The 57671-nt window shown below is 57.2% G+C and carries 45 protein-coding genes and 2 tRNA genes (1 of these 47 running past the window's edge); 28 read left to right on the top strand and 19 right to left on the bottom strand.

What is annotated here, in order from left to right:
- The 3 genes in view from HMPREF1121_RS07615 to HMPREF1121_RS07605 are tightly spaced (at most 14 nt apart) and all read left to right on the top strand, a layout consistent with a single transcriptional unit that may run on beyond the window.
- Window positions 1-1376, top strand: the 3' portion of a protein-coding gene (locus HMPREF1121_RS07615; protein WP_044115673.1) for a DNA gyrase/topoisomerase IV subunit A. 1297 nt of this gene lie to the left of the window's left edge; the window shows 1376 of its 2673 coding nt (coding positions 1298-2673); its start codon lies beyond the left edge, outside the window; it ends in the stop codon at window positions 1374-1376.
- A 14-nt stretch (window positions 1377-1390) separates the two neighbouring features.
- The gene (locus HMPREF1121_RS07610) at window positions 1391-2365 is read left to right on the top strand and encodes a DUF3316 domain-containing protein (protein ID WP_044115672.1); all 975 of its coding nucleotides are present in this window, start codon (window positions 1391-1393) and stop codon (window positions 2363-2365) included.
- A 1-nt stretch (window position 2366) separates the two neighbouring features.
- A complete protein-coding gene (locus HMPREF1121_RS07605) occupies window positions 2367-3437 on the top strand; it encodes a S41 family peptidase (protein ID WP_044115671.1) in 1071 nt (356 codons plus the stop codon).
- Between the two features lie 93 nt (window positions 3438-3530).
- On the opposite strand, the gene HMPREF1121_RS07600 is transcribed toward HMPREF1121_RS07605, so the two are convergent.
- The gene (locus HMPREF1121_RS07600; RefSeq protein WP_044115758.1) at window positions 3531-4337 is read right to left on the bottom strand and encodes a DUF3575 domain-containing protein; all 807 of its coding nucleotides are present in this window, start codon (window positions 4335-4337) and stop codon (window positions 3531-3533) included.
- 568 nt (window positions 4338-4905) lie between these two features.
- Between HMPREF1121_RS07600 and HMPREF1121_RS07595 the strand changes: the two genes are divergently transcribed.
- From HMPREF1121_RS07595 to gmk, 3 genes are read left to right on the top strand one after another with little or no spacing between them, the layout of a single operon-like run.
- Window positions 4906-5367, top strand: coding sequence for a peroxiredoxin (locus HMPREF1121_RS07595; protein WP_044115670.1), 462 nt, complete (start codon window positions 4906-4908; stop codon window positions 5365-5367).
- Between the two features lie 42 nt (window positions 5368-5409).
- Window positions 5410-6516, top strand: a complete 1107-nt coding sequence (gene recA / locus HMPREF1121_RS07590; protein ID WP_009432708.1) for a recombinase RecA — start codon at window positions 5410-5412, stop codon at window positions 6514-6516.
- Between the two features lie 38 nt (window positions 6517-6554).
- Window positions 6555-7127: a guanylate kinase gene (gene gmk, locus HMPREF1121_RS07585; RefSeq protein WP_044115669.1), complete on the top strand. Its 573-nt coding sequence runs from the start codon at window positions 6555-6557 to the stop codon at window positions 7125-7127.
- Between the two features lie 3 nt (window positions 7128-7130).
- On the opposite strand, the gene cobC is transcribed toward gmk, so the two are convergent.
- From cobC to ruvA, 18 genes are all read right to left on the bottom strand, one after another.
- Window positions 7131-7691: an alpha-ribazole phosphatase family protein gene (gene cobC, locus HMPREF1121_RS07580; RefSeq protein WP_044115668.1), complete on the bottom strand. Its 561-nt coding sequence runs from the start codon at window positions 7689-7691 to the stop codon at window positions 7131-7133.
- A 21-nt stretch (window positions 7692-7712) separates the two neighbouring features.
- Window positions 7713-8543, bottom strand: coding sequence for an adenosylcobinamide-GDP ribazoletransferase (locus tag HMPREF1121_RS07575; protein WP_044115667.1), 831 nt, complete (start codon window positions 8541-8543; stop codon window positions 7713-7715).
- On the bottom strand, window positions 8536-10821 hold the full coding sequence (locus tag HMPREF1121_RS07570) for a GH92 family glycosyl hydrolase (protein ID WP_232223769.1): 2286 nt from the start codon (window positions 10819-10821) through the stop codon (window positions 8536-8538). The genes HMPREF1121_RS07575 and HMPREF1121_RS07570 overlap by 8 nt, the downstream gene beginning before the upstream one ends.
- 162 nt (window positions 10822-10983) lie before the next feature.
- Window positions 10984-11715, bottom strand: a complete 732-nt coding sequence (locus tag HMPREF1121_RS07565; RefSeq protein ID WP_044115666.1) for a nitroreductase family protein — start codon at window positions 11713-11715, stop codon at window positions 10984-10986.
- Between the two features lie 245 nt (window positions 11716-11960).
- Window positions 11961-12155, bottom strand: a complete 195-nt coding sequence (gene rpsU / locus HMPREF1121_RS07560; protein WP_009432718.1) for a 30S ribosomal protein S21 — start codon at window positions 12153-12155, stop codon at window positions 11961-11963.
- A 525-nt stretch (window positions 12156-12680) separates the two neighbouring features.
- On the bottom strand, window positions 12681-13991 hold the full coding sequence (gene der, locus HMPREF1121_RS07555; RefSeq protein WP_009432761.1) for a ribosome biogenesis GTPase Der: 1311 nt from the start codon (window positions 13989-13991) through the stop codon (window positions 12681-12683).
- Window positions 13992-14028: 37 nt separating this feature from the next.
- On the bottom strand, window positions 14029-14931 hold the full coding sequence (gene era / locus HMPREF1121_RS07550) for a GTPase Era (protein WP_044115665.1): 903 nt from the start codon (window positions 14929-14931) through the stop codon (window positions 14029-14031).
- 93 nt (window positions 14932-15024) lie between these two features.
- On the bottom strand, window positions 15025-16026 hold the full coding sequence (locus HMPREF1121_RS07545; protein ID WP_044115664.1) for a beta-ketoacyl-ACP synthase III: 1002 nt from the start codon (window positions 16024-16026) through the stop codon (window positions 15025-15027).
- A gap of 123 nt (window positions 16027-16149) precedes the next feature.
- The gene (gene rpmF, locus HMPREF1121_RS07540; protein ID WP_009432677.1) at window positions 16150-16326 is read right to left on the bottom strand and encodes a 50S ribosomal protein L32; all 177 of its coding nucleotides are present in this window, start codon (window positions 16324-16326) and stop codon (window positions 16150-16152) included.
- Window positions 16327-16348: 22 nt separating this feature from the next.
- Window positions 16349-16894 (bottom strand): YceD family protein, encoded by a 546-nt coding sequence (locus HMPREF1121_RS07535; protein ID WP_044115663.1) that lies wholly within the window; start codon window positions 16892-16894, stop codon window positions 16349-16351.
- A 123-nt stretch (window positions 16895-17017) separates the two neighbouring features.
- Window positions 17018-18031, bottom strand: a complete 1014-nt coding sequence (locus tag HMPREF1121_RS07530; protein ID WP_044115662.1) for an NAD-dependent epimerase/dehydratase family protein — start codon at window positions 18029-18031, stop codon at window positions 17018-17020.
- Window positions 18032-18055: 24 nt separating this feature from the next.
- Window positions 18056-18934, bottom strand: coding sequence for an MlaD family protein (locus HMPREF1121_RS07525; RefSeq protein ID WP_044115661.1), 879 nt, complete (start codon window positions 18932-18934; stop codon window positions 18056-18058).
- A gap of 44 nt (window positions 18935-18978) precedes the next feature.
- Window positions 18979-20214: an N-acetylmuramoyl-L-alanine amidase gene (locus HMPREF1121_RS07520; RefSeq protein ID WP_044115660.1), complete on the bottom strand. Its 1236-nt coding sequence runs from the start codon at window positions 20212-20214 to the stop codon at window positions 18979-18981.
- 183 nt (window positions 20215-20397) lie between these two features.
- Window positions 20398-21702, bottom strand: coding sequence for an NCS2 family permease (locus tag HMPREF1121_RS07515; RefSeq protein ID WP_044115659.1), 1305 nt, complete (start codon window positions 21700-21702; stop codon window positions 20398-20400).
- A gap of 16 nt (window positions 21703-21718) precedes the next feature.
- Complete coding sequence (locus tag HMPREF1121_RS07510) at window positions 21719-22426, bottom strand: nucleoside-specific channel-forming Tsx family protein (RefSeq protein WP_044115658.1); 708 nt, start codon at window positions 22424-22426, stop codon at window positions 21719-21721.
- A gap of 24 nt (window positions 22427-22450) precedes the next feature.
- On the bottom strand, window positions 22451-23674 hold the full coding sequence (locus tag HMPREF1121_RS07505) for a uracil-xanthine permease family protein (RefSeq protein WP_044115657.1): 1224 nt from the start codon (window positions 23672-23674) through the stop codon (window positions 22451-22453).
- Between the two features lie 711 nt (window positions 23675-24385).
- Window positions 24386-31369 (bottom strand): T9SS outer membrane translocon Sov/SprA, encoded by a 6984-nt coding sequence (gene sprA, locus HMPREF1121_RS07500; RefSeq protein WP_232223768.1) that lies wholly within the window; start codon window positions 31367-31369, stop codon window positions 24386-24388.
- A 143-nt stretch (window positions 31370-31512) separates the two neighbouring features.
- The gene (gene ruvA, locus HMPREF1121_RS07495; protein ID WP_044115654.1) at window positions 31513-32133 is read right to left on the bottom strand and encodes a Holliday junction branch migration protein RuvA; all 621 of its coding nucleotides are present in this window, start codon (window positions 32131-32133) and stop codon (window positions 31513-31515) included.
- A gap of 970 nt (window positions 32134-33103) precedes the next feature.
- On the opposite strand from ruvA, the gene HMPREF1121_RS07490 reads away from it, so the two are divergent.
- The 22 genes from HMPREF1121_RS07490 to HMPREF1121_RS07385 all read left to right on the top strand — a co-directional run bounded on the left by HMPREF1121_RS07490 (window position 33104) and on the right by HMPREF1121_RS07385 (window position 56736).
- Window positions 33104-33175: transfer RNA gene (locus HMPREF1121_RS07490), tRNA-Thr, on the top strand.
- Between the two features lie 73 nt (window positions 33176-33248).
- Entirely contained in the window at window positions 33249-34436 is a 1188-nt protein-coding gene (tuf, locus tag HMPREF1121_RS07485) for an elongation factor Tu (RefSeq protein ID WP_044115653.1), read from the top strand.
- A 63-nt stretch (window positions 34437-34499) separates the two neighbouring features.
- Window positions 34500-34572, top strand: a tRNA-Trp gene (locus tag HMPREF1121_RS07480).
- Between the two features lie 17 nt (window positions 34573-34589).
- Window positions 34590-34796, top strand: a complete 207-nt coding sequence (secE, locus tag HMPREF1121_RS07475; RefSeq protein WP_082713131.1) for a preprotein translocase subunit SecE — start codon at window positions 34590-34592, stop codon at window positions 34794-34796.
- 24 nt (window positions 34797-34820) lie between these two features.
- Entirely contained in the window at window positions 34821-35372 is a 552-nt protein-coding gene (gene nusG, locus HMPREF1121_RS07470; protein ID WP_044115652.1) for a transcription termination/antitermination protein NusG, read from the top strand.
- 59 nt (window positions 35373-35431) lie between these two features.
- Entirely contained in the window at window positions 35432-35872 is a 441-nt protein-coding gene (gene rplK, locus HMPREF1121_RS07465; RefSeq protein WP_009432763.1) for a 50S ribosomal protein L11, read from the top strand.
- An 11-nt stretch (window positions 35873-35883) separates the two neighbouring features.
- A complete protein-coding gene (gene rplA, locus HMPREF1121_RS07460; protein WP_044115651.1) occupies window positions 35884-36579 on the top strand; it encodes a 50S ribosomal protein L1 in 696 nt (231 codons plus the stop codon).
- 17 nt (window positions 36580-36596) lie between these two features.
- Window positions 36597-37109, top strand: coding sequence for a 50S ribosomal protein L10 (gene rplJ, locus HMPREF1121_RS07455; RefSeq protein WP_009432754.1), 513 nt, complete (start codon window positions 36597-36599; stop codon window positions 37107-37109).
- Window positions 37110-37165: 56 nt separating this feature from the next.
- Window positions 37166-37534 carry a 50S ribosomal protein L7/L12 gene (rplL, locus tag HMPREF1121_RS07450; RefSeq protein WP_009432679.1) on the top strand — a complete coding sequence of 123 codons (369 nt, stop codon included), beginning with the start codon at window positions 37166-37168 and terminating at the stop codon, window positions 37532-37534.
- A gap of 116 nt (window positions 37535-37650) precedes the next feature.
- A complete protein-coding gene (gene rpoB / locus HMPREF1121_RS07445; protein ID WP_009432700.1) occupies window positions 37651-41463 on the top strand; it encodes a DNA-directed RNA polymerase subunit beta in 3813 nt (1270 codons plus the stop codon).
- Between the two features lie 25 nt (window positions 41464-41488).
- Entirely contained in the window at window positions 41489-45844 is a 4356-nt protein-coding gene (gene rpoC / locus HMPREF1121_RS07440; RefSeq protein ID WP_044115650.1) for a DNA-directed RNA polymerase subunit beta', read from the top strand.
- A 120-nt stretch (window positions 45845-45964) separates the two neighbouring features.
- On the top strand, window positions 45965-46951 hold the full coding sequence (locus HMPREF1121_RS07435) for a virulence RhuM family protein (protein WP_044115649.1): 987 nt from the start codon (window positions 45965-45967) through the stop codon (window positions 46949-46951).
- A gap of 981 nt (window positions 46952-47932) precedes the next feature.
- A complete protein-coding gene (gene rplM, locus HMPREF1121_RS07430; RefSeq protein WP_009432733.1) occupies window positions 47933-48388 on the top strand; it encodes a 50S ribosomal protein L13 in 456 nt (151 codons plus the stop codon).
- Window positions 48389-48403: 15 nt separating this feature from the next.
- The gene (gene rpsI / locus HMPREF1121_RS07425; protein ID WP_009432809.1) at window positions 48404-48790 is read left to right on the top strand and encodes a 30S ribosomal protein S9; all 387 of its coding nucleotides are present in this window, start codon (window positions 48404-48406) and stop codon (window positions 48788-48790) included.
- A gap of 157 nt (window positions 48791-48947) precedes the next feature.
- Window positions 48948-49742, top strand: a complete 795-nt coding sequence (gene rpsB / locus HMPREF1121_RS07420; RefSeq protein WP_009432742.1) for a 30S ribosomal protein S2 — start codon at window positions 48948-48950, stop codon at window positions 49740-49742.
- 143 nt (window positions 49743-49885) lie between these two features.
- Window positions 49886-50710: a translation elongation factor Ts gene (tsf, locus tag HMPREF1121_RS07415; RefSeq protein WP_044115648.1), complete on the top strand. Its 825-nt coding sequence runs from the start codon at window positions 49886-49888 to the stop codon at window positions 50708-50710.
- Between the two features lie 104 nt (window positions 50711-50814).
- Window positions 50815-51216: a DoxX family protein gene (locus HMPREF1121_RS07410; RefSeq protein WP_044115647.1), complete on the top strand. Its 402-nt coding sequence runs from the start codon at window positions 50815-50817 to the stop codon at window positions 51214-51216.
- Window positions 51217-51258: 42 nt separating this feature from the next.
- On the top strand, window positions 51259-52341 hold the full coding sequence (gene dinB / locus HMPREF1121_RS07405) for a DNA polymerase IV (protein WP_044115646.1): 1083 nt from the start codon (window positions 51259-51261) through the stop codon (window positions 52339-52341).
- Window positions 52342-52764: 423 nt separating this feature from the next.
- Complete coding sequence (greA, locus tag HMPREF1121_RS07400; RefSeq protein ID WP_044115645.1) at window positions 52765-53235, top strand: transcription elongation factor GreA; 471 nt, start codon at window positions 52765-52767, stop codon at window positions 53233-53235.
- A 14-nt stretch (window positions 53236-53249) separates the two neighbouring features.
- Window positions 53250-53648, top strand: coding sequence for an HIT family protein (locus HMPREF1121_RS07395; protein WP_009432724.1), 399 nt, complete (start codon window positions 53250-53252; stop codon window positions 53646-53648).
- A gap of 32 nt (window positions 53649-53680) precedes the next feature.
- Window positions 53681-54991, top strand: a complete 1311-nt coding sequence (locus HMPREF1121_RS07390) for a UDP-glucose dehydrogenase family protein (RefSeq protein ID WP_044115644.1) — start codon at window positions 53681-53683, stop codon at window positions 54989-54991.
- A 104-nt stretch (window positions 54992-55095) separates the two neighbouring features.
- Window positions 55096-56736, top strand: a complete 1641-nt coding sequence (locus HMPREF1121_RS07385) for an ABC-F family ATP-binding cassette domain-containing protein (RefSeq protein WP_044115643.1) — start codon at window positions 55096-55098, stop codon at window positions 56734-56736.
- Window positions 56737-57671: the final 935 nt, after the last annotated feature.

Raw genomic sequence — 57671 nt, 5'->3', positions numbered from 1 at the left:
ACCTGCGCCGCCTGCTGGAGCTACGTATGGCACGTATCCTGCGCTTCAATCTCCCCAAGCACGAGGCTGCACTCCTGCAGATCGAGCAGGATATGGCTCAGCTCCGTCACGACATCGCGCACCTCACCGACTATACCATCCGCTGGTACCAGCATCTCATCCAGCGCTACGGGGCTGCCTTCCCACGCCGCACGAAGATCACGAACTTCGGCACTATCGAGGTCACGAAGGTGGCCGAGCTGGATGCCAAGCTCTACATCAACCGCGAGGAGGGCTTCTTCGGTACGGCACTGAAGGATGCTGAGTTCGTGTGCAACTGCTCGAGCCTCGACGAGGTCATCATCATCTTCCGCTCCGGTAAGTACTTCGTCGGCAAGGTCGAGGATAAGAAGTTCTACGGCAACGAGGAGGTCATCTATATCAACCGCTATCAGCGCAATGACGAGCGCACGATCTACAACGTCATCTACCGCGATGGTAAGGTCGGCTCAGTCTACGCTAAGCGCTTCAACGTGCTCTCGGTCATCCGTGACCGCGTCTACGACCTGACGCGTGGCAAGGAAGGCTCACGCGTGCTCTACTTCTCTGCCAACGGCAATGGTGAGGCGGAGAAGGTCGCCGTCAAGCTCAAGATCCGCAATGCCCGCCAGCGCCTCTTCCAGTTCGAGAAGGACTTCTCCGATATCCCCATCAAGTCGCGTAGCTCTGTCGGGCTCTTAGTGACGAAGGCAGAGGTACACTCGGTATCGCTCCTGAGTAAGGGCTTCTCGACGCTCGGTGGTCGTGACGTATGGTTCGACCGCGATGTCCTGCGCCTGAACTACAACGAGCAGGGCCAGTACCTCGGTTCCTTCCACGCCCGTGACCGCATCCTCGTCGTCCTCAAGTCGGGCGAATGCTATACCTCCGACTTCAGCGACTCTATCCATATCGAGGAGAACCTCCTGCGCATCGAGAAGAATGAGCCCCGCAAGATCTGGACGGCCGTCTACTACGATGCCGATCAGAAGTACCATTACATCAAGCGCTTCAGCATCGAGGAAGATCAGAAGCGTGAGAATATCCTCGGGGAGAACCCCAAGAACGAGCTGCTGCTCCTGACCGACACCTACTACCCACGCCTCCTCATCGGGCGTCAGGAGAAGGGTGGCGAGCTGCGCACGACCGAGATCGATGTCGAGGAATTTGCTCTCGTCAAGAGCATCCGCGCCCGTGGTAAGCGTATCGCTCCCTACCTCATTGACCAAGTCGAGGAGCTCCCTCCGCTGAAGGAATCCCCCGTCTTCGAGTCGGAGCACGACGAGTCCATGGCGGAGACTGAGGAAGAAGAAGCCGACCTCTTCGCTGGGCAGACCGAGGATAGCTCGAACGAATAAGCCCCCTTCCCATCATGAATAAGCCCCTTGCTCTGCCCCTCATGGCCCTCGCACTGGCGCTCCTCTCGGCTCCGCTGAGAGCTCAGAGTGCAGCGGATAGCCTCGGGGCAGGCTCAGAGGCGCGTAGCCTCTTCACGATACCAGAGCCACAGACCCGCCAGAGCAACATCACCTACCGCAGCCAGTACTTCGGCATCGGGGGGATGCGTCTCGGGCATACCTACCTCACACCGCTCAACTACGGCGGGAAGGTCTACAGCTACACCTCGGAGCATACCCGCTTGGGCTACCGCTCCCTGCCAGAGCAGCGCGTCGCACGAGGAAGCCTCTTCGGCTACACGCCCCGCACGACCGACCCCCGCTGGCTACGTCATACGCTCTTGAATGTTGACCTGGCCTCGACGAAGAATCCAGCTGGCAACGGCTCTATCTACAGCCTTACCGCGCGCTATGACTGGGGGCGTCTGCGCCACATTAGCACCGGCAGCTGGGGACGTCTCGCTATCGGTGGTAGCGTCGTCGGTCTCGCTGGTGGTATGTACAGCTCCCGCAATGGGAACAACCCAGGTACGCTGGATATGGCACTCTCGGTAGGCCCCTCGGCGCTCTACTCACTTCGCTTTGGTCCCACGCGCCTCCCACTCCTTCTCAAGGCTTACGCTCATACCGATCTCTTGGGCTTCGCTTTCTCGCAGGAATTCGGTGAGACGCTCTACGAGCTCTATTACTTCGGCCAGCCCTCGCGCCGTATCTACCTGACGCATCCGCTGAAGGCTCCCACGGGCTTCGTCCTCACCAGCGTAGATGTCCCCGTGCTCGACTACTTCACGCTCTCGGTAGGCTACCGCTGGGACTACCGCCGCACGGCGCTGAATCACCTCTCCGCCTACCGCCATCAGCACAGCCTCCTCATCGGGGTGACGACGAAGATCCTTCCGCTCGAGGGGCGTCGTGCTGCCGATGATCACTCGACCCTTGTGCCCTTCTGATATGAAGCACCTCACGAAGCTCCTTGCCGCGCTTGGCCTCCTCCTCTCGCTCGCATGCTGTACCACCGAGCGCGAGTATACGGCAGATCCGTATGCCAACTATGACCGCCTCTGGGAGATCCTCGACCGTGGCTATTGCTACTTCGACCTCAAGCTCCCTCAAGGCACGACTTGGCGTGACCTCTATCACAAGCACCGCCGTGACCTGCGTCCCACGATGACGACCGACTCGCTCTTCCTTGTGATGAGCCAGCTTCTCGCTGAGCTACGGGACGGGCATGTCAATCTGATCTCCACCTTCGACTACGGGCGCTACTGGCAGTGGCGAAGCGAAGGCCCCCGCTCTTACGACGAGACGCTCATCGAGAGCTACCTCGGCAATGACTACCATATCGCTGGTGGGCTGGCCTACAAGGCGCTGGATTATCCGAAGGGTGTGCGTCGTGCTGAGCCTATCGGCTACGTCCGTGTGGCATCGTTCTCCTCGGCGATCTCAAGTAGCAATGTAAATGCCGTGCTCAACCGCCTCAAGGCGTGCAACGGCCTCATCCTCGACCTGCGCAATAATGGGGGTGGTCAAGTCACGACCTCCGATATGCTGGCGCGGCACTTCATCCGTGAGCGCAAGCTCGTCGGCTATATCTCGCACAAGACGGGCCCTGCGCACGATGCTTTCTCCCGTCGCACTCCCTTCTACCTCGATACCCTGCAGGTGGGTACGATCTGGCTCAAGCCTGTCGTCGTCCTCGTCAACCAAGGGGTGTACAGCGCTGCCAATGACTTCACGCTCCGTATGAAGGGCCTCCCGCAGGTCAAGATCGTCGGGGTGAAGACGGGCGGTGGCGGTGGTCTGCCGATGTCCTCCGAGCTACCTAATGGCTGGGCGGTGCGCTTCTCTTCGTCCCGCACCTATGATGCCGACGGCGCTGATATCGAGCAGGGCATCACACCTGATGTCGTCCTCAAGGATGAGGTCGCCCGCGGGGCTGAGGTCGATCCCTATATCGAGGCCTCGGCAAGTCTCCTCACACGCTGGATCCTACAGATTAAGGCGAAGCAGAAGAAGCAGTAGCTCCTTCGTAGGCCATACAAAAGCGATCCCCCGCAGTGACATCCGTGTCGCTGCGGGGGATCGCTATTTAATAGGAGCTATCTCCTCGGGGGCTTAGAAGCGGAAGCCGAGAGAGACGGAGGCACGAAGCCAAGCCCAGGGGGTGGAGACGTTGTCGATAGAGACCTTCTTAGAGGCCTTATCTACGTTGACATCCTCACCGACGAGCTTGATGGTGGGCAGGTCGCTGACGTTCTCGCTGATCTGTTTCTGCAGGTCTTCGATTTCCTTGTCGGAGAGGCCCGTAGCAGAGGAATAGTCACCCGTGAGGGTCAGCTTACCCTTACCAGCGTGTACGCCGAGGATGTTCCAGTCGAGGACGATGTTCTTATTGCGACCGAAGAGCCACTGAGCACCGAGACCGAAGCCGAAGCTATTCGTCTTGAAGTCGCCCGTGAGGTCGAGAGCAACGGGCTTGTCAGTCGAAGAAGCACCTTCGCGCACGTCCATATTGAGCGTGTAGCCAGAGAGCTTATAGTTCTGATAGCGGTAGTAAGCCATCAGGTAGAAGCCGTGACCGTAGCCACCGCCCGTGTACCAGCGCAGCTCAGGCGTGACGTAGAAGGACTGGAGCTTTACGCTGCTGATAGAGACATCGTGGCCGATGTGATTCTCGAACGACGAGGAGAAGGGCAGGGCACCCTTAGGCATCGTAGCGATACCGAGCTGCAGGCTGAGACCCTTCGTGAGGATGCGCTCAGCAGCGAAGCTGTAGTTTTTGAAGATGGGGCTGGTAATGTTAGCCTTGACGATGGTCTTGCCGTCGAGCAGCGCGCCACGGTCGGGAGTGAACTTAGGAGTTTGAGCCGCGAGGGTGCTTCCCAGGGCGAGGCTCAGTAAGAGAGTAGAGAATTTCTTCATACGCATGTATATGTTTTAGGTGTTCAACGTTACAAAGATAATTTAATATTCTTACGCTCTGATTACTGCTTTGCCTATGGATAAAAGTTCTGGACGAGTGGTAGATAAGTTTGGGCTACGTACGTGGCTCTAATATCTCCGTGCGTGGATATTTAGATTTACGTGCCTGGTCTTTAAGACTACGTGCGTAGATAGAAGAATACCACTACGGGAAGGCGCTTTTTTCTTCAGGAGATAGCGCTTTTCCTTCTGCTGGATAAGAGGAATACTCGTGATAAGGCGAAGGGCTTGCGTATCACTTTGGAGAGGGATATCGTGGGGCTGGGGGTGCGATGCCTTAGCACAATAAATAGCGTGCAGGACTCGCTGTAACAGGCTCATTTAGGCTCGCATCACGACCCCATAGGGGGCTGCGGCGCCTCTCCCCTCAGAGTGACTCCCGGCGATGGACTGCTGATGCCGTCCCATTCAGGGCAAATGCGTATTTTTGTATTAGGGAGATTGCTCGCTTTGCGAAGCCTCCCATTTCCCGCAAACGATACATAGAACTTTATTAGATACACTGCTTATGGCACTGACATTGGGGGATCTTGTCCCCGACCTCTTGGGCTTGGACGAAGCAGGGCAGGAGGTGCGCCTCTCGGACTACCCTGGGCGTAAGATCGTCCTCTACTTCTACCCCAAGGACAATACCTCGGGCTGCACGGCTCAGGCATGTAGCCTGCGTGACGGCTACAGCGAGCTCCGAGCCGCTGGCTACGAGATCATCGGGGTGAGCCGTGACTCGGCGAAGAGCCACGTGGGCTTCCGCACGAAGCACGAGCTGCCCTTCCGCCTCATCGCCGACACCGATGTGCGCCTCAATGAGCTCTTCGGTACTTGGATCGAGAAGAGTATGTACGGCCGCAAGTACATGGGTACCGAGCGCACGACCTTTGTCATCGGCACCGATGGCCGTATCGAGCGCATCATCCGTGGCAAGGCCGTCAATACGAAGGACCACGCCCAGCAGATCCTCCACGAAGATTAATCACGGGCTCTCCTGAGCCACATATAAATAGACAACCTCCACATGAGTGAAGAAGTAAAGCTCTCCAAGAGCGCTAAGGATAAAGAGAAGCAGGCCCAGGATGAGGCCAAGCTGAAGACCCTCGAGACCGTCCTCGGTAAGATCGAGAAGACCTACGGCAAGGGTGCGGTCATGAACATGGCTGCCCGCCCCACGACCGACGTCAACGTCATCCCCACCGGCTCGATCAACCTCGACCACGCCCTCGGCGTAGGCGGCTATCCCCGCGGTCGTATCATCGAGATCTACGGCCCCGAGTCTTCGGGTAAGACGACGCTGGCTATCCACGCTATCGCAGAGGTGCAGAAGCAGGGTGGTAAGGCGATCATCATCGACGCCGAGCACGCCTTTGACCCCTCCTATGCCGAAGCGCTGGGCGTCGACATGGATAGCCTCTATATCTCTCAGCCCGACAACGGGGAGCAGGCGCTCGATATCGCTGAGCAGGTCATTCGCTCTGGTGCCGTCGACCTGGTCATCATCGACTCCGTCGCAGCACTCGTGCCTAAGCAGGAGATCGAGGGCGATATGGGTGAGACGAAGGTAGGTCTGCAGGCCCGCCTTATGTCGCAGGCCCTGCGTAAGATCACGGGGGCTATCAGCAAGTCCAATACCGCCTGTATCTTCATCAACCAGCTTCGTGAGAAGATCGGTGGGAACTCCTACGGCCCCTCCGAAACGACTACGGGTGGTAACGCCCTGAAGTTCTACGCCTCCGTGCGTCTGGACATCCGTCGTATCGGCCAGCTCAAGGACGGCGACGAGGTCATCGGGAACAATACCCGCGTGAAGGTCGTCAAGAACAAGGTGGCACCTCCCTTCCGCGTCGCTAACTTCGAGATCCTCTACGGGCAGGGTATCTCCCGCCTCGGTGAGATCATCGACATCGCCGAGAGCGAAGACTTCATCAAGAAGAGTGGCTCGTGGTACAGCTACGGAGCTACGAAGCTCGGTCAGGGTAAGGAGAACGCTAAGCAGACGCTCGCCGACAACCCCGAGCTTCTCGATGAGCTGACTGAGAAGGTCAAGGAAGCCCTGCGCAACGAAGGCAAGCCCAAGGATAAGCGCAAGAAGAAGGCCGCTAAGGACGAAGACGAGGACGAGGATTAATTCCCCGTCCCCGGCCTCTCGCTTCGATAGTGTAATCTATGGGAAAGCTAATCATCATCTCCGCCCCCTCGGGTACGGGGAAGAGTACGCTCATCAACCGTCTGCTCGCTGAGCACCCCGAGCTGCATCTCGGCTTCTCCGTCTCGGCTACGAGCCGCCCACCCCGTGGGCAGGAGCAGCATGGTGTGGAGTATTACTTCTTCTCTCCCGAGGAGTTTAAGGCCGGCATCGAGCGTGGTGACTTCCTCGAGCACGAAGAGGTCTACCCCGGACGCTACTACGGTACGCTTCGCTCCGAGGTCGACCGCCGTATCGCTGCGGGTGACCGTGTGATCTTCGACGTCGACTGCGTCGGCGGGCTGAATATCAAGAAGGGATATGGGCACGAAGCCCTGAGCATCTTCATTGAGCCGCCCTCGATCGAGGAGCTCCGTCGTCGTCTCGTCGGGCGCTCTACGGATAGCCCCGAGGTCATCGAGGAGCGTGTGGCGAAGGCCGCTCACGAGCTGACGTATGCGCCGCTCTTCGACCGTGTGCTGACCAACGATGATTTGGAGCGCTGCTACGGGGAGTTCTACTCGATCGTGAGTGCCTTCCTCAGCGAAGACTAAGGCTCAGAGCTCGAGCGTACAGATCGCACCATAGGGACTTTGGTGGCTGAAGGCTTCCTCGAGGGGATACCAGCCAGCCCAGAGCCCAGCAGACAGGAGGACTCCTCCGTGTGTGAAGACTAAGACTTCGCATGCGGAGGAGTCCTCTTTTTGTGCGAGTTCATTGCGTAGCTCTTCGATAAAGTTTGCTACGCGTGCTGTCTGCTCGGTGAAGGACTCCCCGCCCGTGGGTGCCACGTGGAGGTAGTCGTCGTACCAGAGCTGGAGGCGTGGGTCGGTGATCTCGTCGAAGCGCTGCAGCTCCCACTCCCCGAAGTTCAGCTCTAAGAGCCGTGCGTCGAGGATGGGTGCTTTGTAGCCCAGCGCCTCACAGAGGTGCCGACAGCGGGAGAGGGGACTGCTATAGATGCGGGTAGGTGTGCGCCCTTCGAGCCGCTCAGTGAGCCGTGCTCTGACGTCCTCGGCCTCCTCGGCGAAGGACGCTGCCAGCGGGATATCACTCTGCCCATAGCAGACACCGCGTGCGATGTCGGGGCGGGTGTGGCGGATGAAGTGCAGGCGCATGGTAGTAGGTCGGATCGTGGCTTAGATGCCTAAGCCGAGGCGGTAGAGGATGGCGAAGCCCGTGAGCGTCGCCAGCTCTGAGAGGAGGCATAGCGCTCCGCAGGTGTCACCCGTGTAGCCGTTGATACGCTTACGCAGGTAGGCGATGAGCCCACCGCCGACGAGGATGGGGAGGAAGATGGAGAGCGGTACGAAGTGCGTCAGTTCACTCCCTCCGATGGGTGTGGCCTCGATAGGGCGCAGTGCCCACCACTGTGCCGTGAGGAAGATCGCCAGCGCTGCGTAGATCGCCAAGGGGCGTGCCTTGCGATAGGTGACCCCGATCTTACTATCCTCTTCGCGACGAGCGTAGGGGAGGAACTGCACCTGCAGGAGCGAGGTGACCTTCCCCGTGATGTCTGAGGCGAAGAGCACGGCAGGGAGCCAGCCTGCGGGGAGTGACGTGCCCAGCGTCCAGTAGGTGAGGTAGTAGAGGAGGAGCCCGAGGACGGCATAGCTGCCCACGTGGCTATCCTTCATGATCGTGAGGATCTGACTGCGCTCCCGTCCCCCGCCGAAGCCGTCGAAGAAGTCTCCGAGGCCGTCTTCGTGGAAGGCGCCCGTCAGGAGTAGGCGCGTGCCGAGGGCTAAGGCCAGCGCTGCTCCCACCGAGGGTAGTACGAGTGCGTAGAGGTAGAAGCTCCCCGCCAGAGTCGTCGCCGTCACCAGTCCCGCCACGGGCCACCAGCTGAGGGCATCCTCATAGTCGGCCTTGGTAAGCTCTCGCAGGCGCCAGAAGGGGAGGCGTGTGAAGAGGCTGAGGGCAGCGATGAGCGCTCCGAGATGGCTTCGCTTCGTATCCGAATTATTCATACCAGACGCTACCGGGCTGATCGGTGAGGGTGAAGCGGATCTCGCCGCCCTGCATCACGTCGTCGTAGGTGATGTAGGACTTGCGGAGCTCACGCCCGTTGATAGTGACGCGCTTGATGTAGCGCTTCTTCTCGCTCAGCTCGGGAGCAGAGAGGCGGAGCGTACGGCCGTTGGGAAGGCTGATGGTACTCTCGCGGAAGAGGGGCGTGACGAGTTCGTAGCGCCCGCTCAAGGGATCGACGGGGTAGAAGCCGAGCGAGGCGAAGACGTACCAGGCGGACATCTGACCGCAGTCTTCATTGCCACAGAGGCCAGCGGGCTTATCGGTGTAGAGCTGCTTGAGCACGCGGTGCGTGAGGTCCGTGGTCTTCCAAGGCTGGCGGGCAGCATTGTAGAGGAAGATGACGTGGTGCCCAGGCTCGTTGCCGTGAGCATACTGGCCGATCATCCCCGTAGAGAAGATGGGTAGCTCGATGTGGCTGGGGGTCTCGGAAGAGAAGAATTCGTCGAGGCGCTCACCGAGCTTACCCTGCATGAGCTTCGTCAGCCCATCGATATCGTGCTGTACGCTGAAGAGGTAGTGGTAAGCATTGCTCTCGGTAAAGGGCTTGGTGTAGGCAAAGGGATCGAAGACGCTATCCAGCTCGCCATTGCTCTTGCGGGGGCGGAAGAAGCCCGTCTTCTCGTCCCAGAGGTGGCGGTAGGAGCGGGCACGCTCGCGGTAGATCTTCTCCACTTCGTGGTCACCCATCCAGGCGGCATAGCGTGCGATAGCATCATCATCGTAGGCGTACTCAAGGGTCTTCGAGACGCTCTCGTCCTCACGGTCGCTCCCGATGTAGCCCTTCTTGCGGTAGTCGTCCAGCCCACGGTAGCCCTTGCGCTCAGCCGTCGTGCGAAGGAGGCGGAGGAGCTTCGCCTTGTCCTTGGGGACGTAGATCCCGCGTAGGACGGCCTCGACGATGACGGGTACGGAGTGGTAGCCGATCATCATATCGGTCTCGGAGGCGAACATATTCCACACGGGGAGGTGGCCCTCGTTCTGCTCGCCGAAGTCGATGAGTGACTGCACGAAGTCACGCTGGAGGTCGGGCTGAAGGATGGAGTAAAGTGGGTGGGCTGCACGGTAGGTGTCCCACAGTGAGAAGGTGCTGTAGGTGCCACCTGCACGCTGATGGATCTCACGGTCGGCGCCGAGGTAGCGGCCGTCGACGTCGCTATAGAGTGTGGGGCAGATCTGCGCGCGGTAGAGTGCCGTGTAGAAGGTCGTCTGCAGACTATCGGGTGTATCCGCTGAGAGACGGATCTGTGCAAGACGCTTGTCCCAGCGGGTGGTAGCTGCCTGGTGGTAGCGGTTGAAGTCGGTATGGGGGGCTTCAGCCTGCAGGTTCTTCAGTGCGCCTGCTTCGCTTACTCCAGAGAGGGCAGTGCAGAGTGTGATGCTTTCGCCAGCGCGTACCTTATTGTAGTAGAGGCGGAGGATGACGCCATGGCCGACGGACTTACCTACTTGGCCCTTGCTGAGGATGTATGGGGTAGCTGTGCGCTCGATGCGGGCGGCAGGGCGAGAGAGCTTCGTGGTGAAGTAGACCTTCTGATTGCGAGCCCAGCCGTCGGAGTAGCGGAAGCCCGTGATCTGTGTGGGCGAGATGGCACGTGCGTCGCTATTGATGGTGCGGTCCCAGTTCATCGCCTTGTCCAGATTGAGGATGATGCAGACCGAGTCGGCATCCTTCTGGAAGGTGTAGCGCTGTACCCCCACGCGGTCGGTGGCGGTCAGCTCGACACGGATGTCATAGGGCTCGAGTGTCACGGCATAGTAGCCTGCCTTCGCCACCTCGGTAGCGTGCGAGAAGCGTGTGTGGATGCCGATAGGTGCTTGCTCCTCTTCCGTCTTACCTGCTGCAGGCTTGCGCGTGAGACGGTCATCCAGTGCAGGAAGGGTGACGGGGAGGAAGGAGATATCGTACAGGTCACCTGCTCCCGTGCCACTCAGGTGCGTGTGGCTGAAGCCTGCGATCGTGCTGTCGGGGTAGAAGTAGCCAGCGATATAGTCCCAGCCCGCCCGCCCATTGTCGGGGCTGAGCTGCACCATGCCGAAGGGGGCTGAGGCGCCAGGGTAGACATTGCCCACCCAGTCGGTACCGATGAGGGTATTCACGCGCTGCGAGAGGCGAGGATACTGAGGGCGCACGATCTGCTTGCGCTGTGCGGGTAGCCCAAGGGTCGTAAGAAGGCCGATGCCAAGGCCCAAGAGGGTACGTGATCGTCTTGTCATAGAGGAGGCTATAGCGATATAATATTGTGTAAAGATACGCATTTACCCACGGGTAATCGGTATGTGAAGGTGGGTTTCCCCCGCCTTATCCACTACTTATACACAGCGTGCGCCCCATCTCTCCACTACGGGGAGGGATGGGGCGCACGTATGGGGGTGGTCTTACTTCCCGATACGCTCGTAGACGCTCTCGAAGGGCACACGGATGCGGTCGCCCAAGGGGCGCTTCTCATCACGAATACCGCAGGAGACGATGAGCGAAGGCTCGACGGAGGAGGGTAGGCCCAGCGCCTTGCGCACACGGCAGGCATCGAAGCCCTCGACGGGGCAGGTGTCGTAGCCTGCCTCACTCATGGCGAGCATGAAGGTCTGTGCTACGAGGGCACAGCTCTTATGCAGGACGGTCTTCATATCGCCCTCGGTACCCCGACGCATCATGGGGCGGAAGAGAGCGATGGCGTTCATCACCAGATGGCGTGCCCAGCCCCAGACCTTGCACCCACGGCTGTAGAGGAAGGGGACTACCTTGGTCATGTATTCACGCTGCATAGCTTCGTACTTTGCCCACTTCTCCTCGGGCTGGTGCTTGTGGATATCCTCCACGATGCGGGGGAAGAGGTGATCCACACGCTCACGCCAGCGGGAGGGGGTGATGGCGAAGACGACGACTTCCTTTGCCGTGCTGATGGTGCTCTGCCCGAGACAAGCCGGGGTGAGCGCAGCGATGACGGCAGGGTCGGTGATATGGTAGCAGCAGTAGAGCTGCATATTCGAGCTCGTCGGGGCGAGGGTCGCTTGGCGTAGGCATTCCTCGACGCGGGCGCTGTCCAGAGGCTTCTCTGGGTCGTAGTAGCGTATGGCGCGACGATGCTGGAGGGTTTCGTGAAGGCTCATTGAGGTGGCTCTATTGGGATATAGGATATACGTGAGGTTGTGCGCCCCATAGCGCAGGGGGATAAAGCGACACCGCTGATATCCTCAGAGTGGGATATCAGCGGTGCGTAAATCATTGGGATACCTCTTGATGTCCGCTCAGAGCGGTGCGAGATGGGGTATGGAGTAGCCTCGTAATCGAGGGCGGGATGATCGCCTTCGCTCGTGCGAGCACTGTCAGCGAAGGGAGGGAGACGGAGTCTCTACTACTGCTCTTCGGCCTGCTGGAGCTGCTTGACGTAGATGGCCTTCTCCATCTTCTTGCGTCGAGCTACAGAGGGCTTGATGTAGGCCTGACGGGCACGAAGTGCGCGCACAGCACCGGTCTTCTCAAACTTTCTCTTGAATCTTCTCAGAGCCTTCTCGATGTTTTCGCCCTCTTTTACTGGAACTACGATCATAATGTCTTACTTATCTATTTTGTTGTTATACTTTCTATTGCAGGGAGAGTGCTACATACACTCTAATCAGTGCGCAAAATTACTAATACTTTGGCGAATACACAAACTCCCGCTTCGTCTGCCTGCGCCTCCCGCACTAAAATCTCCTGCCCTGCACCTTGCTGAAGCACCTTCCTCCCGACTCTCTTCCAATCCTCCCCCACCTTCGGTCACTCCTCCGCGATCCTATGTGCCTAATAAATAGGGGGATTCTCCGCTTTTTATCTCGCTGGAGGGTACCTCCTCATAGAGGGTGCTTTTACTTCCTATATTGCTCCGCGAGTGAACCTATATAGGTCGCAGCACGAAGCAGTATAGGTTGGATCGCTGACCAATATAGGTTCACCCGACGACCAATATAGGTTTATATCGCCCCTCGTATAGTGCTTCGCGGAGCGAGGTGTGGAAGGAGGGGAAAAGTAAGCGCCCCAGCTGGTAGTTGGACTACCGGCTGGGGCGCTTCGTTGGGAGGGGGAGAAGGGCGGGCTACTTCTCGCGAATGAAGATGTTGATGGGCGTACCAGAGAAGTCCCAGTGCGCACGGATCTGATTCTCGAGGAAGCGACGATAAGGCTCCTTGACCCACTGGGGGAGGTTCGCGAAGAAGGCGAAGCTGGGCACCGCCGTGGGGAGCTGCATGACGTACTTGATCTTGATGTACTTGCCCTTGGTCGCAGGAGGAGGCGTGGCCTCGATGATGGGAAGCATAACTTCGTTGAGCTTCGAGGTGGGGATGCGCTTGCTGCGACGCTCGTAGACCTGCTGGACTTCCTCGAGGACCTTGAAGATACGCTGCTTCGTCAGGGCCGATATGAAGATGATGGGGAAGTCGGTGAAGGGAGCCAGACGCTCGCGGATAGCGTTCTCAAAGGTCTTGATGACAGCATTGCTCTTGTCCTCGACGAGGTCCCACTTATTCACGCAGACGATGAGCCCCTTGCTATTCTTCTGGATGAGCGAGAAGATGTTGAGGTCCTGGCTCTCGATACCGCGGGTGGCGTCGAGCATAAGGATACAGACGTCGGAGTTCTCGATAGCGCGGATGGAGCGAATGACCGAGTAGTACTCGAGATCTTCGTTGACCTTGCCACGCTTGCGGATACCAGCCGTATCGACGAGGTAGAAGTTCATACCGAACTTCGTGTAGTGCGTGTAGATCGAGTCGCGCGTGGTGCCTGCTACGTTGGTGACGATGTTGCGCTCCTCACCGATGAAGGCATTGACGAGCGAAGACTTACCCGCGTTGGGTCGGCCGACGATAGCGATACGTGGAGCATCGAGGGTCTCGTCGACGTATTCGCCTTCGGGGAGGTTCTTCGTGATGGCATCGAGGAGATCACCCGTACCGCTACCGCTGACAGCGGAGATAGGCATAGGATCACCGAGGCCGAAGCTGTAGAACTCAGCTGCCTCGTAGTGCTGGGCGAAGTTGTCCGCCTTGTTCGCCACGAGGAGGACGGGCTTCTTCGTGCGGCGGAGCTTGGCAGCGACCTCATCATCGAGGTCGGTGATGCCGCTCTCGACGTCGACGACGAAGAGGATGACATCGGCTTCCTCCATAGCGATCTCTACCTGCTTGTTGATCTCGCCTTCGAAGATATCTTCGCTACCTACTACCCAACCGCCGGTGTCGACGATGGAGAACTCGCGGTCGAGCCATGATACCTTGCCGTACTGGCGGTCACGGGTCGTACCTGCCTCTTCGCTGACGATGGCCCCACGGGTCTGCGTCAAGCGGTTGAAGAGGGTGGACTTCCCTACGTTGGGGCGCCCTACTATTGCTACTAAATGACTCATATCTGATGCTGTGATTGGTGGGTGAGGCTTACCGCTCTTAGTCGAGGCGGTAGCCGTAGGCGCGGAGGATCTTGTCGCGGTTGCGCCAGTCCTTCTCTACCTTGACAAAGAGCTCGAGGAAGATCTTCTTCTCGAAGAATCGCTCCATGTCGCGACGTGCCATCGTGCCGACCTTCTTGATGGCGACACCGCGGTGGCCGATGATGATGCCCTTCTGGCTGTCGCGCTCGACGACGATCAGGGCCTGGATGTGGATGCGCTCGTCCTCTTCCTTGAAGGATTCGACGACGACTTCGACGGAGTAGGGGATCTCCTTCTTATAGTAGAGGAGGACCTTCTCACGGATGATCTCGGTGACGAAGAAGCGTGCGGGGCGGTCGGTCAGTGCATCCTTCTCGAAGTAGGGAGGAGAGGGGGGGATGAGGCTCTCGATGCGCTTCTTCAGAGGCTGGACATTGAAGTTGTTGAGCGCAGAGATGGGGATGATCTCCGCCTGAGGAAGCTCCTTGTGCCAGCGCTCCACGAGCTCGACGAGCTTGTCCTGGGTCGTGAGGTCTACCTTATTAATAAGGAGGAGTACGGGGCACTTGACCCCACGGACGCGCTCAAGGAAGAACTCATTCTTATCGGCCGTCTCGACCGTGTCGGTGACGTAGAGTAGGACGTCAGCATCACCGAGAGCCGACTCGGAGAACTCGAGCATGCTCTCCTGGAGCTTGTAGTTCGGGCGCAGTACTCCAGGGGTATCACTGTAGACGATCTGCAGCTCGGGAGTATTGACGATGCCCATGATGCGGTGACGCGTCGTCTGGGCCTTGGAGGTGATGATCGATACGCGCTCGCCGACCAGGAGGTTCATCAGGGTGGACTTCCCTACGTTGGGGTTGCCCACGATATTGACGAAGCCTGATCGGTGCGTGACTTCTTGCTTATCTTCCATCGTCCGGAGTATGGAGGGGTAGGAATGAAAGACCTTGCCCGTCCTCTCCCAGCGAAGGGAAGAGTGGCAGGCAAGGTCTATCGTATGGGGAGATTAGTTCTTGGGATCGTAAGCCCACTTGACGTAGACTGCACCCCAGGTGAAGCCTGCGCCGAAGGACGTGAGGATGAGGTTGTCACCCTTCTTGAGCTGCTTCTCGAACTCCCAGATGCAGAGGGGGATCGTAGCTGAGCTGGTGTTGCCTCGGTACTCGATGTTGATCATCACGCGGTCCAGAGGTACCTGCATCTCACGCGCTACAGCGTCGATGATGCGGAGGTTAGCCTGATGGGGGACTACCCAAGCGATGTCGTCATAGCTGAGCCCGTTGCGCTCCATGATGGTGCGGCAGCTGGAGGACATGCCCTTGACAGCCTGCTTGAAGACGGCTGCACCCTCCTGATAGACGTAGTGCTCACGGCGATCAACCGTCTCGTGGGAGGCTGGGCTGGCCGATCCACCGGACTTCATGATGAGGTTGGTGCGACCCGTACCATCCGTGCGGAAGTAAGAGTCGAGTACACCTTCGTTCTCCTCAGTAGGCTCGAGGAGTACGCAAGCAGCGCCGTCGCCGAAGAGAGGGCACGTAGCGCGGTCGGTGTAGTCGGTGATGGCGGTCATCTTCTCAGTGGCAAGCACGATGATGCGCTTGTAGCGGCCTGAGCGGATGTAGTTAGCTCCAGCTTCGAGAGCGTAGATGAAGCTGGGGCAGGCAGCCTGCATGTCGAAGGTAAAGGCATTGATACAGCCCGTCTCGAAGGCTACGATAGATGCCGTCGTGGGGAAGTGGTAGTCAGCCGTATTCGTAGCCACGATGATCCCGTCGATGGTGGCGGGGTCGATGTTGTTGCGGGAGAAGAGATCCTTGACGGCTTCAATGCCGAGGAAGGAAGCACCCTTCGTGGGGTCCTTGAGGATACGACGCTCGCGGATCCCGACACGGGTCATGATCCACTCGTTGTTGGTGTCGACCATCTTCTCGAGGTCGGCATTGGTTATCTTATCTTCAGGGAGATACCCTCCGACAGCCGTGATAGCTGCATTGATGATACTCATAGGTAGTTGGATATACTGATGTAGATTAAATTCAATCGCCTTAGTTTGTCGGTCACGAAGTTACAAAAAAAGCCCCAAAGGGGATACCTTGGGGCTTTTCTTTGAGTTGGCTAAGCGGGGCTATTAAGCCTGCTCGATGGCGAGCTTACCGCGGTAGTAACCGCACTCACCACATACCGTGTGGTAGATGTGCCATGCACCGCAGTTAGCGCACTTTGCGAGCGTAGGCATAGCTGCCTTATCATGAGTACGGCGCTTAGCGGTACGGGTCTTGGACTGTCTTCTTTTAGGATGTGCCATAAATCTTATTTTGTTTTAATTACTAATCTCGCTTGAGAGCCTTGAGTGCAGCCCAGCGCTCGTCGATCCCCTCATCATCGAGGGTGGGTGCGGGGCCTTCGGCTTCGTCGCGCACTTCATCGGTAGAGACGCGCGCATAGGCCGACATCATCTCCTCGTTGCACTCGCCCTCGAGATGCATTCGCTGTAGGGGAAGGCTCAGGATGATATCCTCATAGAGGACCCACTCCAAGTCGAGCACCCCATCTTGCTCAGAGACGACGAGGATCTCGTCCTTCTCCTCAAGGGCTTCACTGCCGAACTTGACTATAAGCTCGCGCTCGGACTCTACATCTATATCTACTGGGTCAAGGCAGCGATCACAGTCGATCACTACATAGCCCTCATAGTAGAGGTCCAAGCTAAAGACGTCTCCCGTACGGCGCAGACGTAGGTCGACATCGACCTCACCGCCGTGTACGCTACCCTCCGATAGGCGCTCGAAGTAGCTGTCCTCGAGGAGCCAGGTGTACTCGTGATCGCCCTCCGGGAGACTCCGTAGATTGATCTTGTACTGGTCGGTATGCATGGGTGACTCTTAAACTATGCGTAAAAATCTGCGCAAAGATACACAAAAGCCCCCATTCCCACAATTAAAAAGTGAGCAATGTTTGCCAGCTCTTGAGAGGAGCAGGCTATGCGGGGGCGGTGACTAAGGGAGGAGGCCGCGGGAGCGCCCGTCGGCGATGGTCTCGCGAAGCCCTTCCTCAAGGTTCTTGCTTGGGGTGAAGCCCAGAGCGAAGAGTGGTGAGGGATCACAGCGCCAGTTGCGCTGTGCGAGGATCGGGTACTTGTCCCGATTGAGTGGCGTCGTCTGCCCCGTGATAGCTGCTCGGAGCGAGCCGAAGAGGCAGGTGAGGCGCACCAGTGGTAGGGGGATACGTATATGGAATACGTGCTTGCGACCCAGTAGACGCTGAGCCAGATGACCGAACTCTCGGTCGGTATAGGTGTCGCCGTCGGCTACGATATAGCGCTGGCCTCGGGCACGCTCATCGCGTAGTACAAAGAGGGCAGCACGGGCAACATCCCCGCCATAGACGAAGGTCAGGTACTGCTTGCGCAGGCCGGACATCGCATTGATGCCACGGGCGATGCTCTGTAGTGCGATGAGATAATCCTTGTCCCCAGGGCCATAGACGCCTGTAGGGAGTAGGATCGTGAAGGGAAGACCCGACTGCTCGGTGTAGTGCTCTGCAAGGCATTTGCTACGGCCGTAGCGGGTGTTGGGCTTCTGAGGGAGCTCGGCATGTAGGGCTTCGTCGGGGCCAGCTACGTTGCCGTAGCTACTGAGGCTACTCATCAGGACGAAGCGCTTGGGGGGCTCCGAGAGACGGCTGAGTGCGTGGAGCAGTCGGCGCGTATGCTCGGCATTGACCTCTGTGAACTCCTCCAGGCGGGCGGTCTTCGTGATGCCCGCATTGTGGATGACGTAGTCCCACTGGGGGCCGCCTTCCTCTAAGGGACGGACCGAGTCGAGAGCGTCGAAGAGCTGTTCCTCATCATAGTAGTCGACTTCAAGCAGCTTGACCCCTTGCTTCTCAAGGCGGGTCTTGTCACTGTCCTTACGTACAGCGGCCCATACCTCGTAGCCCGCTTCGAGGGCTTGGCGGACGAGATGGCTGCCGATGAAGCCAGAGGCTCCGGTGATGAGTAGACGCTCCATGGTAATCGTATCGGTCGTGTGGGCTTAGAATATGGAGAAGTGCACGTAGCGCTTGGGGTTCTCCTGTAGGTCACGCATGAGACGGTCTGCACTGCCTACGAGGCTGTCGAGGCGGTTGTAGAGTGAAGGGTCGTTGAGGAGAAGCCCTGCGGTATTGTCCTTAGCACGAAGCTGCTGGGATACCATCTGAAGCTGAGCCGTCGTCTCCTGAAGGCTGAGCATCAGCGAGTCAAGGCGCATCGAGGAGAGCTGCCCGGAGAAGTTCGCAAGGTTGGAGCTCATGCTCCCGACGTTGTCGAGGACGGGGCCAAGGCTGCGGCTCGTGCGGTTCAGCCCAGCCATCATGCCGTGCAGCTGCTGTGTAGAGGCACTCAGCCCGTAGAGCATGCTGTCGATGCTCTTGTCGTTGAGCAGGGCGTTCAGGCGCTCCAGCGTGTTGGTGATCGTGGGCATCATCCCTGCGATAGCGGGGAGGATCTTCTCAGAGACGGAGGATAGGAGTCCGTCGCCTGCGTCTTGGCTGGCGATGGTGTCCCCCTCGCTGAGGTAGGTCTGGCTCTGGGGATTGATGACGAGCACAAGCTCAGCGCTCCCGAGAGGATTCGACTTGATCTTCAGCTGACTCCCTACGGGGATGCGCATATCGTCATCGAGCGCCAGCTCGAGCGTAGCGCCATAGCCACGGCTGTAGTCGAAGGCTACCGAGCGCACGTTGCCCACCTTGAAACCGCTGGCTTCGACAGGAGCTGCGGCAGAGATGCCGCTGAGGTTGTCGAAGTGGGCGTAATAGATCGAGGTCTTCTTAAAGACTTCGATGCCCTTGAGGAAGTTGACCCCGATGTAGCCGAGGGCAACAGCGACGATGGCCAGCAGGCCGATCTGTACCTCTTTCTTTATCTTCATATGTATCTTATTTCTATATCTGCTCTGGTGATGGGGGCGGGTGCTTAGAGGCGTGTCTTGCCTCGGTAGCGTGCGATGTAGGCATCGCGGTAAGTGTGGGGGAGGGCACGGAGCTGCTTCTGTGCTTCGGCCTTCGAGCTCGTGGGAGCAAGCAGATAGATGTACGCGCGCCCGACCTTCACTCGCTCTACTGCGGTAGGGAGCTTGCGGAAGCGCGCATCCTTCGTGTCGATCTTATCGGGGCTGGAGAGGAACTGGACGCGGTACGTGATCTCCGAGTCGGAGCTCTTCGCTTCACTCTCCTTCTTGGTCTTCTCCTTGTCCTTACTCCGTTCACGACTCTTGTTCATCGCACGCTCGACCTCTGCGCGGGGACTGGTGTCCTTGTCTGCGGTAGGCTCTTCGGCGGTCTCGTCGCTGGCCGTAGCGGTCTCTTCCTTCTTCGTCTCGGTGCTGTCGGCCTCCTTGCTGTCCTGGGTCTTCGTGCTCTTGCCACGATAGCCGCGGTAGTAGGAGCTGAAGCCCGCAGCGATGGCCGAGGCGAGTGACTGCTGGCCTGCTGCGCTGAGCATGAAGGAAGCTTCGTTGGCATTCGAGAGGAAGCCGATTTCGGTGAGGATGCTGGGCATAGCCGACTGGCTCAGTACCCAGAGGATGTCTTGACGTACGCCACGGCTGTAGCGTCCAGCGGAGCGGTATTGGCGCTGGATCTTGTTTGCCAGCTCAATGCTCTTATTGAAGTAAGCATCTTGCATGAGGTCAAACATGATATAGCTCTCCGTCGATGTTGGGTCGAAGCCCTTGTAAGTCGTCTTATAGTTGCTCTCGAGGAGCATCGCCTTGTTCTCGCGCATCGCCACGCTGAGGTTGTTGGCGAACTTCGCTATCCCCAGCACATAGGTCTCTGTGCCGTGGACGTCCTTCGAAGGTGCGCTGTTGACGTGGATGCTGAGCATGAGGGAGGCTTTCTGCTTATTCGCAAAGTCAGCACGAGCCTGTAGACCGACGAAGACGTCGGTACTACGCGTGTAGAGTACACGTACCTCGGGGTGTGCTGCGCGGATCTTACTGCCGACGAGCTTAGCCACCGCGAGGGTGATATCCTTCTCCTTGCCACCATTCCCTACGGTACCAGAGTCCTTCCCCCCGTGACCGGCATCGATGACGACAGTGAAGAGGCGCTGGGCTTGCATCCCGAGGGGAGCAAGAGTGAGACAGAGGAGGAGCGTAAGTATCGAGGCGCGGATGTAGCGTGTAGCGTGGATCTCAGCGAGCGGCATATGCTTGGGAGGAGCCGTATAGGCTCTACGAACAATGATTTATTTAATAACGCAAAGATACAACGCTTTTGTAAAAGGGGGCTTGTATCCTCGCGAGATAATACGGAGACCCCTCCCTCACGCCAGTTGCAGTCGTGAGGGAGGGGCCTTCTTCGTTGTGGACACTCAGAGTGCGCTCTACTATTATATAGCGAGGATGTAGCGCAGGATGAGGAGTGTCGAGACGATGTAGAGGGTGATGGAGACCTGGCGCCACTGGCCGCTGAGGAGCTTGACCAGCGTGTAGGAGATGAGCCCGAGGGCCATCCCTTCAGCGATGTTGTAGGTCAGCACCATCGTCAGTACGGTGATGAAGCTGGGCAGTGCCTCGGAGATATCCATGAGGTCGATATCCTGGATAGAGCTCAGCATCAGCACACCTACCAGCACGAGAGCACCTGTCGTCGCAGCGGAGGGGATGAGTAGGAAGAGAGGTGAGAGGAAGAGTGCGAGGATGAAGAGCACAGCTGTAGACAGTGCGGTCATACCCGTGCGGCCGCCCTCGGCGATACCCGCACCACTCTCTACGAAGGTCGTCACGGTCGACGTACCGCAGACGGCACCGAAGGAGGTGGCCAAAGCGTCAGCCATCATCGCTTGCTTGATATTCTTTACGTTGCCTTCACTGTCCATCATCTCAGTCTTAGCGGCAGCACCGATGAGTGTACCCACGGTGTTGAAGATATCCATGAAGACCAGAGCGAAGATCGTGAGCGCCATATCCATGTTGAGCAGTGCCTTGAAGTCGAACTGCAGGAACGTAGGTGCCAGCGAGCGGGGTAGAGAGACGGGGATGAAGCTATCGGGGATCTGTGTCACGCCGAGAGGGATACCGATGATCGTGCAGAGGACGATGCTGTAGAAAAGTGCACCGCGTACACGAAGCGTCATCAGGACACCGCTGAGGATGATCCCGATGACGGCGAGGATCGCTGTAGGGGTGAAGGGGCCGAGGGCTACGAAGGTAGCTTCGTTGGCCACGATGACCCCAGCATTCTTCAGCCCGATGAAGGCGATGAAGAAGCCGATACCTGCCGAGATAGCGAAGCGGAGGTTCTTCGGGATACAGCGTACGATCTGCTCGCGGATGTTGAAGGCGGTGAGCAGGATGAAGATGACCCCTTCGATGAAGACGGCTGCGAGACCAGCCTGCCAGCTGTAGCCCATACCCATGACGAGGGTGAAGGCGAAGAAGGCATTGATGCCCATGCTGGGAGCCTGGGCGAAGGGTAGCTTAGCTAAGAAGGCGATGAGGAGCGTGCCGACGGCCGATGCCAGGGCCGTAGCGGTGAAGACGGCGCCCTTGTCCATGCCTGTAGTGCTGAGGATGTCGGGGTTGACCGCGAGGATATAGCTCATCGTGAGGAAGGTCGTCAGGCCTGCCAGAAGCTCGGCGCGGAGCTTGTACTTCGTGGGGTCAAAGCCCACGAGACGATAGAGTGCTTGCATTAGAGTGTGCGGGGGCTTAGAAGGTCCACTTGATGGCCAGCGTGGGGTTCACGACGGTCTTGTCCAGTACAGCGAAGTTGCTGCTGATCTCCCATTCGGTACCGATGCTGAGGTTGAACTTGGGGTTGATGCCCTCGAACTTATTCAGGTTCACCCACAGCTGCGGCTCGGTGATGAAGATGATATTGTTCTTGCCCGTGACGAGATGACGGTCGCCCCAGAGGTCCGCGAAGCCCAGGAAGGAGAGCTTACCACCTGCCATGTGCAGGTACCACGTGCTCGTCAGCTGGAAGGAGTGGGGTCTATCCTGACGTGCCAGATACTTATACATCGGCGTGAAGGTGAAGCCCGCCTGATAGTCTGCTTGGTTCCACGCATAGGTCAGACCTGCGAGGTAGGCATTCTTATAGGAGAACTGGTTGCTCAGCCCGCCGTCGTACTCGATGTGCAGGGCCAGAGGGAGCTTCCCGAGGCTGAACTCACGAGAGATCTCCCAGTAGGCCGAGGTGATGCCCTCGCGCTGATAGTTCATATCGACGAAGAAGAAGGTATTCCCCCAGCTGTCGGGGCGGAAGAGCTCCACGGTCGTGGTGAGCTTGGGGCGATCGGGCTGGTCCTTGCTATAGAGCTGGCGCCCGAAGTCGTAGTGGAGCTGAATGTTTTGTGCTTGTGCTCCGAGGGTCGTCAGGAAGAGTACAAGCGCGATACGATAAAGCTGTCGCATGGATGGATTATTGTGAGAGTTAAGTTAGTGCTTCGTAGTAGGCTCCTCGCGGTCCTCCTTGCGCTCAGGCAGTAGGAGATTCAGCAGGACGGCGATGACAGCCGAGAGACCGATACCCGAGAGGGAGAAGTTGCCGAAGGAGAGTGCGGCACCCCCGATACCCGTAGTGAGGGTGACGGAGATGATGACCACGTTGCGCGACGAGGCGAGGTTCACACGGCTATGCAGGAGGCTCGAGATCCCTGCGCCAGCGATCGTGCCGAAGAGCAGGAGCATGATCCCACCGAGGATAGCCTGGTCGATGCTACGTAGGAGGGCGCTGACCTTCCCGATGAGGGAGAAGAGCACGCCCGTGACGGCTGCGATACGGAAGACCAGCGGATCGGTGACCTTCGTCAGCGACATGGCGCCCGTGACCTCAGAGTAAGTTGTCACAGGAGGCCCCCCGACGAGTGAGGCGAAGAGGCAGGCGATACCGTCGCCGAGCATCGTGCGGTGCAGGCCGGGGTCCTTGACGAAGTTCTTCCCTGCCACGTTATTCACCACATACACGTCACCGATATGCTCGATGACGGGGGCGATGGCCACGGGGATCATAAAGAGGATGGGGGCAAAGGAGAAGTTCTCGGGGAGCGTGATCTTAGGGAGGCTCAGCCAAGAGGCCTCGGCGATGGGCCTTAGATCGACCTCGAAGAAGATGAGGTCAGCGATATAGCCCACGACGATACCGAGGAAGATGGGGATGAGCTTCGTGATCCCTCGGCCGTAGAGCGTGACGATGATCGCCGTAGCGAGCGAGATGACCGCCAGAGGCCAGTTCGTCGCCGCCATCTTCACGGCGGAGTCCGAGAGGGAGAGCCCGATGAGCATGATGATAGGGCCGATGACGACCGGAGGGAAGAGGCGGGAGATGAAGCGCAGGCCGAAGAGCCGGATCAGGAGCGACATCACGAAGTACACGGCACTCACTCCGATACAGCCGAAGAGCGCGCCGCTGAGTCCGTAGAGCTCTGTGGCTTTGATGATCGGTGCGATGAAGGCGAAGCTACTGCCGAGGAAGATAGGTACCTTGCCCTTGGTCACGAGGTGGAAGAGGAGGGTGCCGATACCAGCCGAGAAGAGGGCGGTCGACGGGTCGAGCCCGACGAGGATAGGTACGAGGACTGTGGCTCCGAAGGCAACGAATAGGTACTGGGCGCCAGCGATCCCCTTACGCAGGGGGCTGAGCGGGGTGGTGTCAGAGGTCATGATTTTCTCAAGGAGGGAAGTGTGATTACGCTCACAAAAGTAGCTAATCTCTTCGCTATATAGAGCTCCCCAATCATCTATCAGGCAAACTCCCTCCATAGACCCTCAGGATACGCCTATATGCTCTCCCTTAAGTACCTCGTCATTTGCTCCACTTTGGGGAGGAGTGAGGTATGTAAATGGGAGGTGTATTATCTTCTTATTCGTGAGTGGATTACGCGGATGTAAATCCCCTCCCTATACCGGCCCATATATTTAGAGTGCTAAGGTATCGCCTGCCCAGCTCCACGATATACCTCTCCGAAGAGATACACAAGCCCTTCGCCTTATCGCAAGTATTCCTCTTATCCAGCGGAGGAAAAAGTGCCCTTCTCGTGAAGGAAAAAGCGCCTTCACGTAGTGGTTTACCTCTGTCTACGTACGTAGTCTTAAAGACTATGCACGCAAATCCAAGTATCCACGTACGTAGCTATTAGAGCCACGTACGTAGCCCAAACTTATCTACCACTCGTCCGCAACTTTTATCCCTACGCGGGGCAACAACCTAATATTGGTTGACTCGTCGACCTATATAGGTTGCAATCCCTCCCCCGTAGAGGTCCGTGTAGCTTCGTCTGGGATAAGGGGGCTTCGTGAATATGAAAGGCCCGCACGAAGATGCCGAGGAGCATGCTTCGTGCGGGCTTGGTATGTCGAGCCTTGCGGGTGCGGTTAGTTGTCGAGCGTGATGCGCAGGGACAGACCGTAGCTGCTGGTGGAGATGGGGAAGGAGTAGGCGCTGACGAGTGGCACATTGCGACTGTACTCGTAGTACGCCTCGAGACCGAGCTGTCGGCTCAGCTCATATTCGGCACTGAGGCGCAGGCGTCGGTCGATGATCCCCGAGGTTGCTTGGGTATAGCCCTCTTCGAGACGGCGCAGGAGGGTGAGTGTGCGGCGGTATGCATATTCGCCTCGGAGGGTGAGCCCGTGTGCGGAGGTCGTCGCAGGCTCCTTGCTCGCACGGCGCTTCTTACGGCGGGCGGTGGTGGGGCTGATGAGGCTCGTGAGGTCGTCGATCTTGTAGGTGAGGCCAAGGCTTAGCTCACGTGAGAGGGCTTCGATGAGGCTACGCGCCCCGAGGTGCAGGACGGCACCACGGCTTTGGCGCCACTGCGCACTCGTCCCGAGACCATTGAGCCACGTCAGGTCAAGCCCGATGAGGGGGAAGAAGTTCTCCTGTAGTGCTACCGACGGGATGTCATAGGCGTAGCTAAGGCGTGCGCCGCTCATCGCTCCTCCTCCGCCCGCAGTTGTCTCACTCAGGAGGCCGATGGCATCGGGATCGCTTCCCTGCCAGCCTGCCAGCGACGAGAAGCCCCCGACGGTGTACGTGGCACGGTAGGTGTGGCGTAGGGTCACGCTACGGAAGTGACGCTTGAGGAAGGGCAGCTCGGAGAGCCCCGTGTAGCTCACCGACCAGTTCGGGAGCATGCCGAGGAGGTCGGGTAGGGCGCTCAGCCCCTTGCGCCCCTTCCCTGAGCCGTGCATATAGGCTGCGCGGAAGGCGGGGATAAGGACGGCAGAAGCATTGCGGTCGATGGTGAGCCCTGTGGCGAGGCTCCCTGCCTCCTCCTGCCTGCGAGCGATGGGCTCTCTTAGGCGGAGCATCTCGGCGAAGGTCTCGGAGAGGTAGCCCTCCTCGGAGCGGAGAGGGGCGAAGAAGCCCTTGAGGCCGATGGTCGTCATCGTGAAGTCCCCGCCGTAGAGTCGGGGGCTACCAGCATACATATATTGTACCTCGGTGCGGTCGGTACGGGTGTGATTGCCCGAGAGCGTGATGGTGAGGTGGCGTAGGGGCTGGAGCGTAGCACGTAGGTCCACCGTGCGGGTGTGGGTGAAGACCCCTGGAGTGAGGTGCTCGGTCGAGATGAGGAGGTCGCCCCGCTGGGCAAGGCGATCGATGAAGTCCACATCACTAAGCCCGAAGGCAAAGCCCACACCAGGGGAGAGTGCACCGCCCGAAGAGCCTTGTCCCCCGATAGCTCGGATGGTGGGGAGGAAGCCGGGGAGGAGCGTACTGCGTGTGGAGCGGTAGGTCAGCGATACGTCCTTCACCATGAGGAGGGCGTAGAGGAGGCGGTCAATGAGCTCGTTCCCGTCACTCACGCCCTTCGCCTTCTTCCCGCGCCCTTCGCTGGTGGTCATACCAGCTGTGCCGAAGCGGTGCTCCAGCCGAGCGAGTGCGGGGATATGCTGATAGAGCTGGCGGAGCTGGAGCTGCGTAGTGGACTCGAGTGCACCCTGTGCCATGAGGGTATGCGCCAGGCGGATGGTCGGGTCGGGGAGTACCGCCCCACGGTCCCACGAATAGGCGCTGCTATAAGAGAGCTGTGAGCGGATGAAGGAGAGCGGCGCAATGTCGGCGGTGGGGAGCTGATAGCTGAGACTTGCCTGCTGAGCGTAGTGGACGGGCGTACCTCCCTCGCGGATACTCTGCCCGACGGAGTCACGCCACGCACGCCACGCATCGGGCTGGAGCTGGCGATTGACCTGCACGTGGGGCTCTTCGATACGTGCGTCGGTACCGGAGTTGAAGGCCAGCTGGAGCGAACGGATGGGATTCCAGTTGAGCTGCAGACGGCGATTCCAGATGAACTGCTGGGCGAAGGTCGCAGGGAGACGCGTGCCACTCAGCTCATCGCCGAGGCTACGGAGCTGCTCCTCATCGTAGCGTCGCACCATCGAGGTCTCGAGGATGAGACGGCTAGGCCACGGGGTGAAGGTGTACCGGCGGAGGAAGTCCGCCCACGGGCTGGCGCCCGAAGCCTTAGCAAAGGGCCGTAGCGGGCGGAAGGTAGGCGTATAGTCGTAGCGCAGGGCTGCGTGCCAGTCGAGGTGACGGCTGTACTCGATGTCGGGGGTCTCTTCGGAGGAGGTGTTGTGTCCGTAGCTGAAGGAGAGGTTCGCAGGGTCGTAGGGCATAGGCTCCTCGGAGCGGATGCCGACGGCGACCTTCGAGAGGGCGAGGCCTTGGCTACGGCGGTGCGTGAGGCTGCGAGCACGAAGTTCCTTGCGCTCGCGCTCCGTAGAGAGGTCGCTGAGGGCATCGGTGAGCTTCACGTCTTCATCGAGCGGATTGTACTGCGGTGTCAGCACTTCGTCGCTCACCGTGTAGTAGATGGGGAGGGTCACCTTCGCCTCGGGAGGAAGGAGCTGGCCGAGCTCGAGCGTGGAGGCGAACTGGATAGCACGACGGCTCTCGAGCGTGCGGCTCATCAGCGGGGCGTCGATAGCACCGAAGCCTGCCGAGACGTATTGGGCTCTTAGGCTGGCTTCGCCCAGCTCCGCCAGCTGGAGTGTGCTGTGTAGCTGTCCTGCCCAGCCTGCTTCCTCGTGGTAATCGCTGGCGCGAAGCTCATTGACCCACACCTCGACACTGCGCGTGAGGCCCGCGCTATTGCGCACGCCGATGACCAGCGCCCGCACGCTGGAGAGGGAGGGATTGCCGAGGACGGTGAGCGTATGGGTGGGGTGCTTGGCGTCGGGCCGTGAGAAAGGGCGGTAGAGTGAGGCGCCACCGAGCCCTGCGGAGAGTGAAGCATTACGGCTTCGCTTGAGGGTGACGAGGTCTTCTAAACTTAGGTCGATGCTATTCTCCTCGGGCCATACACGACGGCGGTCGCTGGGGCTGAGACTGCTGTAGCGTCCTGCGGGAGTGAGTGTGAGCGGTAGGCTGTACTCGTAGTAGTGCTGGGTGTAGTCCGAGCCGAGGCGCACGAAGAGCGTCATATCCCCATCGCCCAGCCCTGTGAGGTCGCCGAGGAGCGCCTCGGCATGGGCGAAGAGCCGCAGACGGCGGTAGCGACGAAGGTCGTACTGCACACGGCGGTAGACGCCACGGCTCTCGCCTGCGGGGAGATCCTCGAGGCGTAGGGAGAGGGCTTGCTCATTCTGCTGGAGGCTCTGCCCGCGCTGGGCGTCGAGCGAGCGAGATACGCCTGGGGGGAGCGTGTAGCTGACAGGAGTGCGGTCGGAGTGCTCCTCGATGTTGACCGACGTGACGGAGAAGCGGGTGGAGGCACTGGGTGCGGGCTGTCCCTCATCAAGGCTCCCCTCATAGGTGCGCCAGTCACCTCGTACCAAGCGTAGCGAGGCAAAGCGTAGCTGGGTCTCACGATCAAAGCCCGTGAGGTAGAGTCGCATGAAGCGCACGCTCCTCAGATCGCTGATGCCACCGATACGACTGGCAAAGGCAGAGAGGGGGACTTTGAACTGATACCACGTGACGGGAGAAGTCCTCCCATCACGGAGCTGGGCCTCAACTCTGCGGCTGCTGGTGATGAACCCACGCCCCGCGACGAGATCCTCGGGGCGTAGTGAGATCTTCCACTCATAGTAGCGGTTGAGCTCATTCATACTGTAGTCGCCGTTGACATCCTCGGTGTCAGGGCTCACGGTAGCGGCGGTGCTGTAGCCATCGCCCCCAAGGCGCTCCGACGAGTTGCCCTCCGTGCCGTTGAAGTACTTATAGCGCTCGAGGATCGGCAGGCGCTCGGAGTCATAGTCTGCCCCGCGGTAGTGGTGGAAGTCATCGCCTGCAGGGTCGTGGAGTGGGCTCTGTGGGTCGTCTTGCCAGCGCTGGAGGGTCGTGCTGGAGAGGCGGGAGCGTAGGGCGCTGAGGAAGGAGGCGTAGCTCGGATGCTGGCGCTCTTCGGCGGACGATAGGCCATTCAGCCCGACGTCCTGCTTCTCTCTCGCTCCAGCAGCATTGTCGAAGGCATAGCCTGCACTCGGGCGTGTCGGCACGATCCCCCAAGGTGTGGAGATCGTAGCCCCTGGCTGAGGCGTCAGCGGCAGGCTACTCTCGTAGAAGCGGCGCTCGTCATGCAGGATGTCCTCCGAGATATCTCCGAGGTTGATGTACAGGTCGCCACCGCTCCCAGCCGGAGGTGTGCCTTCGTCGGCATAAGGATCCATAAGCCAGAACTCCACGTACTCGACGTTCGCTGCCTCGAAGTCCGTCTGGTCGATCTTGCGCATGATGCCCGCCCAGCTTCCACGGGCATCGCTGATCTTCCCGTCAGCGGTGAGGCTCGCAGCATTGAGGTTGTACGGGCCAAGCTCTTCGGGGTAGAAGCTGAGCGAGAAGGTGGGGATGTAGCTCGGTAGGCTGGCATTCACCTCACGATTCGGGTAAAGCTCAGCCGTCGGGATATCGCGCACCAGATGTCGGCTCACGAGGCTGAGGTCGCTGCGTATATAGGCGGGGGTGTAGGCACTGCGCTCACGGGTGAAGAGCGGGTCGATGGTGAACCACGCAAGTCGTGCTCTACGCTCTCCGTAGCGCAGGTAGTCACTCGCGCCTATTCCCGCTGGGACGAGCGTCGTGGGTGTGGAGGACAAGCGCCAGGCCTGTGGGCTCATCAGGTCGATGGCGGTATGTGCTGCGTCGAAGTCATCGAGGTAACTACTACCGTCGCTGTACTTACTCTTGTAGTGCCCTGGGAGGAGCTGCGCCACCTCTGCCGAGAGGGAGAAGGAGGCGGGCTGTGTGAGGTCGACGAAGGGGAGGTGATTCAGTAGGCGTGTGAGCTGGGACGACTTCGTCTGGTAGAAGAGATTGGCGCCCCACATCGTATTGCGCATACTCTCTTGCCCGAGTGCCGCCTTCGCCGTCAGAGGCATCTCCGAGAGGTGCATCAGGGTGGCGCCGAGGCGGAGGTCTTTAGAGAAGCGGTAGTTGAGGTCGAGGCCGATGAGGGTCTTGCGCTGCTGGCTGAGGGCATCACCGCCTTGGAGGCTCACCTCGATGGGTGTCTTGGCGTCGATGAGCTGGCGGTTGAGGATCTTCACGCGCCCTGCAGTGTAGTCGACGGTGTAGTCCGTGCCTTCGGTGAGGAGCACGCCCGCAGCCGTCACGCGCACCGAGCCTGGGGCGACGTTCACCGTGCCAAGGGAGATCTCTCCTGCAGAGGTGGCTCGGTATTCGCCCCGTAGATAGTACTTGTTCTTCTCCGAGCGCTGGGCGGCCTCGACGGCGGTCATCGTGTAGAGCTCGGGGAAGGCATAGCGGTCGCTCCAGCTGCCCGTGCCGAGAGCCGTCGTGAGTGTCGAGCCGAAAGGCTCTATCGTGGGGAAGAAGACCAGCCCTTCGCTGGAGCGTATGGTATAGCCCTCCACGAAGTCGAAGCGCCCGTCACTGCGTGCCTCCTGCTGGGCGTCGAGGCGGTCCAGCCCGAGGACGCTGAGGAGCTGCTTGCCCTTCAGCGGGCCATCAGTTAGGTAGGGTAGGGCACGCCCCGTAGCGTCATCGCGGTAGACGACGTCGAGCTGAAAGCCTGCACGCTGCAGTGCGGTGATGCCTGCGCCAAGGCGGTAGGCATTGCGCATCATCAGCGGCCACGTCGGAGCCTTTGGCGAGAAGTCCGTGCCCTTGAGGAGCTTGACGAAGAGGAGGGAGGAGGTGCCTTCGGGTTGGTCGGCTGCGAATTCCCCCACGCGGTAGACCTTCCCCTCGTAGGTGAACTCATAGGCTACGGCGAGCGCCTCGTCGGCGGCGAGTGGTGTCGTGAGGCTGAGGTAGCCGAGGGTGTTGTGTAGGGTGTATTCGCTCGGGGCAAGGCGTCGTGCGCTCTCGATGCGCTCGTAGTCGAGGGCGGTGCGTAGGGCGGGTAGTCCCGAGCTGAGGGCGCTGAGCTGGCGAAGAGAGGGGGAAGCGGTGAGGGTGGCGTAGAGGCTATTCGCTCCGTTGGTGGGGACGGGGCTGGTGGGGCTGGTGAGCTGGATGAAGCTGTTGTGCAGGCGTTGGGGCTCACCGAGGTCAGCGAAGCCTGCGACGTCACGGGCATCGTCGAAGCGTCCACGGCGGTTCGTCACCCATACCTCGATACGGGTGATCTGTATCGAGGAGCGCACGTAGGGTAGGCTCTTGAGCGCATCGTCATACCGAGTGCGGAAGAAGTCCCCGAGGAAGAAGTGGCGCAGGGCATCGTAGCTCGAGGCGGAGAGCTCGAAGCGCTCGGTCTGCTCGCCCCCACGGCTGGAGGCGCGACGGCTCTCAGTGCGCTGCTGGCTCAGGAGGAGGTCAGCCTCGAGACGCCCCATCTGGAGCTTGGTATGCAGGCCTAAGAGAGCTCCTCCACCACTGATGAGGCTATTGCGGGGGCTCATCGAGACGCTCCCCACCTCGATGAGCTTGATGATGTCGTCCTCCTCGCCCTCGAAGGCTAAGCGGAGCTTCTTCGTGTCGAAGTCAAAGGAGGAAGCGGTGTTGTAGTTCAGCCCCGTTTGGAACTTCGTCCCGAGCGAAGCCTGCACACCAGCCTGGATCTTCTCCTCGAAGTCGAAGTAGGTCTGCTTGCGCGCGCCCTGCGGTAGGGCGGGGTTGTCGGAGCGAACGGTCTTCCCCCCTGCCGAGAGGTCGGCGTGCCCCTGCAGCTTGAGACGCAGGCCGCCAGGGCCGAAGATGCGGTCGATGACCCCACGGCGTACGGGCTTGCTTGTCCGCTGGGCGCTGCTGCGTGTGGGGGCGTTGAGGCTGTCCCAGTGGAGCCCTTGACCACGGAGGCTCTGGTAGCGGAGGTATTCGGCGAAGGTATAGGGGAGGGGCGTGCCGAAGGGCTTGCCGTCGAGGAAGGTCGTTAGCAGGTAGCACTCACTCTTCGGCTCATAGACGAAGCGTGTCTCAAGAAGAGGCGCAGCGAAGGCTGGCATCGCCCCTCGCGGAGAGATGCTGTCAGCTGTGGTGGGGAGTATGGGGAGTTGGGCGGCGAGGACAAGGGGGGCGGCCGTGCCGAGAAGGAGGCTTCCCAGCAGGCGTCGGATGTGCCTTGTTACCCGCCACGTACACACGTGCCTTAGAGGAGCTTGAGGCTCTGCTTGATGAGTCCCTCGACGCTGATGGTCGGGTCAGAGGCGATGAGCTCGCGCACGACCTTCTGTGCGGAGGCTTCGGGATAGCCCAGCATCTTCAGGGCGCTGACGGCTTCCTGCGGGGTGGTGGTGTCCAGTGGCTGTACCTTCTTGCCACGGGAGGTCGTCGTGGGGATGGTCGTCGCGGGGCTGGCGTCTCCCTCGAGAGCGGGGAGCTTGCCACGCAGGTCGACGAGGATACGCTGTGCGGTCTTCAGGCCAATACCCTTGATCGCCTTGAGAGGCTCGATCTGCCCGAGCGTGATGATGCTCGTCAGCTCGTGCGGGGGGTAAGAGCTGAGGATGATGCGGGCGGTATTCGGTCCGACACCCGAGACGGTCATCAGATGGCGGAAGAGATCTTGCTCAGCCGCCGTGGCGAAGCCGTAGAGTAGATGAGCATCCTCGCGGATGATCTCGGTGATGAGGATCTTGCCCTCTTTCTGTCCAGAGAGGGCGGTATAGGTAGTCAAGGAGATGGCCACGGAGTAGCCCACGCCTGCGCACTCGACGAGGACGGCGGTGGGGGTGAGCTCCGTGTAGGCTCCGCGAAGGTAAGCTATCATCGGATATGGGATATTGTCTTGCTGTACTGTCGCTGGCAAAGTTAGGGAAAAGGCGCTATCTCCCCGCTAACCGCCTGTCGTCGGCAGCGCTCCCAGCCTTGCCGTGTAATTCCCAAGAGGGGCGTTCGACCGAGATGCTTGTGCTTTGATGCAGCTACCCCGTACCATCGGAGTGCAGCCGTTAGTGGAGAGAAGAAGGCGCCGTGTGTAGGGGGGGAGGGGTCAGTCAATATGAAGCTACTGAGCCAGCCTATATAGGTGGCTGAGCTGACCCATATAGGATGCTCTATGTGACCTATATTGCTTCGCTTCGTGACCTATATATAGGTTGTTGTTCTGCCTCGGGATAAAAGTTGTGGACGAGTGGTAGGAAAGCTTGGACTACGTACGTGGCTCTAATATCTACGTACGTGGATATTTGGACTGACGTACCTGGTCTTTAAGACTACGTACATAGATAGAGAAATCCCACTACGTGAATGCGCTTTTTTCTTCACGAGAAGGACGCTTTTCCCTTCGCAGAATAAGAGGAATACGCGTGATAAGGCGAAGGGCTTGTGTATCACTTTGGAGAGGTATGTCGGAGAGCTGAGCGCGCGATGCCTTAGCACAATAAGTAGAGGGTAGGACTCGAAGGCAACAGTCTCATATAGGTTTACTCGCCGACCTATATAGGTTCGTTTTTCCCCCTCCTATTCGCCCCATTCTATCAGCGTTGGACGGATGATGCTTCATCCTTCTCATCGCTTGACCTCTTCCCGCTCTTACGCGCGCGTTCATTATGTTATATAGAGGGAGAGCGATCGGGTGGGGTAGTTTGATGGGGTGCGAAAATCTACCGCATCGTGGTGCGCGTTTTGGTATATTCAAGAAAGTGCGTATATTTGCAACCGAATTAGCGGGGATACTTATCTCATAAGCCCAGCTGAATGAGGAGAAGAGGCGTCTTCTTCACACTCGTAGATAACAAGCCAATGTAGCTCAGCGGTAGAGCACTTCCTTGGTAAGGAAGAGGTCCCGGGTTCAAGTCCCGGCATCGGCTCTCGTTGGAGTCGACGTAGTGATACGCACTTAGAATACAACGAAGTATTTCTTAAGAATAGATAATTTTAGTTATGGCTAAAGAAACATTTAACAGATCGAAACCACACGTAAACATTGGTACGATCGGTCACGTCGACCACGGTAAGACGACCCTTACCGCAGCAATCACGACGGTGCTTGCTAAGAAGGGTCTCTCTGAGCTCCGTTCTTTCGACTCCATCGACAATGCTCCTGAAGAAAAGGAACGTGGTATCACGATCAACACCTCGCACGTTGAGTACGAGACGGCTAACCGTCACTACGCTCACGTTGACTGCCCAGGTCACGCTGACTATGTGAAGAATATGGTCACGGGTGCTGCTCAGATGGACGGTGCTATCATCGTAGTTGCTGCTACGGATGGTCCTATGCCCCAGACGCGTGAGCACGTACTTCTGGCTCGTCAGGTAAACGTTCCTCGTCTCGTCATCTTCATGAACAAGTGCGACATGGTTGACGACGAAGAAATGCTCGAACTCGTAGAAATGGATATGCGCGAGCTTCTTTCCAGCTACGAATTCGACGGCGACAACACTCCTGTTATCCGTGGTTCTGCCCTCGGTGGTCTCAATGGTGAGCCTGTCTGGGAAGACAAGATCATGGAGCTCATGGACGCTGTCGACACCTGGATCCCCCTGCCTCCTCGTGACATCGATAAGCCCTTCCTTATGCCTGTCGAAGACGTATTCTCGATCACCGGTCGTGGTACGGTAGCTACGGGTCGTATCGAAACGGGTGTTATCCACACGGGTGATGAAGTTCAGATCATCGGTCTCGGTGCAGAAGGTCTCAAGTCCGTTGTTACGGGTGTTGAAATGTTCCGCAAGATCCTCGACGAAGGTCAGGCTGGTGATAATGTCGGTCTCCTCCTCCGTGGTATCGACAAGAACGAAATCAAGCGTGGTATGGTCATCGCTAAGCCTGGTCAGGTAAAGCCCCACTCTCGCTTCAAGGCTTCTGTCTACGTCCTGAAGAAGGAAGAAGGTGGTCGCCACACTCCTTTCCACAACAAGTATCGTCCTCAGTTCTACATCCGTACGCTCGACGTAACTGGTGAGATCACTCTCCCCGAAGGTGTAGAAATGGTGATGCCTGGTGACAACGTTGAGATCAACGTCGAACTCATCTACCCAGTAGCTTGCAACGTAGGTCTTCGCTTCGCTATCCGTGAAGGTGGCCGTACGGTAGGTTCGGGTCAGATCACCGAAATCCTCGACTAATCATCAGATAGTCCTCAAAGTAAGGGACAGACGAGGCGCCTCGTCCCGTCTGTCCCTTCTTCTACGGGTTTAGCTCAGTTGGTAGAGCACTGGTCTCCAAAACCAGGTGTCGGGAGTTCGAGTCTCTCAACCCGTGCTAAATAGAAAACGATAATGAGTTTCATTAAGAAGATAGGGGGCGCGTTCAGCGCCTCGTATGTCGAGCTTACACAGAAGGTGTCCTGGCCGTCAAGTTCAGAGCTCACCAATAGTGCCGTGGTGGTGATGGTTGCTTCCCTCATCATCGCTCTGGTCGTTTTAGGGATGGACAAGACTTTTGAGACCATCCTTGGTTTTGTGTATAGCCGTATCGGAGCCTAAGCTTCGTTGAGACCCTTCCCCATCATGACTGAAGTAGCAGAAAAGAGATTCTATGTGCTCCGAGCCGTCAGCGGCAAGGAGGCCAAGGTGCGTGAGCAGCTGGAGGCTGAGATGAAGAATACTAATCTTGGTCAGTATGTCTCCCAGGTGGTCATCCCCACAGAGAAGATCGTGACCCAGCGTGCTGGTAAGAAGGTCATCAAGGAGCGCCCTTACCTCCCAGGCTATGTGCTCGTGGAGGCCGCATTGCTCGGCGATGTAGCCCATACCCTGCGCAATATGCCTAACGTCATCGGCTTCCTCGGGGCAAACAAGGGTGGAGAACCCGAGCCGCTCAAGAGAAGTGAAGTGGAGCGCATCCTCGGTCGTGCAGACCAGATGGCTGACTCCGAAGGGGTGTACGACCTCGAGCTCTACGTGGGCGACGTGGTACGTATCATCGATGGTGCTTTCGCTAACTACGAGGCTACCGTCGAAGAGGTAACCCCCGAGAAGCAGAAGCTTCGCGTGATGGTGAAGATGTTTGGACGTAAGACTCCGCTGGAGCTCAATTATTCGCAAGTGGTCAAGGAGTAAGCTGGTTACGCAGGTGCTCCTTCTCACGTTCTAGTGTGTAACACTTAAGATTCAAGACAATGGCTAAGGAAGTTGCTGGACAACTAAAATTGCAAATTAAAGGTGGGGCTGCAAACCCCTCACCTCCCGTGGGACCTGCTCTTGGTGCCAAGGGGATCAATATAATGGAGTTTTGCAAGCAATTCAATGCCAGAACTCAAGACCAGGCTGGTAAGGTCCTCCCCGTAGTGATCACTTACTATGCTGACAAGTCTTTTGATTTCATCGTCAAGACCCCTCCCGTCGCTGTACAGCTCAAGGAAGTAGCAAAGCTCAAGAGTGGCTCTGCACAGCCTAACCGTAACAAGGTGGCTGAACTGACGTGGGAACAGGTCCGCGCGATTGCACAGGATAAGATTGTCGACCTGAACTGCTTCACCGTTGAAGCTGCGATGAAGATCGTCGCTGGTACGGCTCGCAGTATGGGTATCACTGTAAAGGGCGAATTTCCCGGTAACTAATCAATAGAAAGATGAGTAAACTTACGAAAAAGCAAAAGATCGCTTTTAGCAAGATCGAGCCCGGGAAGATCTATTCACTCCGCGAAGCTTCTGCGCTGGTAAAGGAAATCTCCGATACCAAGTTCGATGCTTCTGTTGATGTGGATGTTCGCCTCGGCGTCGATCCTCGCAAGGCAAATCAGATGGTTCGTGGCGTCGTTACCCTCCCCCACGGTACGGGGAAGCAGGTACGTGTGCTTGCGCTCTGTACTCCTGATAAGGAAGCTGAAGCCCAGGCTGCTGGTGCTGACTATGTCGGCCTCGATGAGTACATCGAGAAGATCCGCGGTGGCTGGACTGACATCGACGTCATCATCACCATGCCTGCTATCATGGGTAAGATCGGGGCTCTGGGTCGTGTACTCGGTCCTCGTGGCCTCATGCCAAACCCTAAGAGCGGTACGGTAACTAACGACATCGCTGCTGCTGTCAAGGAAGTGAAGTCTGGTAAGATCGACTTCAAGGTCGACAAGACGGGGATCGTCCATACCTCTATCGGTAAGGTCTCCTTCTCGGCTGATCAGATCTACGACAACGCTAACGAGATCATCACGACGCTCCTCCGCCTCAAGCCATCTGCTGCTAAGGGTACGTATGTCAAGAGCATCTACCTCTCCAGCACGATGAGCCCAAGTATCAAGATCGATCCTAAGTCAGTAGAAGAATAATAACAGAGGAAGAAATCATGAGAAAGGAAAATAAAGGCACCGTCGTAGAGCAGCTCAAGGGCTACCTCAACGAGTACCCACACTTCTACCTGACCAACATCGAAGGCCTGGACGCCGCTAAGACCGCCCAGCTCCGTCGTGCTTGTAACAAGGGGGGTATCCGTCTGGTAGTAGCTAAGAACACCCTGCTTCGCCGCGCTCTCTCCGAGTCCGAAACAGACTTCGCTGCAATCTACTCAGCCCTCAAGGGGAACACCGCTATCATGTTCACCACGGTAGCTAATGCCCCTGCTAAGATCATCAAGGACTTCGCTAAGGACAAGAAGGAAGAGTCCAAGCTCCGCCTCAAGGCTGCTTATGCTGAGACGGGCTTCTACGGCGCTGACCAGCTCGCTGAACTTGTCGCTATCAAGAGCAAGGAAGAGCTTATCGCAGACGTCGTCGCTCTCCTCCAGTCTCCCATTCGCAACGTCATCTCTGCTCTTGAAAACAAGGGCGAAGGCGAAGCTACCGAAGCTGCTGCTGAATAAGAGGAGTCCTAACTATCCCACAAACAAAAACAACAACAACGAAATAACTAATCGACATGGCAGATATCAAAGCAATTGCCGAACAGCTTGTAAACCTGACGGTAAAGGAAGTAAGCGAACTCGCAGCTATCCTTAAGGACGAGTACGGAATCGAACCAGCAGCTGCAGCTGTTGTCGTAGCTGGCCCCGCTGAAGGCGCTCAGGAAGAAGAAAAGAGCTCCTTCGACGTTATCCTCAAGAGCGCTGGCGCTGCTAAGCTCCAGGTAGTAAAGGCTGTTAAGGAACACTGCGGCCTCGGGCTCAAGGAAGCTAAGGACATCGTAGACGCTGCTCCCGCTCCTGTTAAGGAAGGCGTAGACAAGGCTACTGCAGAAGCTCTCAAGAAGGCTCTTGAAGAAGCTGGTGCTGAAGTAGAACTTAAGTAAGCCCACCTATAGCACCTCTAATCAGGTGATTATGGTTAAGATCCCCCGACGAGGGGGGTCTTAACCATTTCGTGTCTAAACATTCCCGAACCCCCTTTTCACTCAAGAATCAATAGATGGCTTCCAATCCAAAATCAGGGAGAATCAACTTTGCTTCGATAAAGAACCCTCTCGTCTTCCCAGACTTCTTAGAGGTGCAGCTGAAGTCCTTCCGCGACTTCTTCCAGCTCGACACCGCTACGGAGAGCCGTAAGTCTGAGGGCCTATATCGAGTCTTCAATGAGAACTTCCCTATCGCTGATACGCGTAATAACTTCGTTCTCGAATTTCTCGATTACTATGTCGATCCTCCTAAGTACACTATCGAGGAATGCCTGAGCCGAGGTCTGACCTATAGCGTCCCCCTCAAGGCGAAGCTGAAGCTGTCTTGTACCGACCCCGACCACGAGGACTTCAGCACTGTAGTGCAGGATGTCTTCCTGGGCTACATCCCTTACATGACGGAGTCGGGTACATTTGTCATCAATGGGGCTGAGCGCGTCGTCGTCTCGCAGCTCCACCGTTCTCCCGGGGTGTTCTTTGGCACGAGCACGCACACCAACGGCTCGCAGCTCTACTCGGCACGTATCATTCCTTTCAAGGGCTCTTGGATCGAGTTCGCTACGGACATCAACAATGTCATGTATGCCTACATCGACCGTAAGAAGAAGCTCCCTGTGACGACCCTGCTGCGTGCTATTGGCTTTGAGTCGGATAAGCAGATCCTCGATCTCTTCGATCTCTCCGAAGAGGTGAAGGTCACGCGCGCTAACCTTGAGAAGCACATCGGTCGCCGCCTTGCTGGCCGCGTCACCAAGACTTATATCGATGACCTCAGCGATGAGGATACGGGTGAAGTCGTCTCCATGGAGCGTATCACCGTCCTCGTAGAGCGTGAGGCAGAGATCACTGAAGACAACATCGACCTGATCCTCGAGTCGAGCAATAAGACGATCCTCCTCCACAAGGAGAAGACCGAGGATTCTCTTGACTTCACGCTGATCTTCAATACCCTGCAGAAGGACCCCTGTAACTCCGAGCACGACGCCCTCTACTATATCTATCGTCAGCTGCGTAATGCAGACCCTGCCGATGAGGCCAACGCTCGTGAAGTCCTCTCTAACCTCTTCTTCTCCGACAAGCGCTATGACCTCGGTGAAGTAGGACGCTATCGTATCAATAAGAAGCTCGGTCTCGACATCGATCCCGAGGTACGCGTACTGACCAACGAGGATATCGTGGCCATCATCAAGTACCTCATCGGGCTTGTCAACTCTAAGGAGGTCGTCGACGATATCGACCACCTCTCGAACCGTCGTGTACGTACCGTCGGTGAGCAGCTCTACAATCAGTTTGGTGTCGGTCTGGCTCGTATGGCCCGTACCGTCCGTGAGCGTATGAACGTCCGTGACAACGAAGTCTTCGTGCCCACGGATCTGATCAACGCTAAGGCGCTCTCCTCGGTCGTCAACTCATTCTTCGGTACGAACGCGCTGTCGCAGTTCATGGACCAGACGAACCCTCTGGCCGAAATCACGCACAAGCGCCGTCTCTCGGCTCTCGGTCCTGGCGGTCTCTCTCGTGAGCGTGCCGGCTTCGAGGTTCGTGACGTACACTATACCCACTACGGCCGTCTCTGTCCTATTGAGACGCCTGAAGGGCCAAACATCGGTCTGATCTCTTCGCTCTGTGTCTATGCGAAGATCAATGACCTCGGCTTCATCACGACGCCTTATCGTAGCGTCGAGAACGGGAAGGTTGACTTCTCTGATGAGGCTCTGAAGTACTATACCGCTGAGGAAGAAGAAGACCTCATCGTAGCTCAGGGGAATGCTCCTCTGGATGACGAAGGTAACTTCCTCCGCGACGCTGTCAAGGCACGTAAGGAGGCTGACTTCCCTGTCGTGACGCCCGCTGAAGTTCAGCTGATGGACGTTGCGCCTACGCAGATCGCCTCTATCGCTGCTTCGCTCATTCCCTTCCTGGAGCACGACGATGCTAACCGTGCGCTCATGGGATCGAACATGATGCGTCAGGCTGTACCTCTCCTCCGTCCCGAAGCTCCTATCGTCGGTACGGGTATCGAGGCTCAGCTGGTACGTGACTCTCGTACGCAGATCGTAGCAGAGCGCGCTGGTGAAGTAGTCTTCGTCGACGCTACCTCTATCAAGATCCGCTACGACCGTACGGATGACGAGCTCTTCGTAAGCTTCGAAGATCCCATCACGACCTACAGCCTGCCTAAGTTCCGCAAGACGAACCAGAGCACCACGATCGACCTTCGTCCTATCTGCTTCAAGGGTCAGCGTGTCGAGGCTGGTGATGTCCTCACCGAAGGGTACTCTACCCAGGCCGGTGAGCTCGCTCTCGGTCGTAACGTCCAGGTCGCTTACATGCCTTGGAAGGGTTACAACTATGAGGATGCTATCGTGCTGAACGAACGCCTTGTCCGCGAAGACTTCTTCACCTCTGTCCACGTCGACGAGTACACGCTCGAGGTACGTGAGACGAAGCGCGGTCTCGAAGAACTTACCAGCGATATCCCCAACGTCAGCGATGACGCTACGAAGAACCTCGATGAGAACGGTATCATCCGTGTCGGGGCTCGTGTCGAGCCAGGCGATATCCTGATCGGTAAGATCACGCCTAAGGGTGAGTCGGATCCCACGCCAGAAGAAAAGCTCCTTCGTGCTATCTTCGGTGATAAGGCTGGTGACGTGAAGGATGCTTCACTCAAGGCTACGCCCTCACTGCGTGGTGTCATTGTCGATACGAAGCTCTACTCTAAGGCTGCTAAGAAGAATCGCTCTGAGCTGAAGGATGCTGTCCTCGCCCTCGAAGAGAAGGCAGAGCGCAAGCAGGCTGAGCTCCGTGAGCTCTTCATCGACAAGCTCTTCAAGCTGACCTCAGGCAAGACCTGTAAGAACAGCGTGAAGGACTTCCTTGGTGTTGAGAAGATTCGCAAGGGTGCTAAGTTCACCCGCACTGAGCTCGAGGCTCTGAACTACAACGAGATCATCTTCTCGGGGTGGACGGGCAACGAGCACACGGATAAGCTCATCACGGAGGTTATCTCCAACTATCTCAAGAAGTCTAAGGAATACGAGTCGGATCTCCGTCGTAAGAAGCTCGACGAGACTATGGGTGATGAACTGCCCTCTGGTATCATCCAGATGGCCAAGGTCTACATCGCTAAGAAGCGTAAGATCCAGGTCGGTGATAAGATGGCAGGTCGTCACGGTAACAAGGGTATCGTCTCTAAGGTCGTCCGCCAGGAGGATATGCCCTTCCTCGCAGATGGTACGCCTGTCGACCTCTGTCTGAACCCCCTCGGTGTGCCTTCGCGAATGAACCTTGGTCAGATCTTCGAGGCTGTCCTTGCTTGGGCTGGCCGTCGTCTTGACTGCAAGTTCGCTACGCCTATCTTCGACGGTGCTTCGCTCGATGATATGCACGCTTGGACGGATAAGGCTGGGCTTCCCCGCAATGGTAAGACCTACCTCTTCGACGGGGGCACGGGTGAGCAGTTCGACCAGCCCGCTACGGTCGGTGTGACCTACTTCCTCAAGCTCGGTCACATGGTCGATGACAAGATGCACGCTCGCTCCATCGGTCCTTACTCGCTCATCACGCAGCAGCCACTCGGTGGTAAGGCTCAGCACGGTGGTCAGCGCTTCGGGGAGATGGAAGTCTGGGCTCTCGAAGCCTTCGGTGCTTCGCACATCCTCCAGGAGATCCTCACCATCAAGTCTGACGACGTCCACGGGCGCTCTAAGGCCTACGAAGCGATCGTCAAGGGTGATCCCATGCCTACGCCTGGTATCCCTGAGTCGCTCAACGTACTGCTCAACGAGCTTAAGGGCTTAGGTCTAAGCTTCTCCCTCGAATAAGATCCGCATTATTTCCCTTTCTATTATGGCTTTCAAGAAAGACAATAAGATAAAGAGCAACTTCTCACAGATCCGGATTTCTCTTGCCTCCCCCGAGGAGATCTTAGAGAACTCCAGCGGTGAAGTGCTGAAGCCCGAGACCGTCAACTACCGTACCTACAAGCCCGAGCGTGATGGGCTCTTCTGCGAGCGCATCTTCGGTCCCGTCAAGGACTTCGAGTGCCACTGTGGTAAGTACAAGCGTATCCGCTATCGCGGTATCGTCTGTGATCGATGCGGTGTCGAGGTCACGGAGAAGAAGGTACGCCGTGAGCGTATGGGGCATATCAAGCTGGAGGTGCCCATCGCACACGTTTGGTACTTCCGCTCACTCCCCAACAAGATGGGCTACCTCCTTGGTCTCTCTACCAAGAAGCTCGAGTCTATCATCTACTACGAGCGCTACGTCCTCATCCAGGGTGGTGTACTCCAGTCTCGCATCAACGATGACCTGACGAAGGAGACCGCTGCTAAGTCACTCGATAAGGATCCCAATCCTGTCTTCACCGAAGAGCAGTACCTCGACTACCTTGATTACCTCGATCAGGAATATCCAGGTAATGCACAGCTCGAAGACTCCGATCCCGAGAAGTTCATCTGTAAGACGGGGGCTGAGGCGATCTACGATATGCTCGCTCGCCTCGACCTCGATGCCCTGTCCTACGAGCTGCGCCACCGCGCCAGCACCGACGGCTCACAGCAGCGTAAGAACGAAGCCCTCAAGCGTCTTCAGGTCGTAGAGAGCTTCCGCGCCTCCAAGAATGTCAACCGCCCCGAGTGGATGATCATGAAGGTGCTGCCCGTCATCCCACCCGATCTCCGTCCGCTTGTACCTCTCGATGGGGGACGCTTCGCTACGTCTGACCTCAACGACCTCTATCGTCGTGTGATCATCCGTAACAATCGTCTGAAGCGTATGATCGAGATCAAGGCTCCCGAGGTCATCCTGCGCAACGAAAAGCGCATGCTTCAGGAGGCTGTCGACTCACTCTTCGACAACTCGCGTAAGTCAAGCGCTGTACGCTCCGACAACAACCGTCCGCTCAAGTCCCTCTCCGATAGCCTCAAGGGTAAGCAGGGTCGCTTCCGTCAGAACCTCCTCGGTAAGCGTGTCGACTACTCTGCCCGTTCGGTCATCGTCGTCGGCCCTGAGCTGAAGATGCACGAGTGCGGTCTGCCTAAGTATATGGCCGCTGAGCTCTACAAGCCCTTCGTCATCCGTAAGCTCATCGAGCGCGGTATCGTCAAGACGGTCAAGAGCGCTAAGAAGATCGTAGACCGCAAGGATCCTGTCGTATGGGATATCCTCGAGCACGTCATGAAGGGGCATCCCGTCCTCCTGAACCGTGCTCCTACACTTCACCGTCTCGGTATCCAGGCCTTCCAGCCTAAGATGATCGAGGGTAAGGCTATCCAGCTCCATCCGCTGTCCTGTACCGCCTTCAACGCGGACTTCGACGGTGACCAGATGGCTGTCCACCTCCCTCTCGGCAACGAAGCTATTCTCGAAGCGCAGATGCTCATGCTCGCTTCGCACAATATTCTCAACCCCGCCAATGGTGCGCCTATCACCGTTCCTTCGCAGGACATGGTGCTCGGTCTGTACTACATCACCAAGCTCCGTCCCGGTGCTAAGGGTGACGGCTACACCTTCTACGGTGTCGAGGAAGCTACCATCGCTTATAACGAAGGTAAGATCGACCTCCACGCTCCTATCAAGGTCTACGTCGACGACGTCAAGGATGGCAAACCTATCCGTCATATGGTCGACACCTCTATGGGTCGTCTGCTCGTCAACGAGTACGTACCTAAGGAAGTGGGCTACGTCAACGAAGTTCTCGGTAAGAAGAGCCTGCGTGACATCATCGGCCGCGTGATCAAGGTCTGCGGTGTGGCTGTCACGGCACAGTTCCTCGATGATATCAAGAACCTCGGGTACTATATGGCCTTCAAGGGCGGTCTCTCCTTCAACCTCGGTGACGTCATCATCCCCGAAGAGAAGGCTAAGCTCATCGCTGAAGGTTACGAAGCTGTCGAAGAGATCATGATGAACTATAGCGGCGGGTTCATTACGAACAACGAGCGCTACAATCAGATCATCGACACGTGGACGCACGTCAATAGCCAGCTCACGGGTATCCTGATGAAGCACCTGAGCGAAGACAACCAGGGGTTCAACTCCGTCTTCATGATGATGGACTCTGGTGCTCGTGGTTCGAAGGAGCAGATCCGTCAGCTCTCTGGTATCCGTGGTCTGATGGCTAAGCCTCAGAAGAGCGGTAGCGAGGGTGGACAGATCATTGAGAACCCAATTCTCTCGAACTTCAAGGAGGGTCTCTCCGTGCTCGAGTACTTCATCTCTACCCACGGTGCTCGTAAGGGGCTTGCCGATACGGCTCTGAAGACGGCTGACGCTGGTTACCTCACGCGTCGTCTCGTAGACGTCTCGCAGGATGTCATCGTCACCGAAGACGACTGTGGTACGCTCCGTGGTCTCGTGGCTACTGAGCTCACGAAGGAAGACAACGACGACGAAGTAGTAGCTACCCTCTATGAGCGCATCCTCGGTCGTGTCTCTGTACACGACGTGATCCATCCTTCTACGGGTGAAGTCCTCGTCCACGCTGGCGAAGAGATCCGCGAAGCTGCTGCTGAGCGCATCCAGGCATCGCCCATCGAGCAGGTCGAGATCCGCTCGGTACTCACCTGTGAGTCTAAGAAGGGTGTCTGCGCTAAGTGCTACGGCCGTAACCTCGCTACGAACATCCTCGTCCAGAAGGGTGAGGTCGTCGGGGTCATCGCTGCTCAGTCTATCGGTGAGCCTGGTACACAGCTGACGCTCCGTACCTTCCACGTCGGGGGGGTAGCTTCGAACGTCGCTACGCGCAATAGTGTCGCTGCTAAGTACGATGGTATCGTCACCTTCGATGACCTGCGTGTCGCCGAAGTGGCTTCCGAAGATGGTGGCAAGCCCGTCAACATCGTCGTCAGCCGTATGACCGAACTGAAGATCTCCGATAAGAATACGAAGATCGTCCTCCGCTCTGTCAAGGTGCCTTACGGTGCTAAGCTCTTCTTCGCTGAAGGTGAAGAGGTCAAGAAGGGTCAGACGCTCTTCGAATTCGACCCCTTCAACGCCCTCATCATCTCCGAAGTCTCGGGTAAGGTCGTCTTCGATAACCTCATCGAAGGCTCTACCTACCGCGTCGAGTCTGACGAAGCTTCGGGTCTGAAGGAAATGATCATCACCGAATCGAAGGACCGTAACGTCGTACCTGGTATCCACATCGAGGACGCCAACGGCAACCTCCTCAAGAGCTACAACCTCCCTGTAGGTGCTCACGTCGTCCAGGAGAACCACTCCGAGATCCACGTCGGGGAGACGCTTGCTAAGATCCCTCGCTCGATGAGTAAGGCGGGTGACATCACCGGTGGTCTGCCTCGTGTCACGGAGCTCTTCGAAGCACGTAACCCATCCAACCCTGCTGTCGTAGCAGAAGTCGATGGTGTCGTCTCCTTCGGTAAGAGCCTCAAGCGCGGTAACCGTGAGGTCATCGTCACCACTAAGCTCGGCGCTGAGCGTAAGTACCTCGTACCTACCTCTAAGCAGATCCTTGTGCAGGAAGGTGACTCGGTCTACGCTGGTATGCCTCTCTCTGATGGTGCTATCACGCCTACCGATATCCTCGAGATCAAGGGCCCCACGGCTGTCCAGGAATACATCGTCAACGAAGTCCAGGACGTCTACCGCCTGCAGGGTGTGAAGATCAACGACAAGCACTTCGAAGTCATCGTCCGCCAGATGATGCGCAAGGTAGAGATCCTCGATCCAGGGGATACGCTCTTCCTCGAGCAGCAGGTCGTCGATAAGCTTGAGGTCATGGATGAGAACGACCGCCTCTGGGGTAAGGTCGTCGTCGTCGACGCTGGCGACTCTGAGACCCTCAGCCCAGGTCAGATCGTCACGCTTCGCAAGCTGCGTGATGAGAACAGCCAGCTGAAGCGCCGTGACCTGCGTACCGTAGAGGTCCGCGAAGCTAAGCCCGCGACGGCTCGCCAGATCCTCCAGGGGATCACCCGCGCTGCTCTGCAGACGAAGAGCTTCATGTCGGCTGCTTCCTTCCAGGAAACGACGAAGGTCCTCAATGATGCTGCTATCAACGGTAAGGTCGATACGCTCGAAGGCCTCAAGGAGAACGTCATCTGTGGTCACCTCATCCCCGCCGGTACGGGTCTGCGTGAGTACAAGCGTCTCGTGGTCATGCCTGTGAGCGAACACGAACAGGCACTCGCTGCCTCCTCTGGTCTCGATCTCGAAGGCGACGTCAGCATCGCTGGCTAAGCCCTGCGCCCCATAACATCTGCCCCGCCCGCAAGAGCACTGCTCCTGCGGGCGGGGCTTTTTTGTGCTTCCGAAGCCGTACCTTTGCACTATAGATCCCACGAACTTTAGCTTATAGCTATGCTACCTACCCCTACTGACTCCCTCCTCCTCTATCAGTCTGAGGATGGCAGGATCAAGATTGATGTTCGCTTCGAAGGCGAAACGGTGTGGCTTTCACTTGAGCAAATGGCAATGCTTTTTGGGAAGGCGAAGGCTACCATCAACTATCATGTCCTCAATATCTACGCAGAAGGAGAGCTTCCTGAAGACATTACAAAGAGGAAAATCGAAAATCTCGATTTTTCTACCAAGCCCACGAACTTCTACAATCTTGATGTCATCATCGCTGTCGGGTATCGGGTGAAGTCTCAGCAAGGTACGCTCTTCCGTCAGTGGGCGACACAGCGTCTTAGGGAGTATATTATCAAGGGGTTTACCTTGGATGATGAGCGGATGAAGTCAGGCTCTTCTTATAGCTACTTCAAGGAACTCCTTGATCGCATTCGCGAGATCCGTCTCTCGGAACGTGTTTTTTACCAACAGATCAAAGATATCTATGCCACGAGTATAGACTATGATCCTAAGGATGAGTCAACACTGCAGTTTTATAAGGAGGTGCAGAATAAGCTTCTCTTTGCTGTCAGTGGAAGGACTGCGGCAGAGCTCATTTACTACCGAGCCAATGCTTCGCTTCCTATGATGGGACTTACCACGACGAAGATCTCTGGCAAGGTAAGGAAGGCTGATGTAATTATCGGGAAGAACTATCTCACCGAAGAGGAGCTCCAGTCGCTCAAGCTCATTGTCGAGCAGTACCTTGCTTTTGCTGAAGCTCAAGCTCGAGCCCAGCGCCCTATGTATATGAAGGATTGGATTGAGAGGCTTGGACTTATCCTTACGATGAATGAATACACGATCCTTGATCATGCGGGTAAAGTGTCTCATGCGCTCGCCCTCCAGCATGCGGAGTCGGAGTATACGCTCTACCACGAGCAAGAGCGTCAGGCAGAGCATATCGATAGTATTCGTGAGCTGGATCGAGACCTCAAGGCTTTGAAGAAGTAAACGTATCCATTCCGATATTAAATAAAGTGCCCCGCCCGCAGGAGCCTTGCTCCTGCGGGCGGGGCTTTTTTGTACCTACGCTGATGGGGTGTTTGTAGGCATAGTGAGACCATTGTGCAAGGCCATCCCTTCACAGCTTGCACTTTTCTCCTTCGAACTTCTGAACCTAAAGCCTCCGATTTCCGAGGGAAGGAGGTACGAGTAATGAAGAGGTGGGCTTGCGCAATGGTCCCATAATAGGTATATGGGTGCGTGGGTAGAGCTATATAGGATGGCGAAGAAAGCTATATAGCTTTGGACTGATTCCTATATAGCTTTGTGACGTGACCTCTATTAGGTTGTTGCTCCGCGTAGGAATAAAAGTTGCGGACGAGTGGCAGAAAAGTGAGGACTACGTACGTGGCTCTAATATCTACGTACGTGGATATTTGGATTGACGTGTCTAGTCTTTAAGGCTACGTACATAGACAGAGGAAACCCACTACGTGAAGGCGCTTTTTTCTTCGTGAGAGCGATGCTTTTCCTTCGCTGGATAAGAGGAATACGCACGATAAATCGAAGGGCTTGTGTATCGCTTTGGAGAGGCATATCAGGGTGCTGGTCGTGCGATGCCTTAGCACAATAAGTAGGGGGCAGGGCTCTTGTCAACAGTCTCTATATAGGTTCACTTGCCTTTCTATATAGGTTGCTTCGCACGGTGGGGAAGGAGGGGAGTTGCTTGCGCGTGGGAGGGATTGCCGCATCTTTACGGCGGGGTAAGGATGGGGTGCACGGCGTCTCTTGTTTTTTTGTATCTTTGTGCGCTGTTTATCAAATAGTACCCAGCGAGTCTATGAGGATCGACAGAGTCTTATCGCCCAGTACTGGGAGAGTAGTGTGCGCTTTGCCTGTGTCCCATAGTTATAGGGTAAGGCCACGAGAAGACCTGTCGCTATAAGTAGAATCGCTATTCGTCGAATCATTAACAACAAGACAGAAGGAATGGACACTTTAAGTTTCAAGACCGTCTCTGCCAACAAGGCGACCGTCACCAAGGAGTGGGTCGTCGTGGACGCAGCAGGAGAGAGCTTGGGTCGTGTATGCTCCAAGATCGCTAAGCTCCTTCGCGGTAAGTACAAGCCCAACTTCACGCCCCACGTAGACTGCGGGGACAACGTGATCGTAATCAACGCCGACAAGGTAGTCCTCACTGGTAAGAAGTGGGATGACCGCGTCTATCTTAAGTTCTCTGGCTACCCCGGTGGGCAGCGTCAGTTCAGCCCCCGCTTCCTGCAGGCTAAGGGTTCTGACCGCCTCTTCCGCAAGGTCGTCAAGGGTATGCTCCCCAAGAACCGTCTCGGTGCTGCTATCCTGGCTAACCTCTACGTCTATGATGGCGCAGAGCACAAGCACGAAGCACAGCAGCCTCGTCTCGTCGATCTCTCCAAGCTCAAGTAATATATACCAGGACGTATGGAATTCATCAATGCCATTGGCCGTCGTAAGGCCGCAGTAGCCCGCGTATATGTAGCAGCAGGTAGCGGGAAGATCACGATCAACAAGCGTGATATCGCTGCATACTTCCCCTCTTCGATCCTCCAGTACATCGTACGCCAGCCCCTGGCTACTCTGGATGCCGTAGAGAAGTATGACATCAAGATCAACCTCAAGGGTGGGGGCTTCAAGGGACAGAGCGAAGCAGCTCGTCTTGCGATCGCTCGTGCTCTCGTCAAGATCAACGAAGAAGACAAGCCAGCCCTGCGCGCAGAAGGCTTCCTTACTCGCGACTCTCGTGTCGTCGAGCGTAAGAAGCCAGGTCGCCCCAAGGCACGCAAGCGCTTCCAGTTCAGCAAGCGTTAATATCCCTCATCTCAGGCTTGTGGCCTGAGGGATGTTATTTCGCGTTTAGTATCTAAATTGCTTAGAGCTATGGGAGTCTTCTCCCTGGAGTAAGACTTCCGTCCTACCAAGCAGTTGAAAGTAATTCTGTTACACTTTATAGAACGTAAACGAAATCATGTCAAGAGTTTCATTTGACCAACTCATAGAAGCAGGTGCCCACTTCGGTCACCTCACCCGTAAGTGGAATGCAGCTATGGCTCCATATATCTTCATGGAGCGTAACGACATCCACATCATCGACCTTCACAAGACTGTTGTTAAGGTCGACGAAGCAGCAGAAGTCGCCAAGGGCCTGGCAAAGGCTGGCAAGAAGATCCTCTTCGTAGCTACGAAGAAGCAGCTCAAGGGCGCTGTCGCTGAGCTGGCTAAGGCTGTAGGTATGCCTTATGTCACGGAGCGCTGGCCCGGTGGTATGCTTACCAACTTCGCTACGATCCGCAAGGCCGTCAAGAAGATGACCGAGATCGATAAGATGACTGCTGATGGTACGTTTGATAACCTCTCCAAGCGCGAGAAGCTCCAGATCTCTCGTCAGCGTGCTAAGCTTGAGCTTACGCTCGGCTCTATCGCTGATATGAACAAGCTGCCTAACGCCCTCTTCGTCGTAGACGTAATGAAGGAGCACATCGCAGTAGCTGAAGCTCAGCGCCTCGGTATCCCCGTCTTCGCTATTGTGGACACCAATAGCGATCCCTCTAATGTCGACTACGTCATCCCTGCTAACGACGACTCTACGGCTGCCGTAGAAGTCATCGTCTCGGCTATCTGTGGCGCTATCTCCGAAGGTCTGCAGGAACGTAAGGCCGAAGGTAAGGGCCAGGAAAAGGGCGAAGGCGAAGGTGGCGCTAAGCTCGTACAGAAGGGTAGCCGTACCCGCCGCAAGGCTGAGGCTACCTCCGAAGAGGCTTAAGCTCTCCGCCTGAGACGACCCTGTCGACTCCCTGACGGGAGCGATATACAGTAAGATAAGTCCGAGGATGAGCCGTCTAACCCGCTCGTCCTCGGGTCTTATCTACCAATCACAAGAACTCTAACTCAATACAAGATACCATCATGAGTAAATTGTTGGAAGACATCAAGAAGCTCCGCGCCCTCACCGGTGCTGGTCTCACCGATGTTAAGAAGGCTATCGAAGAAGCTGCTGGCGACCTCGAAAAGGCTATCGAACTCATCCGTAAGCGTGGCCAGGCTATCGCTGCTAAGCGTGGCGACCACGAAGCCGAAGAAGGCTGCATCCTCGCTGCTCACGAAGGCGACTATGCTGTCATGGTAGGCGTCAAGTGCGAAACGGACTTCGTCGCTAAGAACGAAGACTTCATCAAGCTCGTCTCCTCTATCCTCGAAGTAGCTAAGGCTAAGAAGGGTGCTTCTAAGGAAGAAATCCTCGCTGCTCCTATGGCTGACGGCCGTAGCGTACAGGACCACATCACCGAGCGCAGCGGTGTCTCAGGTGAAAAGATGGAGCTCGGTGTATACGAGTTCGTCCAGGGTGCTTTCACGACCTCTTACATCCACCCAGGGAACATGCTCGCTACGATCGTAGCCTTCAACGAAGCTACCGACGCTCAGGTCGCTCGCGACGTGGCTATGCAGATCGCTGCTATGGCTCCCGTCGGTATCACCGAAGAAGATGTCCCCGCTGATGTCAAGGAGCGTGAGCTCAACCTCGCTCGCGAAAAGGCTCGCGAAGCTGGTAAGCCCGAGAATCTCGTCGACCACATCGCACAGGGTGCCCTGAAGAAGTACTACAAGGAAAATACCCTCCTTGATCAGCTCTTCGTCAAGGACAACAAGCTGACCATCGCTCAGTACCTCCAGACTCAGAGCAAGAGCCTCACGGTGACTGCCTTCAAGCGTGTGACGCTAAAAGCGGAATAATCTCAAGTACTACGCTTGCCCGCTTAGGGCAGGTCTGCCTGGCCCCCTAACGCACCTGCGGTAGGGGGTCAGTGCTTTTATCACCTTTTTTCCTATACGTTCCGATGCTTCGTTATCGCCTTTACTTCGTCGGGCTCTACCTCTGTGCCCTCCTTTATATCGCTGCTGGGATCAATCACTTCGTGAATGCCGAGATGTACCTGCGCACGATGCCACCCTACCTCCCCGCTCACGAAGCGCTCGTTGCCCTGAGTGGGGTCATCGAGATCGTGCTGGGAGTGGCTCTTGTCCTTCGCCCGAAGACTCGTCTGCGTGTGTGGGCTGCGTGGGGTATTGTCCTCTTGCTTATCGCGGTCTTCCCTGCGAATATCCAGACCTATCTCAATATGAAGGCCACGGCGGATCCCCGTCTGACCTTCGCCTTGGTGCGCCTGCCTCTTCAGATCCCTCTCATCGCTTGGGCTTGGGCCTATACGCGCCCGATGCCTCAGCGCCCCAAGAAGTGATAGCTTCTCCCTAAGCCGTCCGACCGTCCCTATCCTTTCGCCATGCGCAAGATCATACACATCGACATGGATGCCTTCTACGCCTCGGTAGAGCAGCACGACCATCCCGAGCTTCGGGGGCTGCCTATTGCCGTGGGTGGAGCGGAGTCGCGTGGGGTGGTCTGTGCTGCGAGCTACGAAGCTCGGCGCTTCGGTGTACGCTCAGCAATGCCTGGGGCGAAGGCACGCAAGCTCTGCCCGCAGCTCATCTTCGTACCGGTGAACTTCGATCGCTACCGCGAAGTATCGCGAGCCATTCACGGCATCTTCCATGACTACACCGATATCATCGAGCCGATTTCCCTCGATGAGGCGTTCCTTGATGTGACGGAGAACAAGGTCGGGGAGCCTATGGCCGTAGAGATAGCGCGTGAGATCCGTCGCCGCATCCGCGAGGAGCTGGGGCTGACGGCTTCGGCGGGTGTGTCGTACAATAAGTTCCTCGCGAAGATTGCTTCCGACGCACGCAAGCCCGACGGGCTCTGCACGATCCATCCGTCGCAAGCGCTGGACTTCATCGCCGAGCTTCCCGTCGAAGCCTTCTGGGGTGTGGGGCGTGCTACGGCAGAGCGTATGCATCTCTTGGGTATCCGCACGGGTGCTGACCTCCGAGAGCGAAGCCTCGAGCAGCTGACCCGCCACTTCGGTAAGGCGGGGCGTGTCTTCTATGACTTTGCTCGTGGGGTGGATGAGCGACCCGTCATCTACGAGTGGGTACGTAAGAGTCTCGGCTGTGAGCGCACCTTTGAGGAGAATAGTGCTGAGCCCCTCGTCGTCGAAGCCCACCTTCGTGAGGTGGTCGAGGAGCTGGACGGGCGTCTGCAGCGCCGTCAGTTCTCGGGGCGCACGCTCACACTGCGGGTGAAGTTCGCCGACTTCTCCGTACTCTCCCGATCGGCTTCCTTCCCCGATGCCTTCTCTTCGCCTGACTTACTTCTGCAGCGTGGCTTGGAGCTTTTGCGCGGCCTTGACTATGCCGATCGCCCCATCCGCCTCTTGGGGCTCTCCCTCTCGCATCCGCCCGAGGAGCTTCGCCCGGGGATGTGGGTGCAGCAGTGGCTACCCTTTTCCGAAGACGAGGAGTAGCCAGCTCGCCGATGTACGACTACGGGCGAGTGGGGCGTTCTCATAGTGGTCCACCCGTAGACCGCTGTTAGGTTCAGATGAAGGGGACCTGCGGGGTGGTCTTGCTCCGTGGGCGGACCGTATGCGGATAGTCGGCTAAGTCGCTCTATACAGGCATGGTGGTGACTGCCGCTATCTGCAGGATATACGCCGATGCCTTCCCGCCTGCTGCGCTTAGGAGTCGAGAAGTCAGGAGGCGTAAGGTTTTGATAGGGTGGGGGAAGCAAATAAATTAAGCTGGTGCCCTGCCTTAGATAAATAATCGTACCTTTGCGAAGGAACCCTACGACAGCGATCGGCTGGAGTAGGGTTCACTATTGTTTTTACTTGCGGTCAAGGCCGCGCAAAAATTAGGCTGGAGTCTATGACTCCCCAACTACGACTATGGCATATAACTATATGACACAAGCCGGCTATGACAAGCTCATAGCTGAGATCAACGAACTCGAATCCGTTCACCGCCCCGAGATCTCTCGTCAGATCGCCGAGGCACGTGATAAGGGTGACCTCTCGGAAAACGCCGAGTACGACGCCGCCAAGGAAGCTCAGGGCCTCCTCGAAGGGAAGATCGCTCAGCTCAAGGCACAGGTCGCTAACGCTCGTATCATCGACGAGTCGAAGATCTCTACCGATAGCATCCAGATCCTGAGCAAGGTCACCATCCGCAATACCAAGACGGGTGCTGAGCTGACCTATACGCTGGTCTCTGACACCGAGGCGAACCTCAAGGAGAAGAAGATCTCCGTCAACACCCCCATTGCTAAGGGCCTCATGGGCCGCAAGGTCGGTGATGTCGTCGAGGTTCAGACGCCTGGTGGTCTCCTGAACTTCGAGATCCTCAATATCTCGATCTAATCTCTTTTTGCTCCATGGCTACGCTCTTCACACGCATCATCGAGGGGGAGATCCCTTCGTATCGAGTCGCCGAGGACGCTGAGTTCTACGCCTTCCTCGACATCAATCCCGTACAGCCCGGTCACACGCTCGTCGTACCTCGCCAGGAGGTCGACTACGTCTTCGATATCGAGGATGACCTGCTTGGGCGCATGATGGTCTTTGCTAAGCAGGTCGCCCGTCAGATCCAGACGGTGACGAAGTGCCGTAAGGTCGCTGTCCTCGTCCTCGGACTTGAGGTCAACCACGCGCACATCCACCTCGTGCCCATCAATGCTGAGGGAGATATTGACTTGAAGAAGAAGCTCCAACTTCCTGCCGAAGAGATGGAGCGCATCGCCCGTGAGCTGCGTGAAGCAGCCCCAGCGAAGTAACACCGATACATATATAATTAAGGAGTAGCATTATGCCCATTGCTATCGTAGGGATAGGCTATGTCGGACTGGTCAGCGCAGCTTGCTTCGCTGACCTCGGTGTAGAAGTCTACTGTGTAGATGTCGATGAGGCGAAGATCCAGCGCCTGCGTGATGGCGAGATACCCATCTATGAGCCGGGTCTGGATGCCCTCGTACGCCGTGGAGTGGAGGCTGGACGCCTGCACTTCTCTACCTCTATCGCCGAAGTCCTGCCCCATGTCGAGATTATCTTCAGTGCTGTCGGTACGCCCCCAGACGAAGATGGCTCGGCCGACCTGCGCCACGTCCTCTCTGTAGCTCGTGCTATCGGTGAGGCGATGACGGACTATTGTCTCGTCGTCACCAAGAGCACCGTGCCCGTAGGTACCTACCTCAAGGTCCGTGAGACGATCGAGGCGGCACAGCGTGAGCGTGGCGTGTCCATTCCCTTCGACGTTGCTTCGAACCCCGAGTTCCTCAAGGAGGGCAACGCTATCGAGGACTTCATGCGCCCCGACCGAGTCGTCGTCGGTGTCGATAGCGACCGTGCCCGTGAGCTGATGACGCGCCTCTACAAGCCCATCCTCCTCAATAACTTCCGCGTCCTCTTTATGGATATCGCCTCGGCAGAGATCACGAAGTACGCGGCCAACGCTATGCTCGCTACACGCATCAGCTTTATGAATGAGGTGGCGAACCTCTGCGAAGCCGTCGGTGCCAACGTCTCCATGGTGCGTCAGGGCATCGGTAGTGACGCCCGCATCGGTAGCAAGTTCCTCTACTCGGGCTGTGGCTATGGAGGCTCTTGCTTCCCCAAGGATGTGCAAGCCTTCATCCGCACGGCGAAGGAGCATGGCCGTCCCATGCGTGTCCTCGAAGCTGTCGAGGCTGTGAACGAGGCGCAGAAGCACGTGCTCTTCGAGAAGTTCTCCCGCTACTTCAGTGGTGATCTGAAGGGTCGTCGTGTCGCTGTCTGGGGTTTGGCCTTCAAGCCTGAGACGGACGATATGCGTGAGGCACCTTCGCTCGTCCTTATCAACTCCCTCCTCGAGGCTGGCTGTGAGGTAGCTGTCTACGATCCTATCGCCATGCCTGAGGCCCGCCGTCGTCTCGGCGACCGCGTCCGCTACGCACGTGATGTCTACGACTCCGCACTCGATGTCGATGCGATCTTCCACGTCACCGAATGGAAGGCTTTTCGCATGCCCGCCTGGGAAGTCCTTCACCGCTCGGTGAAGACTCCGCTACTCATTGACGGACGCAACGTCTTTGATACCGACCCCGTTGAGGCCGGCTTCTCCCTCCTTCAGATAGGGCAGTAGCCTGCCCGCCCCCGTCCCCCTATGCTGGGTGTCTGTACACCTGACATAGGGGGATCTTTTACTCCCTCATCCCCTTTCCTCCTTCTATTCTCTAAGCAAAGCGTATGATTTCAGTCGATGCCCTCACTGTCGAGATCGGTGGGGCACCCCTCTTCTCAGATATTTCCTTCGTCATCAACCCCAAGGACCGCATCGCTCTCATGGGGAAGAATGGTGCTGGTAAGAGCACCCTGCTGAAGATCCTCAGCGGTACGCGCGAGGCGACTCGCGGTAAGGTCAACGTGCCCTCGGGTGTACAGGTGGCCTATCTTCCCCAGCACCTCCTCACCGAAGATGGGCGCACCGTCTTCGAGGAGGCTGAGCAAGCCTTCAGCAATATCCACCAGATGGCAGCCCGTATGGAGGAGCTCAACGAGGCCCTTAATACCCGCACCGACTACGATAGCCCCGAGTATATGGCGATCATCGAGGAGGTGTCTGCACTGGGTGAGAAGTACTACGCTATCGAAGAGATCAACTACGACAAGGCTATCGAGCTGACGCTCCTTGGTCTTGGCTTCAAGCGAAGCGACTTCACGCGACAGACGAGCGAGTTCAGTGGGGGCTGGCGTATGCGTATCGAGCTGGCAAAGCTCCTCCTGCAGAAGCCCGATGTCCTTCTCCTCGACGAGCCGACGAACCATCTCGACATCGAGTCGATCCAGTGGCTCGAGGACTTCCTCATCGAGACGGGTCAGACGGTCGTCGTCATCAGCCACGACCGCGCTTTCGTCGACCATATCACCACGCGTACCCTCGAGATCACGATGGGCCGCCTCTACGACTATAAGGTGAACTACTCCGAGTACCAGCGCCTGCGTGCCGAGCGTCGCGAGCAGCAGATGAAGGCCTACGAGGAGCAGCAGAAGTTCATCGCCGAGACGACCGACTTCATCGAGCGCTTCAAGGGCACGTACTCCAAGACCAACCAGGTGCAGAGCCGTGTGCGTATGCTCGAGAAGCTCGAGCTGGTCGAGGTCGACGAGATCGATACTTCCGCTATCCGCCTGCGCTTCCCACCCGCCCCACGCTCGGGCAACTATCCCGTGCAGATGGAGGGCGTCGGCAAGGCCTTTGGCGATAAGCGCATCTTCTCTGATGTCAACCTGATGATTGAGCGTGGCGACAAGATTGCCTTCGTCGGGAAGAATGGGGAAGGGAAGAGTACCCTCGTGCGCTGCATCATGAAGGAGCTGGAGCACGAAGGTGTCCTCACGCTTGGCCATAACGTGCAGATCGGCTACTTCGCCCAGAATCAGGCGGCCATCGAGGATGAGACGCGCACCGTCTTCCAGACTATCGATGATGTAGCCGAGGGTGAGATCCGCACGAAGATCAAGGATCTCCTCGGTGCCTTCATGTTTGGCGGCGAAGCTTCGACGAAGAAGGTCAAGGTGCTCAGCGGTGGTGAGCGTACGCGCTTGGCACTCCTTAAGCTCCTCCTCGAGCCATACAACCTGCTGATTCTCGACGAACCGACGAACCACCTCGATATGAAGACGAAGGAAGTCCTCAAGCAAGCCCTCCTCAACTATGATGGTACGCTCATCCTCGTCTCCCACGACCGTGACTTCCTCGACGGCCTCGTGAGTAAGGTCTATGAGTTCGGTGGCGGGAAGGTCACCGAGCACCTTGAAGGTATCTACGAGTTCATGCAGCGTAAGAAGCTCGAGAACCTCAAGGAGCTGGAGCGCTCCGCCTCCTAATCTCCTCCTTATATATTAGGTAGCAAACACGCCGTCCGCCTATCCCATCTGTGGGGTAGGCGGACGGCACTTTTATTGGGTGGTGAAATCGACCAGTACTGGTCGGCGGTCGGAGCACTACTGGTCACGGCGCGAAGTAGTACTGGTCACTAATAGCGATCAGTAGTGGTTGGAGTGGTGACCAGTACTGGTTGCTTTTCTTCTTTGGCGGGGGTAGTGGGAAGGCTACCTTTAGTAGGGTGATGTGAAGCTATATAGGTCGGCAGGCGAACCTATATAGGTCACGAAAGCAACCTATATTGGTCGCAGCGCCGACCTATATAGGTTCGCCCGTCGACCAATATAGGATGATATCATTCATGTCTGCATCTACTCAAAAGGAATAGGGGAGTATTCGGTGGCTTTTCCCTTCCCGCACGCCTTTCATCCCCACCAAATGCTACGCCTCCCTATATCGCTACACAACCACCCTCAGCCATCTTTGCGCTTCATTTCCCCTCCAAGCACACCTCTTCTCCGCTCAACTCCCTCCTTCTTCCCCCAGAAAAGCGCCCATCTTCCCCAAGAGAATGAAATTTTTTTTGCCCCCTGTAACTCTCTTGCTTATGGGGAAATGAATACAACTCAACGGGCGGTATTGAGAAATATTTTGCGTTGAGATTTGGTTTGTATTTAGTTTTTGCTCTATCTTTGCAACCGCAAACGAGAAACGAACCGCCTCGAAGAAGAGCTGATCCGAGCGAGGGTAGCTGAGGAAGGGAAGGAAAGACGTTAGCGAAGACGATATAAGTAAGGCGACTTACTTATGATTGGCTCAAAGGAGGTGTCACAAGGTTAACACCAGCGGCCCTCTTAGCGATCATTGACATACTTGATAAAAACAAACGAGAAAACAACGTAGAGCATATATAATAAGTTAGTATACAACCTGCGTG

Source organism: Porphyromonas sp. KLE 1280 (genome assembly GCF_000700805.1).
In the GTDB taxonomy this organism is placed as follows: domain Bacteria; phylum Bacteroidota; class Bacteroidia; order Bacteroidales; family Porphyromonadaceae; genus Porphyromonas; species Porphyromonas pasteri.
The sequence above is the reverse complement of the archived record's forward strand: the minus strand, read 5'-3'. Positions and strand labels throughout refer to the sequence as shown.

Bases quoted from the DNA above. Each gene is read 5' to 3' on its own strand.
- HMPREF1121_RS07610 (WP_044115672.1), top strand. From the start codon at position 1,391: ATGAATAAGCCCCTTGCTCTGCCCCTCATGGCCCTCGCACTGGCGCTC.
- HMPREF1121_RS07605 (WP_044115671.1), top strand. From the start codon at position 2,367: ATGAAGCACCTCACGAAGCTCCTTGCCGCGCTTGGCCTCCTCCTCTCG.
- HMPREF1121_RS07600 (WP_044115758.1), bottom strand. From the start codon at position 4,337: ATGAAGAAATTCTCTACTCTCTTACTGAGCCTCGCCCTGGGAAGCACC.
- HMPREF1121_RS07595 (WP_044115670.1), top strand. From the start codon at position 4,906: ATGGCACTGACATTGGGGGATCTTGTCCCCGACCTCTTGGGCTTGGAC.
- recA (WP_009432708.1), top strand. From the start codon at position 5,410: ATGAGTGAAGAAGTAAAGCTCTCCAAGAGCGCTAAGGATAAAGAGAAG.
- gmk (WP_044115669.1), top strand. From the start codon at position 6,555: ATGGGAAAGCTAATCATCATCTCCGCCCCCTCGGGTACGGGGAAGAGT.
- cobC (WP_044115668.1), bottom strand. From the start codon at position 7,691: ATGCGCCTGCACTTCATCCGCCACACCCGCCCCGACATCGCACGCGGT.
- HMPREF1121_RS07575 (WP_044115667.1), bottom strand. From the start codon at position 8,543: ATGAATAATTCGGATACGAAGCGAAGCCATCTCGGAGCGCTCATCGCT.
- HMPREF1121_RS07570 (WP_232223769.1), bottom strand. From the start codon at position 10,821: ATGACAAGACGATCACGTACCCTCTTGGGCCTTGGCATCGGCCTTCTT.
- HMPREF1121_RS07565 (WP_044115666.1), bottom strand. From the start codon at position 11,715: ATGAGCCTTCACGAAACCCTCCAGCATCGTCGCGCCATACGCTACTAC.
- rpsU (WP_009432718.1), bottom strand. From the start codon at position 12,155: ATGATCGTAGTTCCAGTAAAAGAGGGCGAAAACATCGAGAAGGCTCTG.
- der (WP_009432761.1), bottom strand. From the start codon at position 13,991: ATGAGTCATTTAGTAGCAATAGTAGGGCGCCCCAACGTAGGGAAGTCC.
- era (WP_044115665.1), bottom strand. From the start codon at position 14,931: ATGGAAGATAAGCAAGAAGTCACGCACCGATCAGGCTTCGTCAATATC.
- HMPREF1121_RS07545 (WP_044115664.1), bottom strand. From the start codon at position 16,026: ATGAGTATCATCAATGCAGCTATCACGGCTGTCGGAGGGTATCTCCCT.
- rpmF (WP_009432677.1), bottom strand. From the start codon at position 16,326: ATGGCACATCCTAAAAGAAGACAGTCCAAGACCCGTACCGCTAAGCGC.
- HMPREF1121_RS07535 (WP_044115663.1), bottom strand. From the start codon at position 16,894: ATGCATACCGACCAGTACAAGATCAATCTACGGAGTCTCCCGGAGGGC.
- HMPREF1121_RS07530 (WP_044115662.1), bottom strand. From the start codon at position 18,031: ATGGAGCGTCTACTCATCACCGGAGCCTCTGGCTTCATCGGCAGCCAT.
- HMPREF1121_RS07525 (WP_044115661.1), bottom strand. From the start codon at position 18,934: ATGAAGATAAAGAAAGAGGTACAGATCGGCCTGCTGGCCATCGTCGCT.
- HMPREF1121_RS07520 (WP_044115660.1), bottom strand. From the start codon at position 20,214: ATGCCGCTCGCTGAGATCCACGCTACACGCTACATCCGCGCCTCGATA.
- HMPREF1121_RS07515 (WP_044115659.1), bottom strand. From the start codon at position 21,702: ATGCAAGCACTCTATCGTCTCGTGGGCTTTGACCCCACGAAGTACAAG.
- HMPREF1121_RS07510 (WP_044115658.1), bottom strand. From the start codon at position 22,426: ATGCGACAGCTTTATCGTATCGCGCTTGTACTCTTCCTGACGACCCTC.
- HMPREF1121_RS07505 (WP_044115657.1), bottom strand. From the start codon at position 23,674: ATGACCTCTGACACCACCCCGCTCAGCCCCCTGCGTAAGGGGATCGCT.
- sprA (WP_232223768.1), bottom strand. From the start codon at position 31,369: ATGCCAGCCTTCGCTGCGCCTCTTCTTGAGACACGCTTCGTCTATGAG.
- ruvA (WP_044115654.1), bottom strand. From the start codon at position 32,133: ATGATAGCTTACCTTCGCGGAGCCTACACGGAGCTCACCCCCACCGCC.
- tuf (WP_044115653.1), top strand. From the start codon at position 33,249: ATGGCTAAAGAAACATTTAACAGATCGAAACCACACGTAAACATTGGT.
- secE (WP_082713131.1), top strand. From the start codon at position 34,590: ATGAGTTTCATTAAGAAGATAGGGGGCGCGTTCAGCGCCTCGTATGTC.
- nusG (WP_044115652.1), top strand. From the start codon at position 34,821: ATGACTGAAGTAGCAGAAAAGAGATTCTATGTGCTCCGAGCCGTCAGC.
- rplK (WP_009432763.1), top strand. From the start codon at position 35,432: ATGGCTAAGGAAGTTGCTGGACAACTAAAATTGCAAATTAAAGGTGGG.
- rplA (WP_044115651.1), top strand. From the start codon at position 35,884: ATGAGTAAACTTACGAAAAAGCAAAAGATCGCTTTTAGCAAGATCGAG.
- rplJ (WP_009432754.1), top strand. From the start codon at position 36,597: ATGAGAAAGGAAAATAAAGGCACCGTCGTAGAGCAGCTCAAGGGCTAC.
- rplL (WP_009432679.1), top strand. From the start codon at position 37,166: ATGGCAGATATCAAAGCAATTGCCGAACAGCTTGTAAACCTGACGGTA.
- rpoB (WP_009432700.1), top strand. From the start codon at position 37,651: ATGGCTTCCAATCCAAAATCAGGGAGAATCAACTTTGCTTCGATAAAG.
- rpoC (WP_044115650.1), top strand. From the start codon at position 41,489: ATGGCTTTCAAGAAAGACAATAAGATAAAGAGCAACTTCTCACAGATC.
- HMPREF1121_RS07435 (WP_044115649.1), top strand. From the start codon at position 45,965: ATGCTACCTACCCCTACTGACTCCCTCCTCCTCTATCAGTCTGAGGAT.
- rplM (WP_009432733.1), top strand. From the start codon at position 47,933: ATGGACACTTTAAGTTTCAAGACCGTCTCTGCCAACAAGGCGACCGTC.
- rpsI (WP_009432809.1), top strand. From the start codon at position 48,404: ATGGAATTCATCAATGCCATTGGCCGTCGTAAGGCCGCAGTAGCCCGC.
- rpsB (WP_009432742.1), top strand. From the start codon at position 48,948: ATGTCAAGAGTTTCATTTGACCAACTCATAGAAGCAGGTGCCCACTTC.
- tsf (WP_044115648.1), top strand. From the start codon at position 49,886: ATGAGTAAATTGTTGGAAGACATCAAGAAGCTCCGCGCCCTCACCGGT.
- HMPREF1121_RS07410 (WP_044115647.1), top strand. From the start codon at position 50,815: ATGCTTCGTTATCGCCTTTACTTCGTCGGGCTCTACCTCTGTGCCCTC.
- dinB (WP_044115646.1), top strand. From the start codon at position 51,259: ATGCGCAAGATCATACACATCGACATGGATGCCTTCTACGCCTCGGTA.
- greA (WP_044115645.1), top strand. From the start codon at position 52,765: ATGGCATATAACTATATGACACAAGCCGGCTATGACAAGCTCATAGCT.
- HMPREF1121_RS07395 (WP_009432724.1), top strand. From the start codon at position 53,250: ATGGCTACGCTCTTCACACGCATCATCGAGGGGGAGATCCCTTCGTAT.
- HMPREF1121_RS07390 (WP_044115644.1), top strand. From the start codon at position 53,681: ATGCCCATTGCTATCGTAGGGATAGGCTATGTCGGACTGGTCAGCGCA.
- HMPREF1121_RS07385 (WP_044115643.1), top strand. From the start codon at position 55,096: ATGATTTCAGTCGATGCCCTCACTGTCGAGATCGGTGGGGCACCCCTC.